Origin of the sequence: Arthrobacter sp. TS-15, assembly GCF_006964045.1 — a bacterium.
Taxonomy (GTDB): Bacteria; Actinomycetota; Actinomycetes; order Actinomycetales; family Micrococcaceae; genus Arthrobacter.
Genome location: NZ_SDXQ01000069.1, coordinates 1 through 53,621, shown reverse-complemented (window position 1 = coordinate 53,621; position 53,621 = coordinate 1). Strand labels below are relative to the sequence as shown.

46 protein-coding genes and 1 pseudogene are annotated in these 53,621 nt (G+C 61.4%); 17 read left to right on the top strand and 30 right to left on the bottom strand.

The window, feature by feature from the left end:
• The first annotated feature begins 87 nt into the window (after positions 1–87).
• On the top strand, positions 88–915 hold the full coding sequence (locus EU811_RS22715) for a hypothetical protein (RefSeq protein ID WP_238703539.1): 828 nt from the start codon (positions 88–90) through the stop codon (positions 913–915).
• A gap of 162 nt (positions 916–1,077) precedes the next feature.
• On the opposite strand, the gene EU811_RS22710 is transcribed toward EU811_RS22715, so the two are convergent.
• The 14 genes from EU811_RS22710 to EU811_RS22640 form a co-directional block, all read right to left on the bottom strand.
• Positions 1,078–1,488 carry a hypothetical protein gene (locus EU811_RS22710; protein ID WP_238703538.1) on the bottom strand — a complete coding sequence of 137 codons (411 nt, stop codon included), beginning with the start codon at positions 1,486–1,488 and terminating at the stop codon, positions 1,078–1,080.
• Positions 1,489–2,702: 1,214 nt separating this feature from the next.
• Positions 2,703–3,284 carry an adenylate kinase gene (locus EU811_RS22700; protein WP_187697298.1) on the bottom strand — a complete coding sequence of 194 codons (582 nt, stop codon included), beginning with the start codon at positions 3,282–3,284 and terminating at the stop codon, positions 2,703–2,705.
• 666 nt (positions 3,285–3,950) lie between these two features.
• Positions 3,951–4,835, bottom strand: a complete 885-nt coding sequence (locus EU811_RS22695) for an SDR family oxidoreductase (RefSeq protein WP_142940518.1) — start codon at positions 4,833–4,835, stop codon at positions 3,951–3,953.
• An 8-nt stretch (positions 4,836–4,843) separates the two neighbouring features.
• Positions 4,844–6,376 carry an aldehyde dehydrogenase family protein gene (locus EU811_RS22690; RefSeq protein WP_142940517.1) on the bottom strand — a complete coding sequence of 511 codons (1,533 nt, stop codon included), beginning with the start codon at positions 6,374–6,376 and terminating at the stop codon, positions 4,844–4,846.
• Positions 6,373–7,128: an HD domain-containing protein gene (locus tag EU811_RS22685; RefSeq protein WP_142940516.1), complete on the bottom strand. Its 756-nt coding sequence runs from the start codon at positions 7,126–7,128 to the stop codon at positions 6,373–6,375. The genes EU811_RS22690 and EU811_RS22685 overlap by 4 nt, the downstream gene beginning before the upstream one ends.
• Before the next feature lie 31 nt (positions 7,129–7,159).
• Positions 7,160–8,485: an NAD(P)/FAD-dependent oxidoreductase gene (locus EU811_RS22680; RefSeq protein ID WP_142940515.1), complete on the bottom strand. Its 1,326-nt coding sequence runs from the start codon at positions 8,483–8,485 to the stop codon at positions 7,160–7,162.
• A gap of 2 nt (positions 8,486–8,487) precedes the next feature.
• Complete coding sequence (locus EU811_RS22675) at positions 8,488–8,808, bottom strand: 2Fe-2S iron-sulfur cluster-binding protein (RefSeq protein ID WP_142940514.1); 321 nt, start codon at positions 8,806–8,808, stop codon at positions 8,488–8,490.
• Positions 8,809–8,856: 48 nt separating this feature from the next.
• Positions 8,857–9,630, bottom strand: a complete 774-nt coding sequence (locus EU811_RS22670) for an SDR family NAD(P)-dependent oxidoreductase (protein WP_142940513.1) — start codon at positions 9,628–9,630, stop codon at positions 8,857–8,859.
• The gene (locus tag EU811_RS22665) at positions 9,623–11,512 is read right to left on the bottom strand and encodes a PEP-utilizing enzyme (protein WP_142940512.1); all 1,890 of its coding nucleotides are present in this window, start codon (positions 11,510–11,512) and stop codon (positions 9,623–9,625) included. Before EU811_RS22665 ends, EU811_RS22670 begins: the two co-directional genes overlap by 8 nt.
• Before the next feature lie 65 nt (positions 11,513–11,577).
• On the bottom strand, positions 11,578–12,714 hold the full coding sequence (locus EU811_RS22660; protein WP_142940511.1) for a PEP/pyruvate-binding domain-containing protein: 1,137 nt from the start codon (positions 12,712–12,714) through the stop codon (positions 11,578–11,580).
• Between the two features lie 4 nt (positions 12,715–12,718).
• Entirely contained in the window at positions 12,719–13,996 is a 1,278-nt protein-coding gene (locus EU811_RS22655) for a cytochrome P450 (RefSeq protein WP_142940510.1), read from the bottom strand.
• A gap of 161 nt (positions 13,997–14,157) precedes the next feature.
• Positions 14,158–14,952, bottom strand: coding sequence for an IclR family transcriptional regulator (locus tag EU811_RS22650; protein WP_142940509.1), 795 nt, complete (start codon positions 14,950–14,952; stop codon positions 14,158–14,160).
• Positions 14,953–15,039: 87 nt separating this feature from the next.
• Positions 15,040–15,717, bottom strand: a complete 678-nt coding sequence (locus EU811_RS22645; RefSeq protein WP_238703537.1) for an HD domain-containing protein — start codon at positions 15,715–15,717, stop codon at positions 15,040–15,042.
• 181 nt (positions 15,718–15,898) lie between these two features.
• The gene (locus EU811_RS22640; protein ID WP_142940507.1) at positions 15,899–17,632 is read right to left on the bottom strand and encodes an FAD-dependent oxidoreductase; all 1,734 of its coding nucleotides are present in this window, start codon (positions 17,630–17,632) and stop codon (positions 15,899–15,901) included.
• A 489-nt stretch (positions 17,633–18,121) separates the two neighbouring features.
• Here EU811_RS22640 and EU811_RS22635 point away from each other — a divergent pair, with 489 nt between their 5' ends.
• Complete coding sequence (locus EU811_RS22635) at positions 18,122–19,729, top strand: sigma-54-dependent Fis family transcriptional regulator (RefSeq protein WP_160147693.1); 1,608 nt, start codon at positions 18,122–18,124, stop codon at positions 19,727–19,729.
• A 728-nt stretch (positions 19,730–20,457) separates the two neighbouring features.
• Here the strand turns inward: EU811_RS22635 and istB are convergent.
• The 10 genes and pseudogenes from istB to EU811_RS22590 all read right to left on the bottom strand — a co-directional run bounded on the left by istB (position 20,458) and on the right by EU811_RS22590 (position 28,515).
• Positions 20,458–21,216, bottom strand: a complete 759-nt coding sequence (istB, locus tag EU811_RS22630) for an IS21-like element helper ATPase IstB (RefSeq protein WP_142940505.1) — start codon at positions 21,214–21,216, stop codon at positions 20,458–20,460.
• Positions 21,213–22,448, bottom strand: a complete 1,236-nt coding sequence (istA, locus tag EU811_RS22625) for an IS21 family transposase (protein WP_142940504.1) — start codon at positions 22,446–22,448, stop codon at positions 21,213–21,215. The genes istB and istA overlap by 4 nt, the downstream gene beginning before the upstream one ends.
• Before the next feature lie 62 nt (positions 22,449–22,510).
• Positions 22,511–22,783, bottom strand: coding sequence for a hypothetical protein (locus EU811_RS22620; RefSeq protein WP_142940503.1), 273 nt, complete (start codon positions 22,781–22,783; stop codon positions 22,511–22,513).
• 137 nt (positions 22,784–22,920) lie between these two features.
• Positions 22,921–23,213: pseudogene (locus EU811_RS24490) on the bottom strand (aldo/keto reductase).
• Positions 23,179–23,304 carry a hypothetical protein gene (locus tag EU811_RS24635; RefSeq protein ID WP_274595852.1) on the bottom strand — a complete coding sequence of 42 codons (126 nt, stop codon included), beginning with the start codon at positions 23,302–23,304 and terminating at the stop codon, positions 23,179–23,181. Before EU811_RS24635 ends, EU811_RS24490 begins: the two are co-directional and overlap by 35 nt.
• Before the next feature lie 349 nt (positions 23,305–23,653).
• The gene (locus EU811_RS22610) at positions 23,654–24,844 is read right to left on the bottom strand and encodes a 4-hydroxybenzoate 3-monooxygenase (protein ID WP_142940502.1); all 1,191 of its coding nucleotides are present in this window, start codon (positions 24,842–24,844) and stop codon (positions 23,654–23,656) included.
• A 113-nt stretch (positions 24,845–24,957) separates the two neighbouring features.
• Positions 24,958–25,485 (bottom strand): IclR family transcriptional regulator domain-containing protein, encoded by a 528-nt coding sequence (locus EU811_RS22605; protein ID WP_446698078.1) that lies wholly within the window; start codon positions 25,483–25,485, stop codon positions 24,958–24,960.
• An 864-nt stretch (positions 25,486–26,349) separates the two neighbouring features.
• Positions 26,350–26,763: a hypothetical protein gene (locus tag EU811_RS22600; RefSeq protein ID WP_238703536.1), complete on the bottom strand. Its 414-nt coding sequence runs from the start codon at positions 26,761–26,763 to the stop codon at positions 26,350–26,352.
• Between the two features lie 420 nt (positions 26,764–27,183).
• The gene (locus tag EU811_RS22595; RefSeq protein WP_142940500.1) at positions 27,184–28,116 is read right to left on the bottom strand and encodes an alpha/beta hydrolase; all 933 of its coding nucleotides are present in this window, start codon (positions 28,114–28,116) and stop codon (positions 27,184–27,186) included.
• A 72-nt stretch (positions 28,117–28,188) separates the two neighbouring features.
• Complete coding sequence (locus tag EU811_RS22590) at positions 28,189–28,515, bottom strand: hypothetical protein (protein ID WP_202979344.1); 327 nt, start codon at positions 28,513–28,515, stop codon at positions 28,189–28,191.
• Positions 28,516–28,966: 451 nt separating this feature from the next.
• Here EU811_RS22590 and EU811_RS22585 point away from each other — a divergent pair, with 451 nt between their 5' ends.
• The 6 genes from EU811_RS22585 (at position 28,967) to EU811_RS22560 (ending at position 36,561) form a co-directional block, all read left to right on the top strand.
• Positions 28,967–31,222: a LuxR C-terminal-related transcriptional regulator gene (locus EU811_RS22585; RefSeq protein ID WP_142940499.1), complete on the top strand. Its 2,256-nt coding sequence runs from the start codon at positions 28,967–28,969 to the stop codon at positions 31,220–31,222.
• A gap of 344 nt (positions 31,223–31,566) precedes the next feature.
• Entirely contained in the window at positions 31,567–32,322 is a 756-nt protein-coding gene (locus tag EU811_RS22580) for an SDR family NAD(P)-dependent oxidoreductase (protein WP_142940498.1), read from the top strand.
• 652 nt (positions 32,323–32,974) lie between these two features.
• Complete coding sequence (locus tag EU811_RS22575) at positions 32,975–33,718, top strand: nuclear transport factor 2 family protein (protein WP_160147692.1); 744 nt, start codon at positions 32,975–32,977, stop codon at positions 33,716–33,718.
• A gap of 3 nt (positions 33,719–33,721) precedes the next feature.
• Positions 33,722–33,979, top strand: a complete 258-nt coding sequence (locus tag EU811_RS22570) for a hypothetical protein (RefSeq protein ID WP_142940496.1) — start codon at positions 33,722–33,724, stop codon at positions 33,977–33,979.
• 1,308 nt (positions 33,980–35,287) lie between these two features.
• Positions 35,288–35,623, top strand: a complete 336-nt coding sequence (locus EU811_RS24485) for a PDDEXK nuclease domain-containing protein (protein ID WP_342211727.1) — start codon at positions 35,288–35,290, stop codon at positions 35,621–35,623.
• A gap of 284 nt (positions 35,624–35,907) precedes the next feature.
• The gene (locus EU811_RS22560) at positions 35,908–36,561 is read left to right on the top strand and encodes a hypothetical protein (protein ID WP_142940495.1); all 654 of its coding nucleotides are present in this window, start codon (positions 35,908–35,910) and stop codon (positions 36,559–36,561) included.
• A 15-nt stretch (positions 36,562–36,576) separates the two neighbouring features.
• Here EU811_RS22560 and EU811_RS22555 read toward each other — a convergent pair whose 3' ends face one another.
• Positions 36,577–37,467, bottom strand: a complete 891-nt coding sequence (locus EU811_RS22555; RefSeq protein ID WP_142940494.1) for a LysR family transcriptional regulator — start codon at positions 37,465–37,467, stop codon at positions 36,577–36,579.
• A 108-nt stretch (positions 37,468–37,575) separates the two neighbouring features.
• Here EU811_RS22555 and EU811_RS22550 point away from each other — a divergent pair, with 108 nt between their 5' ends.
• The 7 genes from EU811_RS22550 to EU811_RS22520 are packed head-to-tail and all read left to right on the top strand — an operon-like array spanning position 37,576 to position 44,361.
• Entirely contained in the window at positions 37,576–38,604 is a 1,029-nt protein-coding gene (locus EU811_RS22550; RefSeq protein ID WP_142940493.1) for an amidohydrolase family protein, read from the top strand.
• A gap of 14 nt (positions 38,605–38,618) precedes the next feature.
• Positions 38,619–39,311 (top strand): 4-carboxy-4-hydroxy-2-oxoadipate aldolase/oxaloacetate decarboxylase, encoded by a 693-nt coding sequence (gene ligK / locus EU811_RS22545; RefSeq protein WP_142940492.1) that lies wholly within the window; start codon positions 38,619–38,621, stop codon positions 39,309–39,311.
• A gap of 2 nt (positions 39,312–39,313) precedes the next feature.
• Positions 39,314–40,270, top strand: coding sequence for an amidohydrolase family protein (locus EU811_RS22540; RefSeq protein ID WP_142940491.1), 957 nt, complete (start codon positions 39,314–39,316; stop codon positions 40,268–40,270).
• Between the two features lies 1 nt (position 40,271).
• Positions 40,272–41,687, top strand: coding sequence for a protocatechuate 4,5-dioxygenase subunit alpha/beta (locus EU811_RS22535; protein WP_238703535.1), 1,416 nt, complete (start codon positions 40,272–40,274; stop codon positions 41,685–41,687).
• A gap of 21 nt (positions 41,688–41,708) precedes the next feature.
• Positions 41,709–42,665 (top strand): Gfo/Idh/MocA family oxidoreductase, encoded by a 957-nt coding sequence (locus EU811_RS22530; RefSeq protein ID WP_142940490.1) that lies wholly within the window; start codon positions 41,709–41,711, stop codon positions 42,663–42,665.
• Entirely contained in the window at positions 42,662–43,636 is a 975-nt protein-coding gene (locus tag EU811_RS22525) for an aldo/keto reductase (RefSeq protein WP_142940489.1), read from the top strand. The genes EU811_RS22530 and EU811_RS22525 overlap by 4 nt, the downstream gene beginning before the upstream one ends.
• Positions 43,633–44,361: a substrate-binding domain-containing protein gene (locus EU811_RS22520; protein WP_142940488.1), complete on the top strand. Its 729-nt coding sequence runs from the start codon at positions 43,633–43,635 to the stop codon at positions 44,359–44,361. Before EU811_RS22525 ends, EU811_RS22520 begins: the two co-directional genes overlap by 4 nt.
• A gap of 1,187 nt (positions 44,362–45,548) precedes the next feature.
• On the opposite strand, the gene EU811_RS24480 is transcribed toward EU811_RS22520, so the two are convergent.
• The 3 genes from EU811_RS24480 to EU811_RS22505 form a co-directional block, all read right to left on the bottom strand.
• A complete protein-coding gene (locus EU811_RS24480) occupies positions 45,549–45,743 on the bottom strand; it encodes a hypothetical protein (protein ID WP_238703534.1) in 195 nt (64 codons plus the stop codon).
• Positions 45,740–45,907: a hypothetical protein gene (locus tag EU811_RS24475; protein WP_238703533.1), complete on the bottom strand. Its 168-nt coding sequence runs from the start codon at positions 45,905–45,907 to the stop codon at positions 45,740–45,742. Before EU811_RS24475 ends, EU811_RS24480 begins: the two co-directional genes overlap by 4 nt.
• 712 nt (positions 45,908–46,619) lie before the next feature.
• Positions 46,620–48,938, bottom strand: a complete 2,319-nt coding sequence (locus EU811_RS22505) for a LuxR C-terminal-related transcriptional regulator (protein WP_187697296.1) — start codon at positions 48,936–48,938, stop codon at positions 46,620–46,622.
• 233 nt (positions 48,939–49,171) lie between these two features.
• Between EU811_RS22505 and EU811_RS22500 the strand changes: the two genes are divergently transcribed.
• Positions 49,172–50,839: a flavin-containing monooxygenase gene (locus EU811_RS22500; RefSeq protein ID WP_142940487.1), complete on the top strand. Its 1,668-nt coding sequence runs from the start codon at positions 49,172–49,174 to the stop codon at positions 50,837–50,839.
• Between the two features lie 41 nt (positions 50,840–50,880).
• On the top strand, positions 50,881–51,810 hold the full coding sequence (locus EU811_RS22495) for an alpha/beta hydrolase (RefSeq protein WP_142940486.1): 930 nt from the start codon (positions 50,881–50,883) through the stop codon (positions 51,808–51,810).
• A 74-nt stretch (positions 51,811–51,884) separates the two neighbouring features.
• Here the strand turns inward: EU811_RS22495 and EU811_RS24470 are convergent, their stop codons facing one another.
• Positions 51,885–53,000, bottom strand: a complete 1,116-nt coding sequence (locus tag EU811_RS24470) for a hypothetical protein (protein WP_187697294.1) — start codon at positions 52,998–53,000, stop codon at positions 51,885–51,887.
• A 139-nt stretch (positions 53,001–53,139) separates the two neighbouring features.
• Positions 53,140–53,367: a helix-turn-helix domain-containing protein gene (locus tag EU811_RS22480; RefSeq protein WP_238703532.1), complete on the bottom strand. Its 228-nt coding sequence runs from the start codon at positions 53,365–53,367 to the stop codon at positions 53,140–53,142.
• Positions 53,368–53,621: the final 254 nt, after the last annotated feature.

The following is a 53,621-nucleotide window of genomic DNA, read 5'->3' as shown; positions in this document are numbered from 1 at the left end:
AAAGCACTTAGAGTCATTACTACTTGACATAAGGTCCATTATCGGCTCTTTGAAAGGGCAGGGAGGAGCTCCAGGAGGGGCTTCTGAATGTTGACGGCCGAGGCTGCAGCACTATGCGCCACCTTCCACGACCGCGCGTCAAGTTGCAGCGAACCCAAAGCCGAATCACGGCTCCTTGCTTTCTCCTCGGAACAGGTCCGCCCCGCCCACAGTCGGAGGGCGCGCGAGCAAGAGCTGCGGCGCGCCCAAGCGGCCGAGGAACAACAGGCCCGCGAACTGCAGGCCCGGTTCGATGCGGAGCGCTCAGCGGCCCGTGCACAGCTCGCCCCGGTCATGGACAACCGGTGGTGGGACACAGCCACCGGCCGCGACGTCGAAAGGGCACATGAGACGGCCACCGCGTGGAAAGACCACGACCCGGCGGCACGCGACGCGGCCGAACTGATCCGTGACCAGGTGCAGCGCCGCTACGGCTTGGACGTGGACAACCTCGGTGCCAATGAAGCAACGGTGGCGGACGCCCTGGCTAAGGCCCAGCGGGACCGCGAACAGGCAGAACAGGAACGCCGTGCCGGCGGTGAGGAAAACGCCCAGGCTGTGCAACTGCTGGCCGAGGCCGACCGGGAAGATCGGGACCGTGAACGAGACGTCACCGAAGAAAACCAACACCCCGAAGCGCTGCGCGAAGAGGCTGGCATCAAGTACGACACTGTAGAGCGCCGCCAAGAGCTCGCGACCAGCCTTGAGGGGCTGGCTGACCGCGAGGCGGTGGAGGCACGCCTTAGGGCCGACCAGGACCAGGCAACCCCGCCCAGCGCGGCCGTTGCCAAGGCACCAGGACGCAATCCTAAGGCACGCAAGACACGCGGGCCCAACGGCCAAACCAAGCTTCTACAAAAAGGCATGACCCGATAGGTGTCGAGGACTATCCAGCAGGCCCTACAGACTCCCAGCGCTTCTGGGCTCCCTGCCGGCTGATACCGAACGCCTTTCCGTTCTTGTCCCAGGAGACGCCCGCCATCCTCGCGGCGACCACGGCCTCGTGGAGCTGGGCCTCCAGATCCTTTAAGCTCTGGCTCAGTGATCGAATGGTGTGCAGCGACAGGTCCGGAGCGACGTGTCGGTGCCACACATCCAGGAACAGCGGCTCCAGGTCCTCTCGATCACGCGTCGGGGCCGGCCGGCGGTCCGGCGTAGATACGCGCCGCGGCCCACGTCCTCGTCAGCCGGATCCCAGACCCGCGTCCACAACGGATCCAGGATGACGTTTTCCCGGAACGGAACACAGCTGCAGGCGACCCTCCATCCCACCACCTGCGACGGCGGCCGCCACGCAGCGCGGGCCAGATCCTCCTCATGCCCGACCGCCCGGCCATCCGGCGTCATCAGGTCTATCTCCATGTACCTGCCACCGGACCCGTACATGCCGCCTGCGAAAACGCACACGAGGTAGCCTTCATGGTCGCTGCCCTCTGTGAACCAGCCCATTACGCTTCCCTTCACCAGATCCCTGCTGCTATAGCGACAGCATGCCTGAGCGCAACCGCAGTTGCTAACGGAGCGGGAATGGAGCAACCTTAGTTGTCCCAAATAGTATCGTCGTTTGTCGGGAACTCCTTGACACCCCTGACCGCGTTTGGCGGCAAGGATCTTGAGCTTAACGCGTTTGCTCCTGGGAATCTTAAAGTTCACCCGCTGCATGTCTTCCGGGGGCGCCTGATTCTCAAGGCTTTCCCTCAGCTCGGCCTTAGCGCCTGGAGACTGCCTTCGAAGCGCTGAAGACGCCCCCGGATCAATACTCATTTACTCATCCTCCCGATTCGGGGATGGCGCGCAAACAGTCATTGGCGCACGGACTGCCGGACCCTTGGAAGACACTGAATTCCTTCACGCGCGGCGTTTTCGCAGCTGCTTCTACTACCGCATTTTGAACCCCGTTTCCCGGCCTTTCCTCAGGCCGTAGGCCGCGCCGGGGGAGAGGGCACCCTTTGTCGTAGCAGTAGGCAGCGGGGCCTGTAAAAATTGGTGGCATGGCCAAATTTGAGGGCGGGACCGGGGGCTGGACAGGACTCGATCCTGGAGGTTCGCGTGGAGCTGGTCGACAGCGAGTCTGAGATTTGGTGTCGATTCGAGCTCGGGGGCTTCCCTGACTTTGAGTCAGGTACATCAGGTCCTGCAGGCGGTAGTTTGGTGGGAGGACGCGCCCCCTGCACAGGTTTGTAACAGGCGATCCGTTCGCGCCGCTGCGGCCGGATGAAGGCGAATTTCCGGAAGGATCCAGCATTGCAAGTCATTCTCAATGGCGCCGCAGAATTGCCTCAAGAATGCGAAAAAGGCCAGTCGTCAGCTCTAGAAAGGTTATTCGCCCGAACAGGGTCTCGAGTGCAGGAAATTTTCCTGGCTTTGCAGCTTGGCATCACCTGCCCAGGGGGCAGCAAATGCCAAGCTGCAAGAGCGGATAAGGAGGCAACCTCGTCAGTTGGCATAGCATCGGCCATAGCGCGGCCTCGCGGAGATTCTCAGATATACCCGCACATAATGGACCGGAGCTTCGGTCAACCGCTATTTAGCCGGAGCTTCGCCAATTGCAAGGTGCCCTTGAGAAAAGCAGGAGAGGCTCTTCGATACGGTAAAATAGCCGCCCCACCGGGTGCCGCGACCCTACGGAGCAGAGCGATGTAGGACGAAAACTGCCTTCGCGATCATACAATGCCGCTAAAGGTGCCAGTTGTACCAAGGGCGTTGAGAACCCGGACGGTAACCTCTTCGATTTGGCCTATGCCGTCCACCTGGGTTAGGATGCTGCGCTCGGCGTACTTGGCCACCACAGCCTCAGTCTGCTCGTGGTAAAGGTCCAGGCGGTGACAAATGACGGCTTCGTTGTCGTCGCTGCGGCCTGTTTGCTTTGCACGATCTAGCAGGCGGGAGACGAGTTCAGCATCATCCGCGGTGAGCCGCAGGACGATGTCTAACCTCTGGTCGCCATCCGCCAGAACCTCGTCGAGGTAATCCACCTGCGCGGTAGTGCGCGGATAGCCGTCCAACAGGAAGCCGTTCTCGACGTCCGGCTCGCTCAGTCGGTCGCGCACCATCTTGTTGGTGACGCTGTCCGGAACGAAGTCGCCGGCATCTATGTACTTCTTGGCTTCAATGCCAACCGCCGTTTCGCCCTTTACGTTTGCACGGAAGATATCACCGGTGGAAATCGCTACGACGCCGAGGCGCTCGGAGATCCGCTCAGCCTGCGTTCCTTTTCCGGAACCGGGAGGTCCCATAATCAGCATTCTAGGCATAACTGTCCTGTCTTTGATCGCTTGGAGGGGCATATGTTGTGTCGCGATAGTTGGACGGGGCGCCATCCGTCCCCAAACATAAAGCGTCGGGAAGTTGCCGGCTATACGTTGCCTAATAGTCGCTCTGGTGGAGGGAATTGCTGCCCTTGACCCAAATGCCTGGTGAACTACCCACCGCTGGCATACGGCTGCCCTGGCCGACAAACCGGGAAGTCGGCACCTCACTCTTGTCCTCCGACTGCAGCGGTTGCCACCAACCGGTCTCGGGGCAGCTATCACCAGTATGCACAACGAGGGTTTCGAATTGGGTGCCAGCGGTGGGTATGCGCATTTTCATGACAATTCCTTAGTCAGGGAGGCGAGCGGGTGCGGCCCCGCAGAAAGCGGGGCGGTCATGGGACTGAAATTCTCGCCTCTATAAATCTTGCGTGACGGGGCGAGGGATGGACTTCTTGGAATTTCAGAGGGAGTGAGCAGGGTTGCCTTAGATGCGTGCCGTTACTGAGGGGCTAACACTTGCGGAACATGGTATCGGCCGGCAGCGTCAGGAGCGGTTCCGGATTAAGGTCATTCCTTCGCTCTCCGGGTAGAAACAGGTGGAGGCCCGAGGAATGTCCAGAGGTGTGAAATGCAGCTCGGAAGCAAACCACACATCAGTCAGTTGTTGTTGATACGGTCCTTCGGTGCACTTTCAGGAGACATAGATTGGAATTGCGCGAGTGTCATTGGCCGTTGACCTGTTATTGTTTCGATGTCTTGGCTTATTCTTGCCATTTCCCCGGAAGCGATCGCTGTATACGTGGAGACCCAGGCGTCGTTCTGCCAGTTTGGCGCCGCCCATGCCTTGCGAGACTCATAGGCTTCCGCAACTGTTTCGTTCTGAAACTTGACGGCCCTTCCGTGCGCTGTGGCTAAAATCTGTGCAATTTCAGTCAAAGTGAGCGCTTCGGGGCCGGTGAGATCATATGTAATATTCCGATGCGCTGAAGGGTCCCGGAGGATGACTGAAGCTGCCCGAGCCACATCGGCCCTAGCAACGATTGCTACGCGTCCGTCACCAGCAGGACCGCGAATGATGCCGTCTTCTCCCACCAGGGCGTCCATGAAATCCATATAGAAACTGTCGCGCAGAAACGTGTAATCGAACCCGGACTCTTGGATGTACTGCTCTGTGAGGTAATGGTCGCGCGCGAGTGTAAACGTGGCATCGGGTGCAGCCGAGATGAATGACGTGTAGATAATATGCTTGATTCCTGCCGTCTTGGCAGCATCGATAAATGTGCGGTGCTGGTGGATACGTTCGCCGCTTTCGGATGCCGAGATCATGAAAAGGGTTTTGGCTCCGTACAATGCCTGTTCCGAGGCTGAGCGATCGGAGTACGAGAAAGGGAACACTTCTGCCTTCTCGAGGTAAGGTGCCTTATCGACCGAACGCACAAGGAGCCGTTGGGGCACTCCAAGCTGGGCTAGATGACGGGCGACAGCCCCGCCGATAGCTCCCGTGGCTCCGGTGACGGCAAGGGAAGGACTAGACAAATTCATTGGGTTAGCTATCCTCCGATAGTTGGCGTGATGGGGCCGGACAAAGGCTTCCGGTGGATGGACTTATAGCTCAGATAGGCGTTCAGGCCTTCGATCCCATACTCGGTGCCGAGCCCTGAATCGTGCCGGCCGCCGAACGGGGCGGCGTGGTTGGAAGCAAAGAAGTTAATGCCGACAGAGCCGGTGTCCATCCTGTCCGCAACAGCGAGGGCAGCTTCAGGGTCCCGCCCGAAGACCAGGCCTCCAAGGCCGAATGTGGTGTTGTTTGCCAGCGCAACGGCCTCGTCAACATCGTCGTATTTCAGGATGCAGAGTACGGGGCCGAAGATCTCTTCCCGCGAGATGCGCATGTCCGGGGTGACGCCGGCGAAGACGGTGGGTTCCACGAAATAGCCGCCTTCCAGCCCTCCGCCCAGCGTCGCCGCGCGTCCGCCGGTGGTTGCTAGCGCCCCTTCGGCAAGGCCGGATTCCACGTACTCCAGTACTGTCCGGTACTGGGATTCCGTGGCGCACGGGCCGAACATCGTCTCCGGGTCAAGTGGGTCTCCCTGCTTCCCGGCAGCGATCGTGGCGGTGACCATGTCTACTACTTCCTCGTATCGACTGGCCGGCGCGAGGATGCGTGAGGAGATGTAGCAGGTCTGACCGGTATTGCGCATGGACGAGCGGATCAGCACCTTGGACATCGCGTCCAGGTCCGCGTCCGGCAGTACGATCCCGCTGGATTTCCCGCCGAGTTCCAGGGTAACGGGACGCAACAGTTCCCCGCACGCCGCTGCGATTTTCCGGCCCACCGGCGTCGACCCGGTGAAGGCGACTTTGTTTACATCCGGGTGCTTCACGAGGGCATCCCCCAGCCGGCCGGAGCCGGTGACGAGGTTCACGACGCCGGCCGGCACGCCCGCGGCGGCTACGGCGTCGACGATCAGGCGGATGGACAGCGGCGTGGGCGAGGCCGGTTTGATCACCACGGTGCAGCCGGCCAGCAGCGCCGGGGCGAGCTTGATAACCACCAGGTTGATGGGGAAGTTCCACGGTGCAATCAGTGCGCACACGCCCACGGGGTCGCGCCGCACCACGGATTCGCCGCCGCCCTTGGGGAAGGCCCGCACGTCCTCGCGTTCCAGGTAGCCGGCCAGTGTGGCGAAGTAGCGGAAGATGCCTGCGGCGTTGGCGGCGGCACCGGCGGACTCGGAGACCGGCGAGCCGTTCTCGCGGGTGTTGGTCAGGGACAGTTCCTTTGCGCGCGTGTCCACCTCGTCGGCGATCCGCAGCAGGTACGCGGCCCGTTCGGACGGCGCCAGGCGCGGCCACTCGCCGTCGAACGCCCCGCGGGCGGAGGCGACGGCGGCGTCCACGTCTTCGGGTGTTCCGTCCGGTACGGAGCCCCACACTTTTCCGGTGGCGGGGTCGGTGACGGGGTTGCGGTCGGTCCCAAGGGCCGGCGTCCAGGCACCATGGATGAACATGTCGTCCACCTCGGTGTAGGGCAGGGCCAGCGCGGCGCGGGCCTCGAGGGCGGAGGGAGTCACAGCGGTCATCGGATCACTCCGGTCTTGAGTAGAGCATTGGAACGGTTGAGGTCCGCGGTGGCCATGTCCACGGCGGCTTGGGTAATGAGCTCCGGGATGATTTCGGCGGCGAGGCGGTCCGTGTAGGTGGCCGGGTCCATGCCGAACCACGACGAGGCCAGTGCGATTCCTGCTTGGTCGAAACGCCACAGTCGGTCGGCGTCGCGCATCAGCGCGTCTTCCAGCGACTGGGCCACCGAGCGGGTGTCGTGGCCATCGATGATCTCGCAGACGCGTTCAATGAATTCCGCGGAGTAGCCCAGGCTCGGGAGCACCCGGCGGGCCACGTCGCAGCCCTGTTTCTCGTGCTCGTAACGAATAGCAGCTTTGCGCCAGTCCCCCGCGAATCCCTCGGAGAGGATGCGGGACTCGTCCACGTGGGCCCAGCCGGTGTCGTGCAGCAGGGTTGCCACCCGGACCAGTTCGGCATCGGCGTCGGGGTAGGCCCGGCACAGCCGCTCGGCGAAAGCGAGCGAGATCGGCAGATGGATGTCGTTGCCGCGGGTCCGGGTCTCGTGAACCACGGCCCGCCAGAGACCGTCGAGTTCCTTGAGCGTGGCCGGGGTCGTGGCGATCGGGCCAGTGTCCACCGGACCGATGGCGGGAACGGGACGGACAGGGTGCCCTGCGGCAAAGGCGTCAGCCGCGGGATTGACGTCCGCGGGGTGCTCGGACGCGGCGCCGGTGTCGGTGTCGGCAACCGGATTCTTGGGCGTGGTCATAGTGTTCCTTTGGGTGCGGACGGCCGGGTGGCTAGCTGTCCGTGCTGATCGTCTTGAGGGGTGTGGCCAGGTCAGCGGCCGCGTCGGCAGGGATGTTCTGACCCTTGGCGAGGGCGTTCTTGACGGCCATGAAGTCCAGTGGCGCGTTGACGCAGTCCGCGGCGATGATCAGGCCCCGGCGGTAGTAAAGGACGGTGAACTTTCCGCGCTCCGGATCGCGCCGGATCACGGTCTGGTCATAGCCGTTGCAGAGACCGGCGATCTGGAGTTTGAGGTCGGCCTGATTGGACCAGAACCACGGGATCCCGGCGTACTCCTCGTGCCTGCCCATGATTGAGTAGGCGGCCACCTTGGCGTGCTCGATGGCGTTGTTGACGCTTTCCAGCCGAATCCGCTCCCCCGGCGCGGAGCCGGGCACCGGGTTGGGCATGTTTGCGCAGTCGCCGATTGCTACCGTGGTGCCGTCCGAGGCCAGCGCGAAGCGGTCCACCACGATCCCATTGTCCAGGGTCAGCCCGAGCTGTTCGGCCAGCTGGGTGTTGGGAATCACGCCGATACCCACCAGCACAATCTGCGCGGGCAGCACCGTGCCGTCCTGGAGTTCAACGCCGGAAACTGCAGTGCCGCCTTCGTTCGCGGTGAGGCCTTTGGCGCTCGTGTTGAGCCGGATATCCAAGCCGCGGGAGCGATGCGCGTCCAAGAAGTAGTCGGCGGTTTCCTCGCCCACGGCGCGGCCTACCAGCCGTGGCCCGAATTCCAAGACGGTGACGTTCTTGCCCATCTTCTGCAGGCTGGACGCTGCTTCGAGGCCGATGAACCCGCCGCCTATCACCACGACGTCCTTCGCGTTCCCTACCCGTGCCTTGAGCGCCAGCGCGTCGTCAGCGTTGCGGAGGTACAGCACGCCGTCGAGGTCCCCGCCATCGATCTCCAGTTTGCGGGCCCGGGCACCTACTGTGAGGGCAAGCCGCTTGAATGGAAACTGTTTGCCGGAAGATGCGTGAGCGACGCCGGAGCCGTCGCCTTCCTTGTCGATCCGGACGATGTATTCGCCCTTGACCAGGGCCACGTTGTGTTCGGCCCAGTACTCGTTGGAGCGGAAGATCAGCGATTCACTGTCCACGGTGCCCTGCAGGAACTCTTTAGACAAAGCTGGACGCTGGTAGGGGCGGTGGTCTTCATCGCCGAGCAGAGTGATGTGCTCATCGAAGCCGAGCGCCCGCAATGAGACGGCGAGCTGGACGCCAGACTGGCTGGCACCGATGATCAGGAGACCGGTGCGGGTGGGCGTGCCTGTTTCGACACCGGGGGCGCCTGTTGCCCCGGGCGCCGGCTGCGCGGCAGTGTGCGTTCCCATGACTACACCTGGGTTTCCGGGGTGGTGACGAATAGTTCGACCTCGTCGGTCAGGCGCAGCTGGCAGGATAACCGCGAGTTGTCCTCGCGGTCCACGGCCGTGCCGTAGAGCATCTCATCCTCCATGTCCTCCATCGGGGGAAGCCTCGAAAGGCAGTCCTCGCGGACGAAGACGTGGCAGGTGGCGCAGGACAGCGAGCCTCCGCATTCGGCCACGATTCCGGGAACGCCATTGCGCACCGCGGTTTCCATGACAGAGTCGCCCGGATTGCCTTGGACGTCGCGGACAACACCTTCGGCGTCGGTGAAATGAACCGTTGGCATTTGGTCCTCCTTAGGGTTAAGAATCGGATGATGGCATCCAACGGGGCGTCAGATGAACTGTCGGCCGCCGTCGACCACCATGGTCTGGCCGGTGTAGTAGGAACTGTCCGGTCCGGCCAGGAACAGCGCCGCGCCGACGATGTCCTCTGGCTGGCTGGCCCGCTTGATGGCGCCGCGGTCCACACCGTAGTTCTCGGCGTTCTCCATGAGGCCGTAACTCGCCTCGGTGAGGGTGAAGCCGGGGGCGATCGCGTTGACCGTGATCCCCCGCCGGCCCAGTTCCTTGGCCATCACCCGAGTCAGGGCCACCACACCGCCTTTGGAGGCGACGTAATGGAGCCACTGCTCGGAGCCACTGAAGATCGTGGCGCTGGAGAGGTTGATGACCCGCCCGCCGTCGGGCAGGTACGGGCTGGCAGCGCGTGTCACGAGCCACGGGCCCTTGAGGTTTACGTTCATTACCAGGTCCCACTCGACCGGGTCGATGTCCTCGAACGGGCTGCGTGTCACCCCCGCGTACACCGCGGCGTTGTTAAGGACGACGTCGATGCTCCCGTTCCCGAAGTCCGCGCAGCTTCTCGCGAGGTCCTCCGTAGAGTCCACACTAGTGACGTCGGCGGAGAACGCTGCCGCTTTGGCGCCGGCCTCGCGGACGAGCTTCGCCGTCTGCTCGGCACCTTCAAGGTTGATGTCGGCCACCGCCACCCGGTAGCCGCGGCCGGCGAAGCCGAGCGCAAACGCCCGGCCCAGCCCGCCGGCGGCACCGGTGATCAGGACGGTACGGGCCAGCTGGCCCGTACCCTCGAATTGCGGATCAGACATGGCTGTGGCTGTGGCTGTCGGCACTGTGACTGTGGGCGCCGGGGCCGGTCACCAGCAGCTCGGCTTCATCATCGAGGATCTGGACGGTGCCTTTGGTTCCGTCCACGCGCAGCCGCTGTCCGGTCTTGATGGTGGTGGAGGCTGAACCGGTTCCGGTTACGGCCGGGAGCCCGTATTCGCGGCAGACGATGGCAGCATGGCTCATCATGCCGCCGATATCAGTGACCGTGGCCTTGATCTTGCCGAAGATCGGTCCCCAGGACGGCGCCGTCACAGTGGCGACCAGGATTTCGCCCTGCTGCACCTCGGAGAGCTGGTCCGCGTCGGTGATGACGCGGGCCAAGCCTTCGACGACGCCCGGTGAGGCGGCCATGCCGCGCAGTCCGCCGCCTTCTACCGCTTCGCCGGCACCCAACCACTGTTGGACCTGCTCGGTGGTGATGCCCCACAGCATCCGAGTGAACGGTTCGGTGATGACTTCCGGCGGGGTGTTCAGCGCCGGGGCGGGCCGGGCGGTCTTGAGCGCGTCCACGATGCCGCGGCGGCGTTCGACCTCTTCTGGCCAGTAGTCCGGGCCGATCGGTTTGGCGCCGACGCCCCAACCGGTGACCAGGTCAAAGAGCGCGTCACGTACCTCGTTGCGGCCCAGGTACAGCAGGTCATCCGGCTCGCTCCAGAAGCCCTCGGCCTGCATCATGCGGGACAGTTCACGGATCTTGCGCCAGAAGACGCCCATGGTCCAGTGCTCGATGTAAAAGTTGTGGTTCTCTACGTAGGGGTAGGCGGTGGCGGCCAGCCCGCGCTTCGCATCGAACAGGGCCAAGTTGTCGCCTTCCAGCAGCTCCCGGTATTCCTCGACGATACGTTCCTTTTCCGCAATGAGTTCCTCGGTGGGGCGCATGATTTCCTGGCCCTCGTCGACCCGGCGGATGTAGTCGGCGATGTAGCCGAGCGGGATTTCCTGGTGCTCATTCCAGTACTTGTCGTGACCGTAGAAGCCGTTGCCCACGGTGAAGTTGAACCACGGGTCCTTAGCGGTCTCGTACCGGGTGATCCAGCGGTCTCCGCCTTCGGCGGCGGCGATGGCGGCCAGTGTGGCATCGACGTCGTCCGTGTGGCCGAACTGGGACTGGAGCCCGAGTTCCACGGCGAGCTTGGCAAGCTGCTTGAGCTCGTCGTCCGGGCGGAAGAGTTCCATGTCCACGCCCTGCACCATGGTGGCGATCGACTGGTCCGGAATGTTGGGAAAGACCTGCTTGCAGAAGTTGAAAAAGTCCAGGTAGGCGATGTAGCCGAGGTTCAGGAACTCGAAGTGGGACTGCCAGTTCTGGTACGCGAGCTGGATGAGGCGGTCGTAGCTCTCCAGCAGCTTCTCTGAACCGTCCTTGCCCTTGCCGGAGGTGATGTCCTCCATCGGCACCATGTCCGGGAGCTTGGGGAAGGAGATGGTTTCCATCTCATCGATGGTGTCCTTGACCTTGACGTGCCACTGCTTAAGGAGCTGCTCCCAGTTCTGGAAGTAGTGGCCCACGCGCTGTTCGAACAGGGGCACGCGGGCGGCGATCTGGTCCTCCGGGACCGGGATGGGTGACATGTAGAGGTAACCGTGGTGGATGCGGAATTCGATGCCGTTGGCGTTGGGGATCATCAGGTGCCGGGCGTTGTACTGGCCCAAGCACTTGACCGCGAACTCGCCACCGATCGTCTCAAACGGCTTGAACACGGTGGGCCAGTGCTGGCTGTCGCAGAACCAGAACTTGGCATCCTCCTGTTCCTTGAGCTTGTCCTGGAAGACAAGGTAATACGGGTAGATTTTTTCCCATCCTTCGGCGCCGGCGGGAACCACAAGCTCGGAGGGTTTGGGGAAGGACTTCAGGGACATGGCGGTCCTTTCAAAAGGGCTCGGCGGTGAGCCTTGGTGTGTGGAGTCTTGCTGGTGTTCTTGGCTTAGACAGAGGGCTTGAGCAGGGAGGCGGTGATGCTTCCGAGGCTGAACCCGCCGGTAGTCGGAGCGGGGCTGGAGGGCGCCGGGGTAGAGATTCCGCCGAAGTAGCCGCCGGTGGTGGCCGCCGGCTGCGGCTGCGCGGCAGGCTTGGAGGAGTGCACGGTTTCGGGGCGGGACTGCAGCAGGAGCAGGTTTTCGCCATCGGGCAGGTCGGTGTCGAGTGCCCATTCAATGTCCTGCGGGCACTTGTAGTGCTTTTCTGCGCGCTTGGCCATCTGCGCGACGGCGGTGAGTTCGGCGTCGGTGAGGCTGCGGCGGGCGCGGCGTTCGGCGTCGACCTCCCGCTCCACCAGGCGGCCGGCACCGGCGTCGGGGACGAGTTCGGCGTGCTTATCTCCGATGTGTTCGGAGATAACAGTCAGCGTGACCTTGTCCAGCATGATGTTGTCCGGGGTGACTTGGCCGGAGACCACCATTTCGCCGACCCCGTAGGAGGAATCGATGGTGATCTTGGAACGGTCGCCGTTGGCGGGGTCCATGGTGATGGCGACGCCGGCAACCCTGGCGTTGACCATCTTTTGCACCACCACGGCCATGGAGAGGCCCTCATTGGGGATGTGGTTCTTGAGCCGGTAGATGATGGCGCGGGAGGTGAAGAGCGAGGCCCAGCACTGACGGATGTGCTCGGTGACGGCCTTGACTCCGTCAAGCCAGAGGTAGGTGTCCTGTTGGCCGGCGAAGGAGGCGTCCGGGAGGTCCTCCGCGGTCGCGCTGGAGCGGACGGCCACCGGGACCGGTGCTTCGAAGCGGGACATCAGAGCCTCGTAGGCGCCTATGGTGAGTTCGCGCATCGCCTGCGGAACCGGGCGGGAGCAGATGTCCTCGCGGATGGCGGTGGAGACCTTGTCCACCTGGCCCATGTCCTCGGGGTCCAGATCGGCGAGGAGTTGGTGGATGTGCCGGGTGATGCCGGCTTCCTCCATAAAGGTGTCGAACTGGGCTGTGGTGACCACGAAGCCGGGCGGGACGGGCATGTCGGCGGAGGTCATGGTGACCAGGGAGGCGCCCTTGCCGCCGAGGTTTTCAAGCTTCGGCTCGATGCCGCCGTCGAAGAATTGGATGAATTCGTTGCTTTGCATGTTGTTAGGCCTTCCAGCTAACAGGCACGGTCTCGGGAACACGAAAGGAGAGGTTTTCCCGGAAGGCGATGCCGTCCGGATCCTCGAGCTGCAGCTCCGGGGCGAGTCGGGCCACTTCCTCGAGCACGATTTTGGCCTGGAGTTTGGCGAGCATGTTGCCCAGGCAGTAGTGGATGCCGAACCCGAACGAGAGATGCTCGCGGGCGTTGGGCCGGTTGATGTCGAAGTCCTCGCCGGCTTCGAACTTGGCCTCGTCGCGGTTCGCGGAACCCATCAGGAGCAGCAGCTGGGCTCCTTCAGGGATTTTGACCCCGTCCACCACGGTGTCCCTGAGGGCCTTGCGGCGCCAGCCGACGATCGAGCCGGCGTAGCGCAGGACCTCGTCGAGGGCGGCCGGGATCTTCTTGGGATCCGCCACCAGCTGCCGCCACTGCTCCGGGCGGGCGAGGAGTTCGCGCAGGGCGTTGGAGATCAGGGTGGTGGTGGTTTCGTGGCCAGCGAAGAGCAGGCTGTAAAGCACCGAGGCGATCTCGTGGTCGGAGATCTCCGCGCCGTTCTGCTGCGACGTCACGAGGTCCGCGGTGAGGTTGTCGCCGCCTTCCTCGTGGGCCACTCTTACCAGGCGGAGGCATTCCTGCCAGTACTCCACGAGGTTGTGGGCGTGCGGGACCTGTTCCTCGTCGCTGAGGTCGCCCCAGGTCATGGCGGCACGGGAATCGCTCCAGCGTTTGAACGTGTCGACCTGGGAAACGTCGGCGCCGATCAGGGTCAGGATGGTGATGGTGGGCACGTCGTAGGCAAGATCCCTCACCATGTCGCCGCGGTGATCCGGCCGGGAGAGCATGTTTTCGAGCAGCTCAACAACGTTCTGCCGGATGAAGGGTTCCAGTGCCTTGTAGCGGCGGGGCGTGAACGCCTTCTGGACCACGGCGCGGATCCGGGTGTGCTCCGGCGGGCGGCGGGCCGACAAGCCTGAGTAGGCGGTGAAACCGCCGTCTTCCATGATCTTCCTCGCGGCGGCGCCGCGTTCGCGGACCGGTGCCTGGGCGTTTTCGCTGGAGAACGTCTCCCAGTCCTCAAAGACCGACTTGATGTCGTCATAGCGGGAGACGACGTAAAGGCCGACCCGTTCATCGAACATGACGGGTTGCTCGGTCCGGAGTTCGGCGTACGCGGTGAAGGGATCCTTCATCTGGAACGGCTCGTAGCCGTGGTGCCCTGCGGGTGCCTCGGCGCCGTGTCCAAAGGGACAACGGCCGGCCGTTTCCGTCGACGATGACATTCAAACTCCTTGGGTTTCGCTACCTCCGGCAGCGCCACTGCATGCCGGGGTTCTTACTCCCCAGTGTGGGCCAGTTCACGCAAAAATGGCAGCGAGGACTTCCACTCAGCGGAAGCCAATAAATCCCGGGCCAAGAGTTCTCCAAGTTGTGGGAGATCGTCTCAGCTCTTTCCTTGAATATGGCCGCCCAACAATGTTTCCAGAGGGATGCGGGCGGTGGCGCGCTCAATCTGGGCGGCAATGCCCTTCAGCACCGCAAGGTGCCGGGTCATCGTGGCCGCCTGCGAGGTGGGCAGCACCAAACCGAGGCCAGCGCCGACCTTTCCCGAGTGAATGATCGGGACGGCAATCGAGCAGGAGCCCAGCCGGACTTCCTCCAGAGTCATGGCATACCCCTGCTCGTGGATCTGGACGATTTCATCAGCCAGTCGCCGCGGATCCACATGGGTGTGGGCAGTGTGCCGCTCCAACTGCCGGTTCAAGTAGGCGTCACGGACCCAGTCCTCCTCGAAAGCGAGAATGACCTTCCCCACTGCGGTCGCGTGCATCGGCAGCCTCCCGCCCACGCGGGAGGCCCGTGGAACGCGCTTGGAGCCATAGACCCGGTCGATATAGAGCACCTCCTGGCCGGCCCGAACGGCAAGGTGGGCCGTCTCACCAGTGAGGGAGAAAAGGTCCTGGACGTAGGGGCGGGCCGCGTCACGGAGTTGCCGCCCGGTGTTCTGGGCGAGCTCCCACAGCCGGATACCCAGCTGGTAGCGGCCGTTGGGGTCACGCGAGAGGAAACCCCAATCGGTGAGCTCGTTGACCAGCCGGTGGGCCGTGCTTAGGGGAAGGCCAGAACCTTGCGCGATGTCTGTCAGGCTCAGGGACCCCCGCGATTTTTCGAATGCTTCCAGGATGGCCAGAACCCTTGACGTAGCGGTGCGTCCAGGTTCCCGGCTGCCGCCAGCCATCGAGGCCTCCTTGTCTGGGAGTTTAGTCGGCGTCGGCCGGCGGTCGTACCTCTGGCCATCCGATGTCGGGTCTTGTTCGAGTCCAATCTAATCTGCTCGCATAAGATCACGCCGTTGCGGCCATAGCGTGACCGATTCGAGAGCGGAGAGTGCACGGGCTATGACTTTCGCTTCGTTGGTGAAGAGGTGGTCAAGTACGCGCTGGCTGCACAAGCGCAGGGTCGCAGCTCTATCCAAGCCGAACCAGTCCATGACTGTGTCAATACCGTGGGGGCTCAGCCGCCACGTCTTGTCGGAGTCCTTAACTATTGCATCTTCAATGGACAGCGCAGCATTTCGGCTGTCATGCCCGTCGATTATCAAGAGAATATCGGGGATCTTGTCAGTGCTATACCCGACTTCGGCCAAGACACGGGCGGCCAGGCGGGCGCCTTCCTTTTCATGTAGAAGAACCAGATCAGGCCTTCCTCCTCCGGGTGCGATCGCATGCAAAACCAATTCTGGTGGAACCTGCGACCAGCCAACGTCGTGCAACATGATGGCCGGAAGAACTACAGCAGCGTCTGCTTCGGGGTAGAAGCCCAGCAATGCCTGGGCAATTCCAACCGCGTAAAGCGTGTGGGCGTCGTTGTCCCGAATCTGCAGAAAGGGGGCTGCAAGTTCCCAGATTGCTGCAAGCTGCGGGTCCAGCGCGACGACCCCTTCTGGGTTCTCGTCGATGCTGGCGGAGACATTCTGCCCGTAGTAGTTAGCGGTGGGTTTCATTTTTGTCATGCAATCCACAATGGCCGATAAGCCGCCCTTGGCAATAGCAGTCTTCCACTGGCTGGAATATTCGTGAAATCATGCTCAGCCAGGAGGATGGAAACGAAGTGGCAGCGCAGAATGGCTGCCCCTGACGGGAGACAGCCATTCAAACGCTTGGTCCGCTATCGGTTGAGCTGGATCAGGATGATGTTGTAATTTCCGTCTGTGACGTGACACCTGCGCTAAGTTCGGGTGCGGCTGCAGCGTGCTTGCCAGCCAGATACCCAAAAGTAAAGGCGGGTCCAATTGTTCCACCGCCTGCCCAATAGGCCTTGCCCGAAGGAGAGGCAACGCAGTTACCGGCTCCGTAGAGACCTGGGATCGGCTCCCCTGCCTGATCCAGGATCTGGCCGTGGACGTTGGTCATCGGTCCCCCCTTCGTGTCCAGTGTGGCCGGGGCAATAATGGTGGCGTAGAAGGGACCATCGGAGTCGAACGGGAACATAAGCGGATTCTTGTCGTTTTCCGGTCTCGTGGGACCGTTGAAAGAGTTGAAGTAGTGCTCGATTGGCCCATCACCGCGGTGGAAGTCTTCATCGATCCCCGTGCGGGCGTGGCCGTTGAACCGTTCGATCGTGTTCTCAAGGGTGGAAGAAAACTCGCTGTCGAGCTGAAAGTCACCTACATGTTCTCGAAGTTCGAGAAGCTTCTCGGCAATAGCTTCCTTGAGTCCGGCAATCGTCGGGGAACTGACGATGTGGCTCCGGCTCTCTCCCGGAGGAGATATCGGATTTCCCAACGCCGTGCCCCTGTAACGGTCGTCGGACGCCTGGTCCCAGATCATGAACAGGAATAGGTTTGAATATTCCGCCTTGTACCCATCCCATGTCTGAAAAGCTTGCATCGCTTCGTGGTACTGGAGTTTCTCGTTAACTACGCGTTTCCCGTACTTATTGACAAAAACCATAGAATCACCGGGAGGGGCAAACATACACATGACATTGGGATCGTCTTTATCTCCCCAGAGTGCTCGTTCGAGCGGCATTGGGGCGCCCCACGGGTAGTTCATGTTTCGCAGTGGGGCACCCAGATCCGACGCAATCTCGATCAGATCGCCCTGACTTGCTTCTACAGCGCAGCTCCCGAAAACGGGTCCGAAAAGGAAGTTTCTGCGGAGTTCTGGGTTGTGGGCAAAGCCGCCGGTACTGAAGATCACGGCCTTGCGTGACCTGTAGGCCTCCGTGGAACCGTCGGGTAGGACAGCGATGACCCCGACCACCTCATCGCGTTCGTTGATGACCAATTGCCGGACTCGCCGGTTGAGCTTGGTCTCCACGCCGGCCTTTTCAGCTGCACGATTCAGTCCCGCGACCAGGACCTCCCCGAACCCTACGTTGCCGTCGTCATCCCTGGGCTGGAGAACGCGCCCGTAGGGTGTCTTGTTTTCAGGGAGGTTGGCGTAGTAGTCGGGAATTTCCTTCGCATGGTAGGCAGTAATAGCTCCCAGCTGCTCCAGAGATTCGGCCGCGTCAGACGCATTGTCGTAGAAGGCTTCAATCAGTTCATACTCCCATTTCGGAAGGCCAAACCGTTCAGCGTCCTCACGATACATCTGGGGCCGGGACAGCCGTGCCATGTAACGGATCGCGTCTTCCTTATTGTCCACCAACCCCTCGCTCCGCAGGTGCTTATTGTTTGGCATCCAGTACCAGGCAGCGGACTTGTTCGTGGTTCCTCCCACGAAATTGGCCGCCTCCAACATGATCACGTCGGCCCCGTCGGCGCGGGCGTGCAGGGCCGCCGAATGCCCCGCCGAGCCGGCGCCCACGACGACGACGTCCGCGGTTGTGTCAAACACCACTTGGCTGGACCTCACGAAGCTCCGAATTGGCCGGGACGTTTCGTGCAGGTCCTCTGAACCGTTTTCCTTCATCTTTAGTCTCCTTTGACCATGGCGAGCTCTCCCAAGTGCACTCCCCGAAGGGCACACAGTGGGTGTCAATGATGAGGTCCATCTTGGCAAAAGTTTCAAGGCCTGCTCGTGTCAAGATGGGACACTCTGCCTCTAGGCAAGAAACCAATTTCCACTGAGCGGAAGCAGCGCGTGGACAATTGACTTCCGTGGTCGTGCAATGAGTAATCGGCCTAGAAGGAGCACTCAGTTACGTCTCCTTGGGTAGACAGGGGCGGCAGCAGTGACGTCTCCGAGCTACACAGGGTGTGAGCACATGCGGAAGGTAGTTGATTTTCGTGAATAAGAGTCTGTGACGTGACCCACTTGCATACTGACAGCCTCGCCAGTGCCCGAGAGGATTTCCTAGGGGGAAGTCTCGGAGTGAATAGAGTCCGTCAGGAAATACTGTCCTCCTGGATGCGGAGTAAGGCCTGCTCTGTTCCGGCCGACTCGAGCCTGCCACAGTTAGTGGCTGAACCTGAGGTCGACGATCGCCTCTTGACGGCAGCCAATACGGTCATTTCAGCTGTGGCCGAGAGCCTCGGCGATCTCGGCATTGCTTTTATCCTTACAGATTCGCGTGCTTGTGTCATGAGACGTTGGACCGCGGGCACGGGGCTTGTGAATAGGCTAGACACAGTCAACGCCCATCCTGGGCACCTGTACGCGGAGGAAGCCATCGGCACCAATGCCGTCGGAACTGCGATTGAAACCGGCATGCTGGCCCGGGTCGACGGCTCGGAGCATTATTCATCAGCATTCTTGACCTTCACGTGTGTGGGCGTACCCATTCGGGATCCAATCAGCCGACGGTTACGGGGCATTTTGGACGTCACTGCGGCCGCTGACCACAACAATCGACTTATCACGGTAGTAGCTCAGCAGGCAGCATCTGCCATCGAGCAGGTGATGGCGGAGTCTGGCTCTGTTGTCGAGCGGGCATTATTGGCCGAATTTATGAGGGCAAGGCGACGGACGGCTGGTGTGGCAGTGGTCAGCGACCGGATCCTCATTAGTGATCCGCATGCGGCTCGGATTCTCGAAGGGACCAACCAACCCCAGCTCTGGGAGTATGCCGCCGGTATTCTTCAGTCCGAAGATGGGACACGAGAGGTGACAGGGTGGGGAAACGGGCCGATATCGGTCACGGCCGCGCCGGTCCGGCTTGGTTCGGATGCAATTGGGGCGGTCTTGCAAGTGCGGGACAAACCTGTGCAATCGAGCGCTGCGGCTAACGGTGCATCGCAACCACGCGCTGCCAAGCTACCTCCTGAGCTCATCGGCACGAACGCTGCTTTTGCCGAATCTTGTCACCTCGCTCGCCGGGAATTCGGAAGATCGGTTTTAGTCATAGCCGGTGAAACCGGGACGGGGAAAAGCTGGCTAGCCCAAGTCCTCCACAACGATCGACAATCAGAGGCATTGCACATCCATGACGCACTGTCAGCAGTCGCAGATGGATACCCAGCTTGGTTGGAGGAGCTGCGAGGTGTCGCCGCTGATGGTCAGGATGCCACTATTGTGGTGGAAAATATCGACCTGCTGCCCGGAGCAGTCGGCCGAGCAGCAGCGGGGATATTACTCGATGCCCAACATCGCGGCATGGCTTGCTTAGCCACTAAAGATGTGCTCGGAACGACCGCTCAGACCTTCTTTGCTGGCAACGAAGTCAGCGAAATACGGCTTCCCGCCCTTCGAGACCGGACCGATGACATCCCGAAATTGGCTGCTTCATTTGCCACACCCAGAAAGTTATCGTCTACTGTTATCCAAATCCTGCTTCGACTCCCTTGGGAAGGGAATATCCGCCAGCTCCAGGAGGTGGTGAAGGGCATGGTCTCAAGTGGCCTGGGACCTTCGATTGAAGTATCGGATCTGCCGCCCGAATTATCTCGGACCGCGCTGCGCCGGAATTTGAGTCGTTTTCAACGAGGCGAGACCTACATCATCCTCGACGCCCTCCGGGAGACCGGAGGGAGCAAGCAGGAAGCGGCCGCTCTTCTGGGGATATCCAGATCGACTCTGTATAGGAAATTGCAGGCCGCTGGACTCGAGCTCGACAAGACCGCATACTGATGGCCCGCAATCGGCCAGGGAAGGCCACAAGCCTTAGGCCATAGGACGCCCTCTGGAATCTCTTTGCTGAAGCCGGGAACGTGATCTCTCGGCCCAGGGTCTCCCCGGATCGGCCGGGATGCTGCACTGCCCCCTGAAAGCGAACTTTGTTGAACCGGGACCGTTGCGGCTACGTTCTCGGCCGGAACGTTGAGCGTGAAGGTCGGAGCCTTGGTGCGCCCGGTTCCACGTCCTGCTGGCGTTGCTGTATCTGCTCGCTGGCTGTCAAAGGGGCCAGCGGTCCGTAACTTTGTCGGCGTCCAGCCCTGTCGTTCCAGTCCGACGATGTGGCGAGCACTGCGCTTGTGAGCCCTGCTTCCGGCACGATCTTTGATAGCAACAGCCATCCCGCTGGCAAGCGACAGTTGAGTTTGCCGGCCATGGAAATGCGCCGGTGGCGGAACCGTATAGCGTCCCCAGAAGCGTACGGCGTCGGATGGTGGGGGATGGCGGCCAGCTGAAGCCGGGAGATTAGGCTGGAGGCCGGAGCAGCGATATGTGCTTAGGCGTGATTGCGGCAGCGGCCAAGAACGGCATTTTGCCCAGCCCGGTGTAGTTGAATTCAATTGATGCGATCATGGTGCTCTCGTAGCCACTTTCGTTGAGATAGCGACGACATCCATCATGTTAACGCCAACCGAAAATAGGGCCAGTTTTGCCGACTGAAAACAGGGCCACGGGTTGCTGTTCTATTGTGCCTGAAGCTGGGTTCTTGTCTTGTTCCGGAGCCGGTAGCTGCTGCCGGTGAGGTTCAGGACTTCTGCGTGGTGAACGATCCGGTCGATCATCGCCGAGGCCACTGTCGCGTCGCTGAAGACCTCGCCCCACCTGCTGAAGGCGAGGTTGCTGGTAAGCACCAGGGAAGCGTGTTCATAGCGGGATGAGACCAGCTGGAAGAAGAGGTTGGCCGAGTCTTGGTCGAAGGGGATGTAGCCGACTTCGTCAACGATGAGCAGCTTGAAACGGCGCAGCTTGGCCAGTTCTTGGGGCAGGCGACCGCGGTCGTGGGCTTCGGCCAGTCTCGATACCCACCCGGTCGCTGTGTCGAACAGGACGCGGTGCCCGGCGCGTGCGGCCCGGATCCCGATCCCGACGGCCAGATGGGTCTTGCCGGTGCCGGGCGGGCCGAGCAGGACCACGTTCTTGGCTTCCTCCAGGAAGAACCCTGTGCCTAGATGCGCGACGAGGTTCCGGTCCGCGGCAGGCTGGTGGTCGAAGTTGAACTCCTCCAGCAGCTTGTGTCCGGGGAACCTCGCGGCCCTGATCCGCAGGGCGGCCCCGGAGGCCTCTCGTTCGGCAACCTCTCGGGAGAGGACAGCGGCGAGGTATTCCTCGTGGGACCAGCCGGCCTCCCGTGCCCGGTCCCCGAGGGATCGGTAGCCGTCGGCGATCCGCGGGGCGCGCAGTGCGCGGGCGTAGTATTCGATGTCCTTCGCTGCCCCGTTCACCGTCCTGCCCCGGAGAGCTCGCGGGCATCGTCGGGGATGGCGACGCCGAACAGTTCGTCATAGATCGACAGGTCCCGTTCCTCCACAATCGTGGACCGTCCGGCCTTGACGCTGCGGTGGATCCGTCGGAGGGAGGCGGCTTTGTCCACGTGCGCGGGGTCGGTGAAGATCTGGTGCCTGGCCCACCGCCGCTCGTGGCTGGCGAGCAGCCGGCTATCGGCGCTCACGGTCACCTTTTCCAGGTCTGCTTCGACGTCCACGATCCGCCCGATCGCGCCTGGGTCCACGGAATAGTCGTTGGAGAAGACCCGCACGTAGTAGTCCCGTGGCAGCCGAACGCTGCTGCGGAAGGCGAACGCGGGCGCCACTGGAGTCAACGGTCGCATCGCGTCCCGGTCCCGGATGAAGAGATCGGCCGGGCGGCCGTGTCGGGTCCGGGAGTAGCGGGCGTTCGCCCGCGGCAACCAGTCCGCGAGCTGGTCGTTGAAATCCAGCGGGGACGCGAACGTCCGGCCGGGCATGAAGCGCTGGCGGAAGTAGCGGTTCATCCGCTCCACGATGCCCTTGGATTCCGGATCCCGTGGCGGCAACTGCCGGATCTCGCAGCCCAGCACTCCGGCGAATGCCGCCGCCGGCTCGGTCAGCCGGCCCTGGCCGATTCCTGATTCGTTGTCCCAGACCAGCTGCTTGGGCACTGCACCGGCCTCCTGCAGCAGCGACCACATTCCGCCCAGCAGATCAAAGGTCGTGCGGGTCGGCAGCATCCTGGCCTGGATGTATCCGGAGAACGCGCTCGTCATCACCAACACCGGAGGCTTGCCCTCCTGCCCGTGCCCCAGAGGCAGCGGCTCATGGGGAAACCATAAATCGCACTGCATCGCCTGGCCCGGTTCATGAACCAGCCGGTCCACCGGATCCGCCGGCATATATTCGGGCCGGAGTCCACGGACCTTGTCCCGGAACAAGGATGCAGAGCCCGTCCAGCCGACGCGTTCGGCCAGTACCGAGGCCGGCATCGTCGGCGTCTGAACCAACAAGGCCCGCACCTGTGGCGCGTAAGCATCGAAGCTCGATCCGGCCGGCTTCCGCTCATACTTCGGCGGCCGCTCCGCCTCTAACGCCCGGTCCACCGTCCCCCAGGAAACTCCGAGCTGTTTAGCCAGCTCCCTCTTGGAGATTTTCTCCGTCGCGTATCGGTGGCGTATCTGCGCCCAAACATCCAATGTGATCATCTTCCATAATGGTCAGTGGCCTCATTTTCAGTTGGCGTTTTTGGCCCTATTTTCGGTTGGCGTCAACACATCATCTCAATTTGCCGACGTTTGACGTGCTGAGCGGTACCGGAAAGGTACTGCTTGGCCGTCTCGGCAGTATGGGATGCAAACTGCTCGAGAATCTCTTCGTGCGCCCAGTTCTGCAGGCCCATGCTTTCTGCGGCCCAGAGGCTGTCGGTGATGACGCTGGCCATTCCTTTGGCCACCGCCACTTCGGAGAGATGTTCCAAGTGCAGCCCGGAAGGTGGGAGGAGTTCAAGGAGCTTCATGGCGCCCGCCCCGGCGATGTTCATGACGATCCCTGCGCGACAGTGTGACGTGATGATCACTCACTGGCTGTGTGACGCTCTCCAGAGCCGAGATTTGTTCCGCGGTGAGCTGACGTCGGTCCCAAGTAGATCTTCCTCAAGGTTCTTTTCCAGTACACCATTCATGAAGCGTGGTGAGTCAAGCGCCAGTCGTCCTGGTCGAGCTGCTTAAGGGAAAGGATTTTTCCGCTGAGAAGGCCACGGCCTAGAGGTGAGTAAGGTACAAGACCGGTTCCAGGCTCCTTCAGCAGCTCCAAGATTCCGTCGTCACCATCACGTCTCCACAGTGAATATTCCGGCTGCAGGCGGTCACCGGATAGACAGCATTCGCCCGTCGAATAGTGTCAGGGCCAGCTTCAGAGAGGCCGATGTGCCGGATTTTACCCTCGGTAATGAGTTCGGTCAGTGTTCCCATGACATCTTCGATGGGGACCGTCTTGTCGAACGCGGTGCTGGTAGTAGAGGTCGATGTAATCAGTGTCGAGGCGAGCCAGGGAGCCCTCCACCGCGGCGCGGATGCTTCGCGCTGAGCTGTCCAAGGTTCTCACATTACCCACGTGTGAGATGGCGGCGGCCCTTCAGGGCTTTCCCGAGAAGCGCTTCATTCTTGAACGGTCCGTAGAGCTCCGCGCTGTCAAGGTGGGTAACGCCCCAGATCCAAAGCACGGTGGATAGTGCGGATGGATTCTTTGTCGGCCTGCTGATGACCCCTGTAAAGATGGGACATTCCCATGCAGCCGGGCCGATGGCAGAGACGGTAAGCCCACGAAGCTTGATGTATTGTACAGAACTACTTCCGGTCAGTTCGGTTCAGGTGGATAGCTGCATAGATAATGCGCGGGGTTTGTGCCCGTCCTACTGCGTGCCGGGCCAGCCGGTGTAGGCCTCGGCGAGGTAGGCCATGCCGTGCCGGGATGAGACCACAGAGTTGAGTTCGCCCAGCTGGCGGGCGCGGGAGAAGTCATCGGCATCGGCGGGGGTGTGCAGCATGGCGGTCATCCAGTACGAGAACTGCTGCGCCTTCCACACCCGCTCCAGCGCACGGTCGCTGTAGGACTCCAGCAGGCGGCCGGAGCCGGAGTTGTAATGGCTGTCGAGTCCCTCGAAGAGGACTTTCACGTCATGGATCGCCAAGTTCAGGCCTTTGGCGCCAGTGGGCGGCACGGTGTGGGCGGCGTCCCCGGCCAGGAACAGGTTGCCGTGGCGCATGGGGGTGTGGACGAAGCTGCGGAACGGCAGGACCATCTTTTCGATGACCGGCCCCTCGTTGAGCTCGAAGCCGTTGCCGTTGACCCGGCTGCGAAACTCGGCCCAGATCCTGTCATCGTCCCACTCGGCCACGTTCTCCTTGGGATCACACTGGAAGTACATCCGCTGGACGGTCTCGGTGCGCTGGCTGATCAGGGCAAAGCCGTTGGCAGAGTTGGCGTAGATCAGCTCGTCGGAACTGCGGGGGGCTTCGGCCAGGATGCCGAACCAGGCAAAGGGGTATTCGTGGAAGTACCACTTGCGGTGCGCTTCCGGGATCTGAAACCGGCAGTGGCTGCGGGAGCCGTCAGCACCCACCACGAAGTCCGCCTGGATCTCATGCTCCACACCCTCGGCGTCAGTGAACCAGACCTTTGGCTTGCCCTCAAGATCATGGACCGAAGTGTCCGTGACGCTGTAGCGGACGTCGCCGCCGTCGGCCTTCCTGCGGGCGGCGAGGTCCAGGAACACGTCCGTCTGCGGGTACAGCCACACGGACTCCCCCACCAGTTCCTTAAAGTCGACGCGGTGGCTCTCGCCGTTGAAGCGCAGTTCGATGCCGTCGTGCCGGTCGCCGTCGCGCAGCACCCGGTCCGAGACGCCGCTGTGCACCAGGAGGTTGACGGTTCCGTGTTCCAGGATGCCGGCGCGGACGGTTTCGGAGATGTCCTTGTGGCTTCGAACTTCGATGACAGTCGATTCGATGCCCGATTCTGCCAGCAGGTGGGAGAGCATCAGCCCGGCGGGTCCGGCTCCCATGATGGCCACCTGGGTGCTGATGACTTTGCGTGCTGCCATGACTGATTCTCGCTTCATTGCGGGCCTTGGGGCCTGATGGATGGTCTGCTTTATAGTGTGGAGCGCCAGAGCCGGACGGCGGTATATTCATTCCGTTGAATGGCACCGGGTTCTTAGGAGTGCGGAAGCTGACTGCCGATGCCCCGGGCTGCCGTCTGGAGGGCCGGGACCAACGCTTGAAGGCGCAGTTCGCCCAACGGGACCACGACGCCGAGCGCGGGCACTGCCCGCTGCCTGCCGTTAACGACCGGCCGGTACAGCGATGCCCCAGGTGTTGGTGTCCACAACGTCCTCAAGCTGAGCGAGCCCTGTCGGGCGGTTTCCGCCAGCAGGGCCCGTACGGCGTCGGTGGCTGCGAGGGAAGAAGGATCAGAGAACTGATCCAGGTAGTTGCCTTGAACTGTTTTGTCCTGGTAGGCCATCAAGGCCAGCCCAGCGGACAAAATGTGCACAGGCATCCTGCCCGCCACTTTGGCCGTGTTCCTCACAGAACCGCGTCGTGAGAGCCGTTCCACAAAGAGTGCCTCCCAGCCGTCCAAGACGGCGAGATTTACATTCTGGTTCAGGACCTGCTGGATGTCCTCCATGAACGGTATGGCGGCCTGACGCAATGCCAGTGTGGGCGACGTGCGGTTAACCAATTCCCATAGCCGCAGTCCGAGCCGTACGTTACCACCTGGACCTGCTTCGAGCAGGCCGTGTCGAGTGAGTTGCCCGACGAGGCGATGGGCGGTAGTTAGCGGCAGCTCAGCGCGGTGGGCGAGCTCGGACAGCTGGAGACTGACAACACCCTCGGGAATGCGGACACAAGGCGGACTACGCGGTCCACCACAGAATCGCCGGACTCTGAGTTAGCCACGCCATTTCCACTTCCGCTCAATGGTTGAACCCCAGCCTTCTCTTGTCCCGCGGGAAGTTAGGGTGACGCGTTGACTCTCTAAGAAGCCCCCGCGTCGCGGCGTAGTTTCCGACCGTTTTGCCGGAGTCAGGCGTCGTCGCTTTGGAGGCCCCGGGGTGCCCGTCAACGCAGGGGCTGTCGTGCCCCATCGTTGCACAGGTTAGGGTGATGTAGGCCAAGATCGGTGTGGTCGTTGTTTGCGCAGTCCGGGGATGAGGTGATCGATTCGAAGTAGACGAAGGGGTTGTGCCGCGTCGGTACTGGTCTCCGGCGACGGCTAATTATGATCATCCCTGGCGCCGAGTTCCGGGTGCTCGCACAGCATAGTCATGTCCTCCATGTAGCCCTTCCACGGTTTGCCTGCGGAGCTGGGCTGCCCGGCAAACGTGGGCGCCGAAACAGGGTAGACACAGCAGACCGAGCTTCCCTGGATTTCCGAGGAAGCCGGTCTAGCCTGGCTCTAGGCTCGTTGCGGCTCGGCCGTGGCGATCCTGTCGCTGGGAAGAAAGCCCGCATCCACTCAGGTGGTTGCGGGCTTTCCGCTTTCACTCCAACGCCATGGGCAGCCGCCTGCGCGTATCCAGCAAGACCCCTTTTACGGAGCCCGCTATCGGGTGTTTCCGGACCTGGCCTTGCGGTCCAGCACGAGAGCGACGGCGATGCCGAACATCCAGACGTCCTTTGCCAGCGCCGTTCCCTGCTGGCTGGGGCGGATGCCATCCGCCTCCGTCATGCCGGGAGTCCTCCGATACATGGTCAACAGGGACCCGGAGAAGATCCCGAGTCCGACTCCGACCAGGCGGCTCGGAAGGAACGGTGCCAGCAGGGACGCCCCCAGAGCCATTTCCGAATAGCTAAGCACCTTGCCGAACGTTTGGGGTTCAAGCCGGGTGACGGGCGGAATGACCCTTGCCGCCATCGCCTGGAGCCAGGCTGCACTGTCCTTATCCAGGTGGCGCTTGCCGTGTCCGGCATTCAGGATGAACGCCCCGGTCGTCAGGCGAAGAGGGATATGGCTCATTCCCCTCATGTTCGATACCTTCCTAACACTTGGTTTCTCCCCACATCCGAGCCTAGTTTCACTACCCCCGCGCCACCAGACCCACTGCCGGCCACGCGCAGTCAGTTGCTTCCGGCCGCGCATGCGAATTTATACGACTCCTACAAACGTTCCGAACCCGGCCCACATCCCGGGAAGTCGAACGCCCCCGCATGCCCCCTCGAAAAATAGCGACGCCCCAATTTTTCGTTCCAGAATCATCTTCTTTCAGGCATCCCGTGCCGAGCGTGCAGGATACCGCGGCGGCTCAGACTGATTGGATCCTGGATCGCGGCACGGGCCGCTAAGTAATACCGGAAGATAGATCTGCGGCTGCAACAACGGTTAAGAGACGTCGCCGTGAGTTCTTGGGCGGCCGAAAGTCAGCGGTTCAGCTGGTCCTTAGTCCGCTAACCGTTTGGCGAGGAACTGCACAATTGATTGGTGCATGTCGTCGCTTCGCTGCAACACTCCGGACATCCAATACGCGCCATGGATTAGGCCGTCGAATCGGAGCGCCTCGGTCTCCACACCTGCTTCGGTCAACTGCTTGGCATATGCCTCTGCTTCATCACGAGCGACTTCATATTCTGTAGTGAGTACAAGGGCGGGTGGCAGGCCAGCCAAGGACGGGGTTTTCGACGGAACAGCATGCGGGTCTTCGGCATCCTGAGGGGAGGAAAGATACTTATCCCAGAACGAGTCAAGGCCAGCCGCGGTCAGGAGATAGCCCTCCTTGAATTCAGCTCTGGAGGGAAGATCCGCCGCCGGATCGATCACTGGGTAAACAAGTACCTGCGCTCGAAGCTGGGGCCCTCCTTCGTCTCTGGCCCGAATCGCCGTCACAGTAGCAAGATTTCCTCCAGCGCTGTCGCCCATGACAGCAAGGCGGCCGGCATCTCCACCATACTGCTCGATATTTTCTTGCACCCACCGCAACGCTGCGAGAGCGTCATCTGTCGCTGCCGGGAACCTGTTTTCGGGCGCCAATCGGTAGCTGGCCGCGACCACGATGGCGCTTGTATCGTTGGCCAGTGAGCGGTTCGGTTCCTCCACAACCTCAAGGTCGCCTGCGATAAAGCCACCCCCGTGGAAATAGAGGATAACCGGCAGCGGCCCAGCGGCCTCGGGAATGTAGATACGCAGCGCTTGGTGGCCACCTTCAACGGGATACAGGGCATCCACGACCTTCCCGACCCCTTGGCGAGGCTTCTGAAGCGTCGTGAAAGACGCAATGACGCCTCGCGATTCGTCTACGCTCAGTTGCTCAAAGGATTTCAGTCCTTGTTGGTCCATAGTGTCCAACAGGGCCTGGACGTCTGCATCTACGGGCATGTTCTTCTCCTCTATTCGTTAATTAGTTCCACAGGTCTCATGTGGTGCAAAACGGAACCGTGGCTTGGCGTCTTAAGGCAATTCGATTTTGATGCGATCCGATTTGTTCTCAAGCATGAATCCCTCATAGCCGGCGGCGGCTTTGTCCGCGCACATTTGTCGGTATGCAGGCGCGCCTCCGAGATAGACCAAGCAGACACGAGGCTTTCCTGGGACGTTCGCCCCCATGTACCAGGAGTCCGTCCCCGGCATTAGAGTGGCTTGAGCAACCTCATTCGAGTGTTTGACCCATTCGTTTTCGGCCTCCTCCGTTGCCTCGATGACCTCCAGCCCGTTGTCCAAGACGTGCTGGATTGCGTCAGTAGCAAAATCGACATGATCCTCAATGGCGAGCGGCATGTTGTATAGAACCGATGGGCTCTGCGGTCCTGTAATTAGAAACAAGTTAGGAAAGCCGTGAGTCGTAATACCGGGGGGAATTCGTCATTGAATTCGACACAAACTTTTCTCCTTGAATTTGGATGATTGACAGCTGGGAGGCTACAACGCAGATGTTTCAACTTCCTCATCTCCAGCATGCAGGGGACCACGCATGAGGGCACGGGGAAAATGACCCCCTCCCATACCTGTCTTGTGTCGCACGCCACGTATACTGGGAGTCCCACACCGCTAGGCCGACTGCCGTGCCGGGATCTTACTGGCCATCACCGAGCGTCACTAGCGCGGCTGTCACCCGGATCCGAATCCTTCTTTCCGACAGACCCCTAGATCTGGCGGTGCTTCACACAGGATGCAGCGACGAATGAATAAAACCACGCCTACGAGAGCAAGCCTTAGTAGCAACACGTCCATGACGAGCTTTGTCGGCCGCCGGCGTGAAGTGCTGGACGCCAGGAGCAGAATCGCCGAATCCCGGTTGGTCACGCTAACGGGACCCGGAGGTGTCGGGAAGACACGGTTGGCCCTTGAAGTGGCTGAAAAATCTCGAAGGGCTTTCCGCGACGGGATTTGCTTAGTTGAGCTTGCCAGCCTTGAGGACGGCAGTGGGGTTGCTTCAAGGATGGCGGCTGCGTTGATGTTGCAGGACCAGTCTCACCGGCCAGTCCCGGACAAACTGATATCTCACCTGCGTGATACGCAGATGCTGATCATCCTGGACAATTGCGAGCACGTGTTGGCGTCGACCTCGGATTTAGTCGCCTTACTACTCCGGGAGGCACCGTCGCTGCACATTCTCACGACTAGTCGCGAACCGCTGTCGCTACCCGGCGAGAACATATGTGTAATTTCTCCGCTTACTACACCCTCTCCTGCGGACATTGAGCGGCCCGAATGCCTCGACAGATATGAAGCGGTTCAATTGCTCATAGATCGAACGCGGAGCGTGTACCCTAACTTCTCCATCACCGCTGAGAACAGCGACGCTGTAGTTCAGCTTTGCCATAGGCTTGACGGAATCCCGTTGGCGATTGAGCTGGCGGCCACGCGTCTGCGCTCATTAACCGTCGTCCAGTTCGTGAAGCGGATGGACAAGCGATTCGAATTACTGTCGGGAGGGTATCGTACGTCCCTTCCCAGGCAGCAGACCCTCAGCGCGCTCATCGACTGGAGCTATGAGCTCTGTACAGACACCGAAAAGCTGCTCTGGGCACGGCTTTCGGTCTTTCCGGGTAGTTTTGACTTGGAGGCGGCTGAAGACGTCTGCGGGTTCGGAGGCCAGTCCGCGGAGGGAATTCCCGACATCTTGGACCGCCTCGTTGCGAAATCCATTGTTTTGACCGAACGCCGGGGGGAACTCCTGCGCTATAGGTTACTCATGACCATGCGCGAGTACGGTAGCCAGAAACTTGAGCTCTCAGACGCTGAGTCGGTCTTGAGGCAGCGGCATCGGGACCACTATTTGAGCCGAGCGGCCGGGATGGTCGACTCATGGTGCGGTCCTGGGCAGGCTGGTTCTCTGGCACGAATGCGGGAAGACCATGCAAACCTGATATCGGCGTTGGACTGGTCGGTTCAAACGCCCGGAGAAGTCGCGGCAGGCGCAGCATTGGTGACAATGCTGCGTTATCACTGGATAGCAGGAGGATTCCTCAACGACGGGCGGCTGTGGCTGGACAGGATGCTGTCGGAAATGGGCGGAAGCTCCGCAGCGCGGGGGGAGACGCTATGGGTGGCGGCATGGGTCGCACTGATCCAGGGTGATCGTGCCGGTGCTGCAAGATACTTGGCTGATAGCAGACTATTAGCAGCAGAACTGGACGACCCTGTCTTAGAGGCACACACGTCTCATTGGGAAGGTCTTCATAAGATGTTCTCAGGCGATCTTCCAGCTGCGATCCAACTGTTCCAGCACGCCAGAGATTTCTACCTATCCACAGGCGATTCTGCTTCCGTTCTGGACACGGTCTTCGTACTCGGGCCGGCCCAAGCCTACAATTCTCAGTTAGACGACGCCTTGGCGACCTGTCGAGACGGCCTGGACCTGAGCGCACGCCGCGGTGAACGCTGGTCCCGTGCCTATATCCTTTGGACCACTGGTGTGGTCCGCTGGATTCAAGGTGACATCGATGGTGCTAGAGAAGCGGCCGTGCGTGCACTCGAGCTTCAGCGTGAATTTAAAGATGGGATCTGCACGGCCCTGGTCATCGAACTGCTGTCCTGGATAGCTGCCTCCGCAGCACAGTTCGCCAAGGCGGCCGATCTAGCTGAGGCGGCCTGCGCCGTATGGACCAGTCTTGGTACGACCGTGGAGGCTTTCGGTCCACACATACAAGGTGATTCCATGCGCACTGCCGGAGAATTCAAGAAAGCTTTGGGATCGCGCCACACCCCAAGCCTCACCCTGACAAAGGAAGAGGCCATACTAGTGGGGCTCGGAATGCCGGCGGCGAGCATGGTTGAGACAACATCCCCCCTCACCAAGAGAGAGCTCAAGGTCGCACAGCTCGTCTCAGGTGGACTCACCAATCGGGCCATCGCGGAGGCATTGGTCATCTCTCCGCGAACTGTAGGCGGCCATGTAGAGAATATCCTCAGCAAGCTTGGAGTCAACTCCCGTACACAGATCGCGACTTGGGTTACTGCCAACGAGCCCCAACGCAGCTGAGCAGGGCGTACTTTCTGCATCGATGACCTGACCCCTAGCATCCGCGTGGACCGCATCGCTCTCTTCACGGGAAGCTTGACCTTGGCTTCGCGTTTCTGGGGTGATGGGGGCTCGAACCCACGCTTCCCCACCGCTGCAGCCTTTTGGCGCCACAGGAGGGGTTGCCTCCTGAACCACGTTTCAATCTGACACGTGCCGCGGCTTTCCTAGCTGTGAACATATGTTGTAGCGGCGTTTGCTTTGCACAAAGATGCCGATAGCAAGGATGCGTCGGCCTAGCGGAAGCGCCGCAGCTAGCGCGCGGATGACCCGGCGCGCTCATTAGTGGAAAGAGTGGAACCCCCATGACAGAAAACAAGGCAGAACTACGCTCGGCCATCGTGACAGGAGCGGGCTCGGGAATAGGTAGGGTTATAGCCTTGAAGCTAGCCTCCGCCGGAGATGCCCTGCTCATCAGCGACCGTGATGGCGATGCGGCGAAACGTGTTGCAGATGAGATCGTCAGTGCTGGTGGCATCGCTGAGGCTTTCGCAGGTGACGTAACCGACCTCACAAGCCAGAAAGACAGTGTCAAGCGCGCGAATGAACTCGCTCCTCTTCGCCTCGCAGTTAATAATGCAGGCATCCTGGGCCCCATTGAGACAATCGAGAACTACCCTGCGGAGAGCTGGCGTGCGGTCATAGAGGTGAATCTCAACGCGGTATTCTACGGACTGCAGGTCCAGTTGCCGGCAATTGCAGCCAATGGCGGGGGCTCCGTAGTCAACATTTCATCCATCGCTGGCTCGGTAGGCTTCGCCAATTTCTCGGCGTACACCGCCGCCAAGCACGGTGTGGTGGGTCTGACAAAGAGCGCCGCTCTCGAGTACGCCGGACAAGGTGTGAGGGTCAACTCCGTTGGACCAGGTTTTACCCGCACTCCTCTAGTTGAAGGCCCATTCGGGGAAGAAGCGCTCGTCGCTCTGGAGAGCCAGCACGCGCTGGGCCGACTGGCTCGGCCCGAAGAGGTCGCCGAACTCGTCGCGTTCCTCGGCAGTGATGCTGCTTCATTCATTACGGGCAGCTATCACTTAGTCGACGGCGGTTACACAACGAAGTAGTGGCGCTATAGCCCGTCGATATATCGCCTTAGCTGTACACCTAAGGCGATATTGCCTGCGGACTTCGCGTCTTGTCTGCCCTTAGTGAGGCTTCGTTCCACGTGGGCCCGGGTCTCCGGGCCCAACTCATCGTGTTCTGCCGGCGGGTGAGAGTGGCAGCGACGCGGCGGAGATGTTCCGGGGTGTGCATCGAGAGGTCCCTGTCATTCCCGAACCAGATTGCAGGAGCCGGTTGGTGATCTCATTGCTTCCGCGATGCTAGGCCGGATGCGGGTCGCAGAAGTAGACGTGGTTTGGATCCTGGTGTATTCGGCCAGTTCCGTGCAGCAGTCTAAGGGACCGGGCGCCAGGTGATCCGGGAGGTTGGCTGTCTCCCGGATCATCGCAGCAGGGACAGCTTCAGCGCTGTGGCCCCGGGACGATGACATAGTCAGCCTCGCCGCAGGAACGCAGAATAACATTCAGTCCTCATGTGGCAGTTGAGAACGGACACATATGAAATCATCACCTTGGTCCCAGTCGGGTATCCGGCTGAGGAAGAATGGAATTGAGAATGCTTTGGCCCCTCGAGCTGTTATCTCGCCGTAGGCTGTCGATACTGCAAGCGCAGAAAAGTCAAACACATGTTGCCCCGGGGTCATACTTCCGCGCCATGGTAGCTGGCGAAACTTCCCGGTTAATTGAATCCTTCCGTGGCGAACCAGAGTTGCACCATCCTATTCGCGGACGGATCAAAGGAATCACCGCCTTCACTCGATTTATCCAGGAAATGGGTGATTGGTTGAGGGAGAAAAACTATTCAGTTGATATTCTGAACCTGATTGTGACGGGCCCACGGTCCGTCGAGGAGGTAGTTCTTACACTTGATGGTCCATCCGGGGCCATCGACATGCCGATCGCAATCGTCAGCGATCGAACGCCTGACGGCCAAGTTCTCGAAATGCGTATGTACTTCAGCACGTGGCCATTGACAGGTAGCCACTCTCTTCGGCCTCCGTTGCTCCAACCTGACCCAGACGTGAAGGAGACGGGATTCGTGGGAGACTACCAGCGCGCACTCGCTTCCGGCGACATTACCGCCGTTGTGGCATCCTTCGATAACGGGGGATACTTTCGTGAACCTTCGGGCGGCACACACATCCACCGCGGCGCCCATGAGCTGGCTTCGCTGTATGAGCACTTCTTCTCAAATGGTGGCGGAATTCGCCTCGAACAATGTGCGTCAACCGATGATGGACGAGCTTGCGCAGTAGAATACAACGTCGTGGGCTGGGGACGCACGACTATGTCTCCCCAAGCAGGAATTGCCATTTATGTCCGCGGAGCGAGCGGCAAGATCGCCGCAGCTCGCATCTACGACGACGTGGACGCTCCGATACCCTCCAAGCAGGACTGACCCATGAAATCTACTATTGACCTCTCCATCCTTATCACGGCGACGAACCGAGCCAACATGGAGAAGCAATTGGACGAGGCCGTGGCCGTGGCCCGAACCGCGGCAATTTATGAGGGATGCCGAGGAATCCTCATCACACGCCACAGTATTGATTCGTTCACGGTGGCGCTAAGCGACGGAGTACCGTATGGACTGACTCGCGAGCTGCAGGAGTGGCAACCCAAGGCACCTGTGGTCCACCAGCAACCACAGGACTGCTAAGTCAGTGATAAGTTCGGCAACCGGCGAGATATGCTCGGGGCCATATCCCCAAAAAGATCGGCGAGATGGCAGCGGCCGGCGGCAACACGCTGGACTCCGCTACTCTCAAGTTCAAGATCACCTCCATAGAGCCGATCACCTGCGACGTCCCATATGCCCAGCCCCCACCCGGAACGGCCCTAGCTGTCGCCCTTGAGCTTGAAACTTCCGCAGACTTTGAAGGTGCGGTTCGTGTCAATGGTGTACCTGGCCTTACTAGTTTTTCTGCATACTACTGGAAGGGCTATAGCACTGATGTCACCAGGATGAATCAATTGGACACGGTAGCCAGCCAAAATTGTGTTGCAGACACAACCCGTCTGCTTCCTAGCAGCTTGGGTCAGGGTGAAAAGGCCGAAGGGATTATCCTTCAGCGGTAACCACACCCACTGGAAGCATCGCCTATGACGGCGCCGGAATGGTTTCTCGGGGCTGGGAATGGGAATATCCTGCGGAGTAACATTCCGCACGCTGAAGAAGCTCCTCAAATCTTATCCCTCGTCCTCTGACCTTCCGCGCCGTCAAAGGGCTAATCAACGACCGCCACAGATTCGCCAACCAGGCCACCCGAGTGCCATTTGATGGCTTGGGCCACGCCGTCAGCGGTCCGGTGGAGGGACGCTGCAATGGTTGAGGGGAGACCCGATAGGGGCGCTTTTCCGTCGCATGATAATGGGGAATTGAGGCTAGCAAAGCCTCATAATCTTCAGCAGTCATTCCCGCCCGGGCGCACAGGGACTCAAGACCCACGGCAACACCAGCGTCGACCTCGAGACGGCCACTCCCTGAGAGCCTGATAGGTGGGGGAGTGCTCAGGACCAGCAGGAGCAAGGGCGTGCGGTTGCCGCGGTGCGCCCGCAGGCACAGCAACTCCCTAGGAAGCTGCTCAACATTGAACAGAGCTCCTTTCCTGAAGCCTTTGGCCTCCACTAAAACTTGGACAGGTACCGGCTACCGCACACGTCTGGCTGGACATCAATCTTGGGTGCAGGCAGCAGGAGACCGGCAGAACGTCGAGCTCAGCACATTCAGCCTCATTGGCGGACGCAAGTCGAGTTTGGTCGGCGCCATGGGCGCAATGCAGGACTTCCCCGAGGAAGAGTCTCGCGGGAGGTTAGACAGGCCCTGAAAAACCTCCCCAGTCAGTGGGTTTTCCATGCCGCGACCCCCGTCCTGATAACGCTTCACGTTGCTGCCCTCCCACGACACCTCGTCCAGTAGTCGGCTGATAACTGAGGGCTTGTGATCAGGTTCCATACCCACACCGTAATGCCCACCATCAGTCAGGGTCCGCTCGTATACACGCTGACAAATCGGCCGTCGCCCTTCCATAAACCGGAGGGAGGCGCTAATGAGGGGCTGTTAGTGCGGTCAACGGGCTACATCGTGATCGAGCTCAAGACCGGAAAATTCAAGCCAGAGTACGCCGGCAAACTGAACTTCTACATAGCCCTCGTTGATGATCGCCTGCGACGCGACGCGCACGCAGAAACAGTCGGGATCCTCATCTGTGCAGCAAGAACGAACACATCGTCCGCTACAGCCTGGGACGTGCCACCACTCCCAGGGCCGTCGCCTCGTATACATACGATGCCTGCCACCTAAGGTCAAAGACGAGCTTCCCGACACCAAATCGATCACTGCACTGGACTGGACGGAACCAACCTGACCGCGTGGCTCGTTCATCCTCGCGACCAAAATGTCAAATTAGTTGGTTGCAGCGTCTACCTGACGTCAGGTTGGGGTGTGGGCCATGTTGGCAGGGGCCCTACGGCGGCGACGACTGATCCGGCACGCCCACATAAGTGTTGAAGCGCCACACAAGGAGGTTAGGGCTTCTCCCTCTTGCACGCGACCTATGCCGGGTAACCCTTAGGTACCCTTGATGCATGCCTTCTACCGTGCCAAGTGCCGAGACGACATGGGAGCCGCTCGCCGCACAGGCCGTCGCAGACCTGCTCGGCGCGTCGCCAGTTCGTTGGTGGCTCTCAGGCGGTGCCGCTCTGGACCGCTGGCTGGGCCAGCCGATCCGCGACCGCTCCAACACTGATGTGAGTGTGGTGACCAGCGATCTGCCTCAGCTCGTGGCGAGTCTGCCTGCGGGATTCGACGGGTGGGCGTTGGGCGATGAAGAGGAACTCGTGCCGTTCGTGGAGAGCCGGCGGGACGAGGAAGTGCAGCCCGTGCTCGTCCGCGATGTTGAGAAGAACGTGTGGGTGCTGAAGATCAATGTCGAGGACGGCGCGCCCAGCGGTTGGGTGTACAAGCGAGACCCACGGCTGCAACTGCCCTGGGACCGCGCGGTGATCGACGTCGGTGGCGTTCCGACCGGAGCGCCCGAGGTGCAGCTCGTCTGGAAAGCGTTGCGGCCTCGACCGGAAGACGACCTCGACAAGGACGCCGTGCTGCCGAAGCTGTCCAAAGAGGCCTACGCCTGGTTTGAGCGCTGCATCCTTACGATCCACCCGCACTCTTCGTGGTCGATCCATGTGCGCAGCCCGTTTGCCCCGGCGAGGGCCAGTTGGAGCCGCAAGCGCAGCTGACGCAATGAAGCCGCCCTACTCGCGAACGGCGCTCAGAACCAGCGAGCGGAACCACCGTTGGGCCGGTGTCAGGCTGGCCTCGCGCCGGGTGTACAACGAGACGGGGGTGCTCTGGCCCGACCACGGAAGGTCCGCGATCCGCAGGCTGGGGAACCACCCGCTAAACACCTCGGCGACGTGCCGCGGCAGCAGGGCGATAAGGTCTGTTGTACTCAGGACCGCCGGTACCGTCGCGTAATCCTCAATGGTCAGCACAACCTGGTGCATCAGCCCGTGCTCGGTAAGCACCTGCAGCGGAAAGATGTGCCCTCCGCGTGCTGAAACCCGTAAGAAGTGGCGCCCCGTAAACATGTCGGGTCCGGTGGACGGCAGGGGATGCTCTCCCGAGACGAGTGCGACGTACTCGACGGCGCGAATGTGTGAGCGCCACAACTGAGGGCTGTCGATCATCGAAACGGTAATCGCGAGGTCGATCGTACCTCGCGCGAGCCCATCCTCGACCTGGTCCGAGTCCAGTCTCTCCGCCTGCAGGTGCGGCCGGGAGGCTTCGCGCTCAAGGGCCGCCATTATGGGCGGAAGGAAGGTCTGCTCGCCAATCGAGGTGAGTCCGAGCATCAGCTGGCCGCTGAAGGCAGAGGGCTCGAAGGCATCCGTCTCGTTTACGGTTGCATCGATCTGCGCTAGCGCTTCGTGCAGCGGGCCGAACAGCTGCGTGGCCTTGGCGGTCGGCACCATGTCATGCCCCTCGCGGCGGAACAGCTCGTCGCCGAACCGCGCACGAAGCCGGCGAAGCGTATAGCTGACGGTGGGTTGCGTGACATGCAGGCGCTGGGCGACCGCGGTGACGCTGCGAAGTTCATAGAGCACAACGAAAGTGCGCAACTGGTTGAGGTCGGTTAGGGCCATCTATTGATCATATCTATACGGGCCGCCGGGAATATCTATTGGACTGCAGGTTTGTGGCCTGCGAGCATTAGTAGGCGTAAACCTCCTACGTGACAAGGACGACACTCGGTGATCATCGACATCCACGGCCACTACACGACTGCTCCGGCCCAGCTAGGCGCCTGGCGCGACCTGCAGATTGCCTTTTCTGAAGGGCGGGGGGAAGCCCCTGATCCGGCGAAGCTGAAGATCTCCGACAACGACATCCGCGAGACCATCACGGCAAATCAGCTCAAGTTGATGGACGAGCGCGGCAGTGATCTCACCGTCTTCAGCCCTCGTGCCTCATTCATGGCCCATCATGTCGGTGACTTTGAGGTCAGCATGACGTGGGCACGCATCTGCAATGATTTGTGCGCACGGGTGAGCGAACTCTTCCCCGACCGGTTCCTGATGGGGGCCATGCTGCCGCAATCTCCGGGCGCGGATCCGGCGACCACTGTCGACGAACTGACTCGAGCCGTCGAAGAGCTTGGCGCCGTCACGGTCAACCTCAATCCCGACCCTTCCGGTGGCAAGTGGACGGCACCGGCGCTGACAGATCGGTCCTGGTACCCGATCTACGAGAAGCTCATCGAGTTCGAGATCCCCGCCATGGTGCACGTGAGCACGTCCTGCAAGCCGGTCTTCCACACCACCGGAGACCACTACCTGAACGCTGACACGACCGCCTTCATGCAGCTGCTCAAGGGCGACCTGTTCCGCGACTTTCCCGAGCTCAAACTCGTCATCCCCCACGGCGGCGGGGCAGTGCCGTACCACTGGGGCAGATTCCGCGGCCTCGCCATGGCACTCGGCAAGCCGGAGCTGGAAGAGCACCTGCTGAGCAACGTCTTCTTCGACACCTGCGTCTACCACCAGCCCGGGATCGACTTACTCACGAAGGTCATCCCCGCGGACAACATCCTCTTCGCCAGCGAAATGATCGGCGCGGTGCGCGACATCGACCCGCGCACGGGCCACTACTTCGACGACACGAAGCGGTATGTCGATGCCACCGAGAACCTGACCGACGCCGAGCGCGTGCAGGTCTTCGAAGCCAATGCCCGCCGCGTGTACCCGCGCGTTGACCGCGCGCTGGCCGCCCGCCTGCTCTAACTAAAAGGAACCCCATGCGATTGAACAATCTCGGACTTGTCCACACTAGTATTGAACGCCCTGCTCCTGAGGACGTCGCACGCCTCTCGAAGTTCGGTGTCGCGACGATCCATGAAGCGATGGGCCGCGTCGGGCTCATGCGCCCCTACATCCGCCCCGTCTACACCGGAGCCAAGCTCTGCGGGCCTGTAGTTACCGTGCTCCTGCAGCCCGGCGACAATTGGATGTTTCACGCCGCTGCCGAACAGGTGCTGGCGGGAGACGTGATCGTCGCCGGCTGCACCACCGAGAGCGAGGACGGATTCTTCGGCGAGCTGCTCGCCACTTCGCTGGCCGCGCGGGGATGCAAGGGCCTGGTCATCGATGGCGGTGTCCGCGATGTAGCGGACCTCGAGGAGATGGAGTTCCCGGTGTTCTCCCGTGCCATCAACGCCAAGGGCACGGTCAAGGCCACGCTGGGGTCGGTAAATGTCCCGGTCGTCGTGGCAAACGCGCTTGTCAACCCCGGCGACGTGGTCGTCGCAGACGTCGACGGCGTCGTTGTCGTGCCGCGCGAACTCGTCGGCGCTGTCGCTGATGCCAGCCAGGCGCGCGAAGACAACGAAGAGGCCAAGCGCCAGAAATTCCGCGAAGGCGTGCTCGGCCTCGACATCTACGGCATGCGCGAGCCGCTTGCCGCCGCCGGCCTCAAGTACGTGGAGAACTGACCATGGCACACGGGAAACTGATCATGGAGCACGGAGACACCACAGGCGGCTTCGAGAAGACGGCCGGTTGGCTCGACTGGTACGAGGGCCCTTCCAAGCCCACGTTCCATTTGCCAGCGGGAGCGGTCGATGCGCACTGCCACGTGTTTGGTCCAGGCGAAGAATTTCCCTACGCGCCGGAACGCAAGTACACGCCTTGCGATGCCTCCGCTGAGCAGCTCTTCGCGCTGCGGGATTACCTGGGCTTCGACTACAACGTGATCGTCCAGGCGACCTGTCACGGTGCCGACAACAGTGCGTTGGTCGACGCGCTGCGCCGCAGCAACGGGCGGGCACGCGGCGTCGCGACCGTCCGGCGCGACGTAAGCGACGCCCAGCTCGCCGAGCTGCACGAGGCCGGTGTCCGTGGAGTGCGCTTCAACTTCGTCAAGCGCCTCGTCGACCGGGTCCCCACGGACTCGCTGGCGGAGATCGTCGCGAAGATCGCTCCGCTGGGCTGGCACGTCGTGATCTACTTTGAGGCGGCGGACCTGCCGGACCTCTACGACTTCTTCTCCAGCATCCCGACCGACGTCGTCGTCGACCACATGGGCCGGCCCGACGTGACAAAGGACCCCAACGGCCCCGAGTTCGGGCTGTTCCTGCGCTTCATGCGCGAGAACCCGAACGTCTGGACCAAGGTCTCCTGCCCCGAACGCCTGAGCGTCACCGGGCCCAACGCCCTGGACGGCGAGCAGCACGCCTACACCGACGTGGTCCCGTTTGCCCGGCGCGTGGTCGAGGAATTCCCGGACCGCGTCTTATGGGGGACCGACTGGCCCCACCCGAACCTCAAGGACCACATGCCCGACGACGGGCTGCTGGTCGACTTCATCCCACAAATAGCGACGACGGCGGAGCTCCAGCGGCGCCTGCTCGTGGACAACCCTCATCGCCTCTACTGGCCCGAAGGAGCATGACATGACGCTCGACAAGCCTTACAACCAGGTTCCCGGCACGACGATCTTCGACACCGACATGGCCCGCAAGGGATACCACCTTAACCAGTTCTCGATGTCCCTAATGAAGCCCGAGAACCGCCAGCGTTACCTTGCCAACCGCGAAGGCTACCTCGACGAGTGGCCCCTCTCGCCGAAGCAACGCCAAGCCGTGCTCGACATGGACCTCAACGCCATGATCGCAGAGGGCGGCAACATCTACTTCCTGAGCAAGATCGGCGCTACCCATGGCTTGAGCTTCCAGCAGATGGCCGGCTCGATGACAGGCATGTCAGAGGCCGCCTACCGCGACATGATGATCGAGGGCGGGCGCCGCGCAGAAGGCAACCGCGCCAAAGACCTCGACGGCTGGGCGCCTCCGGTGCCGAGCGAAAAGTCCCAGACGGCGCGCGAGAACCCCCCGGCGAAGTACACCTCCGCGCTGTTCACCTCGCATGTCCCGGCCATTGGTGCCGCGATGGACCTCGGCAAAACCGAGGAGCCGTACTGGAAGAAGGTCTTCGACGGCTACGAATGGACCCGCAAGTGGGCCAAGGAGAACACCCCGGACGTCGTCATCCTCGTCTACAACGACCACGCGACCGCGTTCGACTCCTCCATCATCCCTACGTTCGTGCTCGGCACCGGGAGCGAGTACCCCGTCGCCGACGAGGGCTACGGGCCCCGCCCGGTTCCGGAGGTCAAGGGCTACCCGGAGTTCGCCGCGCACATCGCTCAGTCGGTCATCCAGGACGACTTCGACCTCACCCTCGTCAACGAGATGGTCGTGGACCACGGTCTAACAGTGCCGCTGTCGCTCGTATACGGCGATGTCAAGGAGTGGCCGTGCAAGGTCATCCCGTTGGCTGTCAACGTGGTGCAGTATCCGGTGCCTTCCGGCCGCCGCTGCTACGAACTCGGCAAGGCCCTGCGCCGCGCCCTGGACAAGTGGGACGGCCCGGAGCTCAATGTGCAGATCTGGGGCACGGGCGGCATGAGCCACCAACTGCAGGGTCCGCGCGCTGGCCTTATCAATAAGGAGTGGGACAACGCGTTCCTCGACCACCTCATCGCCGATCCGCTGGGCCTGACCGAGTGGCAGCATATGGAGTACGTCGACGAGGCGGGCTCCGAAGGCATCGAGCTTGTAGACTGGCTGATCGCGCGTGGCGCGATGGACGACCAGTTCGGCGGTGCGGCCCCCTCAGTCGACCACCGGTTCTACCACGTGCCAGCGTCAAACACGGCCGTCGGGCACTTGGTCATCTCTAACCCTGTCGCGGCCCATCTGCAGGGCGCAGGGAAGCGCGGTGAGAGCACCCCAGAGGCGTTATCCGGCACCCCATCCGTCGTTCAGACAGCCCAGAACACCACACCGGCACCGGCCCTGAACAGCTGACCCATCAAGGAGATAGAAAAAATGAGCAGTGAGAAGGTCCGCATAGCGGTCGTCGGCGCCACGGGCGCCTTCGGCATGAAGCATCTCGATGGCCTCGCCGAGATCCCGGACGCCGAGGTTACAGTCGTCACGGGCACCACGCAGGAGAAGGCGGCCGCGGTCGCCTCAAAGTACGGCGTCCCGAACGCCGTGGTCGGTCTCGATGCAGTGCTCGAGCGTGACGACGTCGACGCAGTCATCCTTGCAACGCCGACGCAGCTGCACGCCTCGCAGACCCAGGCGGTGCTCAAGGCCGGCAAGCATGTGCAGGTCGAAATCCCCCTAGCCGACTCCCTCACGGAGGCCGAGGCGACTTTGGCTGCCGCCGAGGCGTCAAATCGCGTCGCGATGGTCGGCCATACCCGGCGCTTCAACCCCTCCCACCAGTTCGTGCACAACCGGATTGCCGCGGGTGAATTCAATGTGCAGCAGATGGACGTGCAGACGTACTTCTTCCGCCGCACCAACACGAACGCCAAGGGTGAGGCCCGCTCATGGACCGATCACCTGCTGTGGCACCACGCCGCCCACACAGTGGACCTGTTCGCCTACCAAGCCGGCAGGATCGTCCAGGCGAACGCCATCCAGGGCCCGATCCATCCCGAGCTCGGCATCGCCATGGACATGTCAATCCAGCTCAAGAGTGAGGCCGGGGCGATCTGCACCCTGTCTCTGTCGTTCAACAACGACGGCCCCTTCGGAACCTTCTTCCGCTATATCGGCGACACAGCCACCTACGTTGCGCGCTACGACGATTTGTTCAATGGCAAGGACGAGCAAATCGACGTGTCGAAGGTTGCGGTCAGCATGAACGGCATCGAGCTGCAGGACCGCGAGTTCGTCAATGCGATCCGGGAGGGCCGCGAGCCGAATTCCTCGATCCGCCAGGTCATCGACTGCTACCGGGTACTCGGTGCGCTCGAGGAGCAGCTAGCGTGATCCTGCCGAAAATCGGCCTCGGCTGCATGTCGCTGAGCCACGCCTATGGGTTCCCTCCCTCGGTCGAGGACGGTCTGGCGTTCCTGCGCTCGGCGCTCGACGAAGGCGTACGCATGCTCGATACCGCCACGCTCTACGGTGGCGGCCTCAACGAGAAGCTGGTGGGCCAGGCGATAGCCGGGCGTCGCGACGAAGTGCTGCTGGCCAGCAAGTGCGGCATGGCAATGGTCGACGGCGTCAAGAAGATCGATGGACGACCTGAGACGCTGCGCGCCCAGGTTGACGCCTCGCTCGGGCGTCTCGGCGTCGACCACATCGACCTGTACTACCTGCACCGGTGGGACAGGGAGGTGCCCATCCAGGAGAGCGTTGGTGCGCTTGCTGGGATGGTGGCCGCCGGCAAGATCGGTGCCATCGGACTCTCCGAAGTGTCCGTCCAGCGCCTGCGGGAGGCCCAGGCTGAAGCTCCCATCGCCGCGGTGCAAAACGAGTATTCGCTGTGGAGCCGCAACCCCGAGCTTGGCATGCTTGAGGCCACCCGCGTGAGCGGGGTCGCACTGGTGGCGTTCTCGCCCGTCGCGAGGGGTTTCCTTAGCAATGGCTTCGACTCCCCAGAAGAGTTCGCGCCCAAGGACATCCGACGGGCAATGCCGCGTTTTCAACCCGAGCATTGGCCGACGAACGCGACCCTGCTGCCCCAATGGCGCGCCCTGGCAGCGGAGGCCGGCTGCACTGCTGGGCAGCTCGCACTCGCGTGGGTGCTCTCGCGGGGTGAGCATGTAGTACCGATCCCGGGAACGACCCGCGTAGATCACCTCCGCGAAAATCAGGCGGCTGCAAGCCTCTCGATTGATGCCGAGCTGCTCAACCGCGCCGGTGACCTCATCGGAACATCCACGGTATCGGGCCAGCGCTACGCAGCAGCCGCAGCACTCGAGGTTGACGCCGAGACCTTCGAGGAAGCCGCATGAGAGCGATTTCATCGATGGCGACCCGCCATGTTCTCACCGATCTAGCGGAGGCCGCCGTAGCTTCCGGTTTGCCGTGCCTTGACCTCGAGTCCGTCGGTGGCGTGGATGTCGCCAGACGCGTGAGCGAAGGCGAGCAGTTCGAGTTGGTGTTCCTTGCCCTGGATGCGCTTCGGCGGCTCGTCGACGACGGGCTTGTCATTGCTGAATCGGTGACGCCACTGATGCTCTCGCAGGTCGCGGTGGCCGTTCCATCCACGTCGAATGCGCCTGCTGCCCACGAAAGAACACGCGCGTTCCCCGACGCCGCCGGCCTCCGCGCCGCTCTGCAACATGCCGCTCGCATCGGCTACTCGACCGGCCCCAGTGGCGTCGCACTCATGAAGATGATCGACGACTGGGGCCTAGGCGAAGAGCTCAAACAACGCATGGTACAGGCACGTCCAGGCATTCCGGTTGCCCACTCGCTCGCCCAGGGCGATGTCGAACTCGGGTTCCAGCAGCTCAGCGAGCTCGTGGGACAACCCGGCATTCGCGTCCTCGGAGTACTGCCACCAGACTGCGCCATCGACACCGTCTTTGCGGGCGCCGTCGCCACGACGTCGGAGGACCGCGCAAAGGCGCTCGAGATACTGGGGTTCTTTTCCTCACGGGCCGCGATACCGATCATGGCGGCGCACAGTTTCGTGCCAGCTGGATCCCAAAGGGACGCCCCATCCTCCCTGTGACCGTCAAAGGTTGCGTTCAGGTGCGCAGTCACCAAGCTATAGCCCCATCGGCCCTTGAGTTCTCCCGGTCGAAAAGCCGCATCTGGGGGGCGGTATGAAGCTCGCCCACTGGCTGCGTCACGCTATCCAGATTTATAGTCAGTTGCACGGTGACCTTGACGTCGATCGCAAGTTCGAAATCGAATATGCACGCTCACCAGTAGTGCCGCTTAGCGTAGCCGTCAGATTCTGTGATCTTCCAGCATTCGTGGCTGATTGATGACGAGCAGCCCTGGAGTGAGCGCCAGCAGGCATCCGCAGAGCAGAGCAAAGTACGCTGTCCAGCTGCCGCTGAGGTCATGCAGGAGTGGGGTGCGGCGCTTGGCGCCAGGAGGAGTCGGCCGTAACCGAGGGCGAACATGAGGGTGCAGGCGATACCAATGGGGAACAGCCCCCGCACCGTGGATGCCCGCTTCCTTCACAGTCCCCTGCGGCTGGAGTTACGCGGCCATAACCTTCGGAAGCCGGGTTACTGTCCTATCAGTTAATGTTTCGCGAGTTGTGGCGCAGCGGGAAAATCGACAGTGGCAGATTGGGTGTCGATGACCACTTTTTGTGCAGTGGCTGGCTCGAACACGGCCATGGTTTAGCGCCCTGGGGCCGGCAGCGGCAGATGTATACGCCATCTGCTCCGGTTGTTGTTGTGTGAACGTGATCCCCGCTTGCTTGAAGGACATTTACTACCCTCCCTGGTACAGGCTTGTCTTCTCGGTTTACTGTTCCCGTAAGTTCCATTCGATCCCGCAGGAGTAAGTCCTGATGGGGCGTGTGGCCGTCAAAGGTCAAAACTTTTGCAACGGGAGTCCAACCGGTGGCGTTGGTGACAATCAAGTACATTCTTGGGGTGGGGAGGGCTATCGAATAGCGACCATCGCTGTCGGCCCTGTTCCAGTCAACTGGTTCGCCGTGGGGGTGGAGGCGGTGACGACGGCGGGGTGAGCGGGAGGTTTTCGGCGTTGTGTACGCGTCCCTGTACGACAAGGCCGGCGACCCCGTTCCGGGCATCAGGCGAGGGTCCGATTTTTTTCCAGGGATGAAAAGTGCAGCAAGCGCTGAGGATTCTGCCGCCGCAGCAGCCGTCCAGAAGACGTCCTGAAAGGCTGCAAGGGACGGCAGCGCCATCGACCCTACGGTCATAGTGACGGACGTTAGGACTGTCCACTGCAGCACTTGACATGGAGGTACCGATGGATCGGACGAGACTGTTCAAGCCGTTTGCCGATGCGGTTTCGGTGATGGGAGAAACCTTGGAGCGCGCGTCCGGTGATGACCCAGAGGAATGCTCCGCCTACGGCAGCCATGACCGAACCGGCCATCATGATGGCGAGGGAGATTGCCATCATTTTCCGTTTTCCGTACATGTCGGCGCTTCCGGAATGATCGGCGTGGCCACGGCGATTGCGAGGAGTGTAGCGGTGACGAGCCAGGAAGCGTCATCACTGGTGACTCCGAGGATCTGGGGGAAGTCCGGCAGCAGGGGTACCACGAGGGTTTGCATGAGTGCCACGACGGTTCCACTCAGGGCCAAGACGGTTGTGATGGCTCGTGGTTTGGGGGATGGACCGACAACGGTGGACTTTTTCATATGGTGCTTTCCGGGCTGCGGTCCTGTGGGAACGGAAGGGTGGATCAACGGACCGGCATCTGCTCAAAGTCCTTAGGGTGTGCCCCATTTGGGCGGAGCTCCCAGCCAAGGCGCAGGTTCTCCGAACTCTCGAGTCCGGCTCCGGCTACCCAAGAATCCGCGGCCGACCTCGATTAACTTGAAGCAGGCCTGGTCCTACAGTGTTGCCGTCGCAGCACGAATAGTTCGAAAACGAATAGGCACGAGTACCAGCATCGCAGGGGGTCCTAACTCCTATCCGGGGTGCCCGTTTTGACCGTCTTGGGGCAGCCCGATCGGCGTATGGTCGGGGTTTAGGAGGGCGCGTCTTTGTGGCCAGAGGTTGACGGATTGGAGCGCGGCCATGGCCCGGGCAATGACTTCTGCTTCCTGCGTAAAGAGGTGGCCATGGGCGCGCTGGCTACACAGCCGCAGTGCTTGATCCCGGTCCAGCCCGAACCAGTCCATGACAGTGTTAAGGCCACGGGGGCTAAGCCGCCAGGTCTTGTCCGAGTCCTTGACATTTGCATCCTCGATGGAAAGCGCATGGTTTCGGGAGTCGTGACCGTCAATGATTTTAAGGATTTCGGGAGCCCGAGACTGGATACTTGGAAAGTCAGGCCGATACGGATTGGTTCACGACCCACGAAGCGATTTGGGTCCGGGATGTGAAGCCGAGCTTCGTGAGGATGTTTTCTACGTGTCCCCCCACGGTTCGCGGGGAGACGACCAACGATTCGGCGATGGCCCGATTACTCAGCCCTTGCGCGACCAAGGCTGCAATTTCCTGCTCTCTCTTGGTAAGTGGTGATTCCTTTGCACCCGGAGAAGGGCCAGGTCCGCCCTCACCCAGTGCCATTTCTATGGCCTCGTCCCTTGTCAGAGGCATCCTCCTTTCGCCCACGAACGTGTTTTTGAGTCCAAGCGCATCGGCTATCCTTGCTGCCGTTTGCATCGAATCGTGGTGAATATGGGGACCGAAGGCTGCGACTGTTGTTCCAAGCCCTTGCCAGACTGTTGAGGCTGCTGTGGCTAGTTCGGCTGCCCTGGCGAATTCGGAGGATGAAGCAGCGATCCAGGACAGCAGTTCGATGCTCAGTGCTATGCAGATTCCGTCTTTGAAATCCCGTTGCAGTTCCAAGGCCTGAACAGCCGCCTGCTTGGCAGGTTTCATTTCGCCCAGCTGCCACATGCATACTCCGCTGGCCCATAGGGTGTAGGCGCGGGCCCATCGTTCGCCGTGGGCGCTGCCCAGTCCCAGCGCATGTCGGCAGGTTTCGAGCGCTTCCTCGGTCTGCGCGTTGTAGGTCTGGGCGGTGGCCAGCATGAACTGGGCTGCCAACGCCGGGCCTATCTGACCGGCCGCGGTTTGAACTTCGATGGCATGTCGAAACAGTTCGATGGACGCCGGAAGATTTCCGCTGAACAGCTGGCGGAGCCCTGACCAGTGGGCAATATGGGCCTCCAGCATAGGGTCATCCAGTTCGGCTGCCAGCTGTTTGCATTCATGAAGGTAGACGGCGGCACCGTCCCTGTCCCCCTGAATTAGCGCAACCCAGGCAGCCACCCATAGGGCTGCGGCACGCTCCGCACCGGGTTCTCTTTGCTCGCGGAGGATTCGGTCCAGCCAGAGCCGCCCTTCGCTAAGGAATCCGCCCGCTATCCAGTGATAGCGCAACATTGAGGCCAAAAGCGCTCCGGCGGAGTGTTCGGTGGATGTGCTCACGGACCATTCCAACGCGGTGATTAGATTTGCATGGTCTTCCCGCATTTCTGTCAGCGTCGCCGCCTGACCCGGTCCGCACCATGACCCAACCATAGTTATTGCGCGGCGCAGGTAGTGGTCCCTGTGTCGTCGCTTCAGGGCAAGGTGTTGGCCCGACTCCGCCAGCAACTCCGCACCGTACTCGCGAACGGTCATCAGCTGCCGGTAACGCATTTTCTCTCCTGACCGTTCTGTCAAGATGATCGATTTTGCCACGAGCCGGTCCAGATGATCGATGATGGCGTCAGGTTCCAGGCCTTCGGAACCACAGACGGCCTCGGCGGCCTCGAGATCGAAGCTGTCGGGGAAGACAGCCAGCCTGGTCCACAGGAGCTTTTCCGCTTCCGTGCAGAGATCGTAGCTCCAGTCGATGAGTGCCCGCAGGGTCTGCTGTCGGGGGAGGGCGGCGCGGTCCCCGCCGGTAAGCAGCTGAAAGCGCTTATCCAGACGATCCACAAACTGGGAAACCGTCAGTGACCGCAGGCGGGATGCGGCCAGCTCGATGGCCAGCGGAATGCCGTCCAATTGGCTGCATAGCTGCACCACCGCATCGCAGTTCTCCGCACTGACCGTGAACTCGGGGACAATGCTGCGCGTACGCTCGATCAGCAGGCGGACTGCCTCAAAGCGGTCCAGTCCCTGAGGGTTGTGTGAGTCACCCGGTGACGGCGTCGACAATGGGTTGATGGCGCAGACTCGCTCCCCTGCGACTGCCAGTGGTTCCCTGCTGGTAGCGAGGACCCTCAGGGAAGGTGCTTCCCGAAGCAGATCCGCGATGAGTGCGGCCGCTGGCTCAAGCACATGCTCGCAGTTATCCACCACTATCAGCATCTGCTTGTCCCGCAGATGATCCAACAGTTTGTCCAAGGCCGGGCGATGAGACTGATCCGGCAAAGCCAACGCCGACACCATCAGGGGCGCAATTCCGGTGCCATCTTCCAAGCTGGCCAATTCAACAAGCCTAACGCCATCCCGAAAGGCCTTGCGGGACCGGTCTGCCAGTTCGAGGGCGAGCCGAGTCTTCCCTACGCCGCCGGGACCAGTGAGGGTAAGCAGACGCGACTCGGCCAAGGCCTTTTTGGCGTCCTCCAATTCCTGTCGCCGTCCGACGAAGCTGGTCAGCGCCGTGCGTAGCCCAACATTGACGCTACGTTCCGCAGCTGCATCCATTCCCTGTTTCCATTCCCATATCTACATGAACCGTCCCGGTTCTTTGTGAAGCTGCCGAAGTGCGCATCAGTATATGTGACCCGCAACATAAGACAGGTACCTAAGGGGGTCATTTACCCCGCACGCGGCAGGCATACCCCGCACCAGACTGATACCAGCGGAAGGTCATTGCAGATACGATGTGCCGGCCGTCTTCGACCTCACCCTTCCCTTGGGAATAAGGAGCAAATTTTATGTCGGATTCAATGACGAATTCCACGGGCCAGAACCCGGTAGCGGATTTCGATGTTATAGCAATCGGCGCTGGATTCGCCGGCCTCTACGCCCTGCACCGCCTCCGTAACCAGATGGGCCTGTCCGTACGTGTTTTCGATGCCGCCGCTGATGTTGGTGGCACCTGGTACTGGAACCGCTACCCGGGCGCACGTTGCGATATCGAAAGCATCCACTATTCATACTCCTTCTCGGAAGAACTGCAGCAGGAATGGGAGTGGAGCGAAAAGTTCGCGGCGCAGCCGGAGATCCTGCGTTATCTGAATCACGTGGCTGACCGCTTCGATCTGCGCCGGGACATCAGCTTCAACAGCCGGGTAACGTCCATGGTGTGGGACGAGGAACGCAAGCTGTGGCAGGTTGGAACCGAGGACGGAACGGTAACCACCGCGAGTTTCGTCATCTCAGGCGCCGGCAACCTCTCTGTGCCGAAGAGGCCGGAGTTTGACGGTATTGAGGACTTCAAGGGCGAGGTTTACCAGACGGGCAACTGGCCGCACGAGCGCGTTGACTTTACTGGAAAGCGCGTAGGAGTTATCGGGACCGGGTCCACGGGTATCCAGGCCATCACAGAGATCGCCAAGGAAGCAGCACACCTGACGGTCTTCCAGCGCACCCCCAACTATGCGACGCCCATTGGCAACGCTCCGGCTGATCCTGAGGAAACCCGGGCGGTCAAGGCAAACTATGCACAGATCCGCGCTGATTCGCGTAATCACTTCACGGGTATTCCCTATAACCAGGTTCAGCCCTCGGCGTTGGCAGTAAGCGCGGAGGAACGCCGCCGGGTCTTCGATGATCGGTGGGATGCAGGCGGATTCCGGCTGTTCATTGACAGCTTTCAGGACATCCTGGTCGACAAGAAGGCCAACGACACGGCCGCGGAGTACATCCGCGAACGGATCCGCGAGCGGGTCAAGGATCCCCGGGTAGCCGACCTGCTGTCCCCTAAGGATTATCCATACGCCACTAAACGCCCGCCCCTGGAGACGAGCTACTACGAAACCTTCAACCGCGACAACGTCACCCTGGTTGACGTCAAGAGCACGCCCATCCAGACGGTCACCGAAAACGGCGTGTCTACGGCGGAGGAAGAATACGAGCTGGACGTCATCATCCTGGCCACCGGGTTTGATGCCATGACCGGTCCGCTGCTGGCAATGGGCGTGGTAGGGCGGGACGGGCTGCGCCTGGAAGACAAATGGCGGGATGGCCCACGCACCTATCTGGGGCTGTCCATCAACGGCTTCCCCAACCTGTTCCTGGTTACCGGACCCCAGAGCCCGTCCGTGTTGTACAACATGCCCCTCGCCATCGAAGACCACGTCGATTTCGCCACCGACGCGATCGCCTATCTAAAGGACAAGGGCCTCGAAACCATCGAGCCGACGCCGGAGGCCGAAGACGGCTGGGTAGCGCACACCAACGAGGTGGCCGCCGCGACGCTCATGCCCGAAGCCAACTCCTGGTACATGGGCGCCAACGTCCCCGGCAAACCCCGAGTATGCATGATCTACCTCGGGGGGGCACCCACCTACCGCAAAATCTGTGCCGACGTGGTGGCCAACGGCTACGAAGGCTTCAGCCTGGAAGGCGCCCCCGTAGAAGCAACCGCTCGCATTTCCTAGCCACTTTCAACATCCTCGCCACACCTCAAGGAGATATCCACATGCCAGTAGACGCAGCAGTCCAGGGAGTCCTCGACGCTCTCAGCGGTTCCACGCCGTTCGAGAAGATGAGCGCGGAGGAAGCCCGTGCCGCCGTAGCATCCTTCACCGGGCTTCAACTACCCCACCGCGAGGTGGCCAAGGTCATCAACACGACCTATCCGAGCCCTGCTGGCGACCAACCGATACGCCTGTACGTGCCCGAGAACAGTGAAGGCCCGTTGCCAGTGGTCCTGTATTTTCACGGCGGCGGATTCATTGCCGGCAACATTGATGTGGCCGAAGAATCAAACCGCGCGCTGGCCAACGACGCAGGGGTCCTTGTAGCCGCCGCCAGTTACCGGCTTGCTCCGGAGCACCCCTTTCCGGCAGCCACTGATGACACGTTCGCAGCCCTCAAGTGGGTGGCTGAAAGCATCGAGCAATATGGCGGTGACGCCTCCCGGATCGCTGTCATGGGCGACAGCGCAGGAGGAAATCTCGCGGCCGTCACGGCGCAGCGCGCCAGGGACGAAGGCGGACCCGCCTTGCTCGGCCAGATCCTTGTCTACCCTGTAATCGAACCGTACGCGCAAACCGGATCACGGACCGAATTCAAGGAAGGCTACATCGTCACGGCGGCCGATTTGGACTCGTTCTGGGATCGCTATCTTTCCTCACCCGAGGACGCCGAAAATCCGCTGGCCGCACCCTCTCGTGCCGACTCATTCGTCGGGCTCCCGCCCGCACTGGTTCTTAGCACCGAGTATGAAGTAGCCCGTGACGAAGCCGAAGAATACGCCCAGCAGCTTGCGGACGCCGGCGTGGAAACGGAAGCCATACGTTTCGACGGGCTGGTTCACGCGGCCTATTGGATGTCCGGAGCAGTTCCCCGTAGCAGCGAGATTCACGAAGCGATCGTGCAGTTCCTGCGTAGGCGCTTCACCGAATAGGCCACCTGTAGCAAATCAATTCAAGAAGTCCACATGTCACCCTCGACGGAAACGGCCGGCCGTTGCCCGTTCAGCTACGTGCTGAAGCCCCCGCGCACGGTTACGAACCGTTCCAGATGAAGGATCCCTTCCCGATTTATGCCGAACTCCGGGCGGAACAGCCCGTCATGTTCGATGAGCGGGTGGGACTCTACGTTGTCAGGAGTGATGATGACATCGGTGCTTTTCATCGCGGCGATCTTCACAACTGGCTGGGCGTAGAGCAGCAGGAGAGTGGCAATGACCCGGTAGGACAGGGTGTCGATATTGTCGGTGAGGCAGGCCTTGAGCATCGCGAGTCGTTCTCCCTGGGTGAGCAGGGGAACGGTTCTGGCCTGGCGATGACCGATGGTGATGTTGGTGCAGGTCCGGTTTTTAGTTGCCCAGACGAAGAAGGTTCGGATGCGGTGTCTGGTGGTTGGTCCGTCGGCCAGCCAGGCATCGACGTCGGCTTGCACGCACGAGGCGATGGTCCGTCCGTGGGTGAGTTTGAGCCGGGTGAGGAATTTGATGGTTTCGGTGATTTCCTGCTTTGCGCTGTGCACGGGGCCGCGGCTAGGTTTCCCGTCTGCTGACAGGCTTCTGATGCGGCGGAGGTGATGCCATCGGCTGAAAGACTCAATGGGGCGGCGCACCTCGGGATCATCAATGTCATCGAGTTTGCTGGATAGCCACCGCTCAAAGAGGGCGAGGTAGTGGTCCCGGACCGGGAGTAGCTTGTGGTGGGTAAACAGGCTGCGCATGTGCTCCACCCGCAGGCTGTTGGCTTCCTTGTCGAGCGCCTCGTGGCTGAGCGGGACGTCTCCGGTAGCGACTCGTTCGAGCAGTTCGCGGACGCCGGTGCTGCGGAGCCAGGTGAGGATGCTTTCGGGGCGGTCGGCTCGGCAGAGCGCGGCGAGCAGCTTCGCTGCCGTCGTTTCCGTTCCCGTGGAGTCATCGACGCGCAACAGCGCCGTGAGGTCGTTCCGGAGTGAGCAGCGGGCGCAGGTGTTCTGGCGGTAATGCTCAGTCTCGGTGCCGCAGCGGGAGCAGTGGTAGTCCTGGGTGATGCCCGCGCAATCAGCGCAGACTGGCTGGCCATCGTGGGTAGCTGCCCTGCCTGGGAGCATGCGCTCTGTTCCGCAGCCGGGCCAGGTGCCGTGGGTGCGCATGGCGACCGTGAAGCAGGTCCCGCAGATCCTTCCTTCTGGCCAGCTGGCACGGTGCTTGCCGGCTGCCCGTGAGCACCTGTCGCAGGTGAACGCCCCGGTGGTGCGGGGCCGGCCACGTACGGTAAGCCGAGAGCTGATCTCAGCCGTCATCGCGGATTACCCGGGCACGTTTGGGCCGGATGGTCTTGTTCAGGTCCACGACGTTGGCATCGGAGGCGACCTTGCGGGCCTTGGCATCTGTCGCTGTAACGGTAACCAGGTCCTCAGGCCCGCACGAGAAAATGTCGCAGAGCGCGGCGATCATCATGAGTGAGACCCGTTCTGGGCGTTGGGTGACGAGCCTGGGAGGCCGAGAGTTCGATGCCACGTTCCTTCAGCAACGGGCTGAGGTCGGTGCTGTTGTGCATTCCCCGGGCTGCCATGAGTTCTGCAAGCCGCCAGCGGTAGTCGATCTCTCGTTTCATGCGTTCAGTCTTCCATTCCGGCCAGCGCGTCCCGGACCGTGGAGTCCAGAGCGCGGCGCAGTGTTTTGACCCTGTAGTCGCTGGAGACGGAGGTGTAGAGGGCGGTCGTTGAGGCGTGCTCATGCCCGGCCTGGTATTGCATTATCTTGAGCCCGTC

Excerpts from the sequence above, each read along its gene's own strand:
- EU811_RS22710 (WP_238703538.1), bottom strand. The coding sequence starts at position 1,488 with ATGGGCTGGTTCACAGAGGGCAGCGACCATGAAGGCTACCTCGTGTGC.
- EU811_RS22690 (WP_142940517.1), bottom strand. The coding sequence starts at position 6,376 with ATGACCGCTGTGACTCCCTCCGCCCTCGAGGCCCGCGCCGCGCTGGCC.
- EU811_RS22535 (WP_238703535.1), top strand. The coding sequence starts at position 40,272 with ATGACGCTCGACAAGCCTTACAACCAGGTTCCCGGCACGACGATCTTC.
- EU811_RS22590 (WP_202979344.1), bottom strand. The coding sequence starts at position 28,515 with ATGCCGCTCGCCATTGAGGATCATGTCGATTTTGCTACTGACGCAATC.
- ligK (WP_142940492.1), top strand. The coding sequence starts at position 38,619 with ATGCGATTGAACAATCTCGGACTTGTCCACACTAGTATTGAACGCCCT.
- EU811_RS24485 (WP_342211727.1), top strand. The coding sequence starts at position 35,288 with ATGCCCACCATCAGTCAGGGTCCGCTCGTATACACGCTGACAAATCGG.
- EU811_RS24470 (WP_187697294.1), bottom strand. The coding sequence starts at position 53,000 with ATGCGCACCCACGGCACCTGGCCCGGCTGCGGAACAGAGCGCATGCTC.
- EU811_RS22645 (WP_238703537.1), bottom strand. The coding sequence starts at position 15,717 with ATGAAACCCACCGCTAACTACTACGGGCAGAATGTCTCCGCCAGCATC.
- EU811_RS22560 (WP_142940495.1), top strand. The coding sequence starts at position 35,908 with ATGCCTTCTACCGTGCCAAGTGCCGAGACGACATGGGAGCCGCTCGCC.
- istA (WP_142940504.1), bottom strand. The coding sequence starts at position 22,448 with ATGATCACATTGGATGTTTGGGCGCAGATACGCCACCGATACGCGACG.
- EU811_RS24480 (WP_238703534.1), bottom strand. The coding sequence starts at position 45,743 with ATGATGGCAATCTCCCTCGCCATCATGATGGCCGGTTCGGTCATGGCT.
- EU811_RS22640 (WP_142940507.1), bottom strand. The coding sequence starts at position 17,632 with ATGAAGGAAAACGGTTCAGAGGACCTGCACGAAACGTCCCGGCCAATT.
- EU811_RS22715 (WP_238703539.1), top strand. The coding sequence starts at position 88 with ATGTTGACGGCCGAGGCTGCAGCACTATGCGCCACCTTCCACGACCGC.
- EU811_RS22650 (WP_142940509.1), bottom strand. The coding sequence starts at position 14,952 with ATGGCTGGCGGCAGCCGGGAACCTGGACGCACCGCTACGTCAAGGGTT.
- EU811_RS22555 (WP_142940494.1), bottom strand. The coding sequence starts at position 37,467 with ATGGCCCTAACCGACCTCAACCAGTTGCGCACTTTCGTTGTGCTCTAT.
- EU811_RS22505 (WP_187697296.1), bottom strand. The coding sequence starts at position 48,938 with ATGGATGCAGCTGCGGAACGTAGCGTCAATGTTGGGCTACGCACGGCG.
- EU811_RS22695 (WP_142940518.1), bottom strand. The coding sequence starts at position 4,835 with ATGAATTTGTCTAGTCCTTCCCTTGCCGTCACCGGAGCCACGGGAGCT.
- EU811_RS22585 (WP_142940499.1), top strand. The coding sequence starts at position 28,967 with ATGACGAGCTTTGTCGGCCGCCGGCGTGAAGTGCTGGACGCCAGGAGC.
- EU811_RS22600 (WP_238703536.1), bottom strand. The coding sequence starts at position 26,763 with ATGAGCCATATCCCTCTTCGCCTGACGACCGGGGCGTTCATCCTGAAT.
- EU811_RS22665 (WP_142940512.1), bottom strand. The coding sequence starts at position 11,512 with ATGTCCCTGAAGTCCTTCCCCAAACCCTCCGAGCTTGTGGTTCCCGCC.
- EU811_RS22610 (WP_142940502.1), bottom strand. The coding sequence starts at position 24,844 with ATGGCAGCACGCAAAGTCATCAGCACCCAGGTGGCCATCATGGGAGCC.
- EU811_RS22520 (WP_142940488.1), top strand. The coding sequence starts at position 43,633 with ATGAGAGCGATTTCATCGATGGCGACCCGCCATGTTCTCACCGATCTA.
- EU811_RS22595 (WP_142940500.1), bottom strand. The coding sequence starts at position 28,116 with ATGCCCGTAGATGCAGACGTCCAGGCCCTGTTGGACACTATGGACCAA.
- EU811_RS22495 (WP_142940486.1), top strand. The coding sequence starts at position 50,881 with ATGCCAGTAGACGCAGCAGTCCAGGGAGTCCTCGACGCTCTCAGCGGT.
- EU811_RS22530 (WP_142940490.1), top strand. The coding sequence starts at position 41,709 with ATGAGCAGTGAGAAGGTCCGCATAGCGGTCGTCGGCGCCACGGGCGCC.
- EU811_RS22685 (WP_142940516.1), bottom strand. The coding sequence starts at position 7,128 with ATGACCACGCCCAAGAATCCGGTTGCCGACACCGACACCGGCGCCGCG.
- EU811_RS22540 (WP_142940491.1), top strand. The coding sequence starts at position 39,314 with ATGGCACACGGGAAACTGATCATGGAGCACGGAGACACCACAGGCGGC.
- EU811_RS22580 (WP_142940498.1), top strand. The coding sequence starts at position 31,567 with ATGACAGAAAACAAGGCAGAACTACGCTCGGCCATCGTGACAGGAGCG.
- EU811_RS22620 (WP_142940503.1), bottom strand. The coding sequence starts at position 22,783 with ATGAACATCGCCGGGGCGGGCGCCATGAAGCTCCTTGAACTCCTCCCA.
- EU811_RS22700 (WP_187697298.1), bottom strand. The coding sequence starts at position 3,284 with ATGCTGATTATGGGACCTCCCGGTTCCGGAAAAGGAACGCAGGCTGAG.
- EU811_RS22680 (WP_142940515.1), bottom strand. The coding sequence starts at position 8,485 with ATGGGAACGCACACTGCCGCGCAGCCGGCGCCCGGGGCAACAGGCGCC.
- EU811_RS22500 (WP_142940487.1), top strand. The coding sequence starts at position 49,172 with ATGTCGGATTCAATGACGAATTCCACGGGCCAGAACCCGGTAGCGGAT.
- EU811_RS22660 (WP_142940511.1), bottom strand. The coding sequence starts at position 12,714 with ATGCAAAGCAACGAATTCATCCAATTCTTCGACGGCGGCATCGAGCCG.
- EU811_RS22575 (WP_160147692.1), top strand. The coding sequence starts at position 32,975 with ATGGTAGCTGGCGAAACTTCCCGGTTAATTGAATCCTTCCGTGGCGAA.
- EU811_RS22570 (WP_142940496.1), top strand. The coding sequence starts at position 33,722 with ATGAAATCTACTATTGACCTCTCCATCCTTATCACGGCGACGAACCGA.
- EU811_RS22655 (WP_142940510.1), bottom strand. The coding sequence starts at position 13,996 with ATGTCATCGTCGACGGAAACGGCCGGCCGTTGTCCCTTTGGACACGGC.
- EU811_RS22670 (WP_142940513.1), bottom strand. The coding sequence starts at position 9,630 with ATGTCTGATCCGCAATTCGAGGGTACGGGCCAGCTGGCCCGTACCGTC.
- EU811_RS22675 (WP_142940514.1), bottom strand. The coding sequence starts at position 8,808 with ATGCCAACGGTTCATTTCACCGACGCCGAAGGTGTTGTCCGCGACGTC.